We start from the raw sequence: 55807 nt of genomic DNA, 5'->3' as shown, positions 1-55807 counted from the left end.
TCATGGTCACCTCCCCCGCTCGCGGGGGAGGTCGATGCCACAGGCATCGGGTGGGGGCTGGGGCTTTCGCGAACAGCGGCCCCCACCCCAGCCCTCCCCCGCCATGCGGGGGAGGGAGACAAGCGGGCCGTCCTGCGTGCGCCGCGGATGATCACCTCCCCCGCCTGCGGGGGAGGTCGGCGCGCTCGCGCGCCGGGTGGGGGCCAGCCCCGCGCTGCTAGTCCCGCACCGCCGCCGGCTGCTTGAGCTCGCGATAGCGCGCCAGTGCCGCGCGCAGATCGCCGCCAAGTGCGGCCTGGTCGGCCAGTTGTTGCTCGAGCACCGCAGTCTGGCGTTCCAGATCCGCGCGCTGGGCGCGGATGCCCGCGATCAGTGCCGCGTCGACCGGCGCATCGCGCAGTTCCAGATCGGCGGCCTGGCGCAGCAGCGACAGCAGGCTCGCGCGCAGGTTGGCGATGCCCAGGTGCGAGGTCTTGATCGCTTCTTCGACCAGCACGATGCGCTCGCCGTAGGCGCGCCGCAGGTCGGCTTCGGTCGCGTAGGCCTCGACCATCGCCAGCTCCCGCCGCTGCAGGACCCCGCGTGCCTCGGCCTCGCGCTGCGCCTGCACCTGCGCGGCCTCGGCCGCGCTGCGCTCCTCATCGGTGAGCGCGCGGCCGATCTCGGCGGTGCGCACGCCGCTGCGCGCGTCGATCTCGGTGCGCGCGGCATTCACCGCCGAGGCGGGCAGGGCATCGCCGCAGACCCGGCGACCGCCTTCGTCCCAGCAGTACACCTTGCGGTCGGGGGCCGCGATTTGCGCCCCGGCGGTCGCGGCGGCGAGCGACAGTGCGGCGGCCAGAAGTCCCTGCAACGTCATCGTGTCCCTCCCCCAGGGCGCTGGCGGGCCATCAGCGCGCCGGGCCGCTTCCGTATCGCGACCGGTAGGCAAGCAGGCGGTCGCGCTCGGCATCCAGTGTCGCGTTTTCGCCCGCGAACGCAAGCAGGTCCGACAGCCCGGCGATCGACACCACCGGCACGCCCTGTTCGTCGGCCACCCGCTGGGCGGCCGAGCGCGGATCGTCGTCGGTCAGGCGCTCCTGGCGGTCGAGCGCGATCGCAATGCCCGCGACCCGTCCGCCGGCCGCGTCGATCAGCCCCAGCGCCTCGCGGATCGCGGTGCCGGCGGTGATCACGTCGTCGACGATCAGCACCCGGCGGCCGTCGAGCGGGGCACCGATCAAGGTGCCGCCCTCGCCGTGGGTCTTGGCTTCCTTGCGGTTGAAGGCGATGGGCAGGTCGCGCCCGCGGCGTGCGTACTCCACGCCCAGCGCGCTCGCCAGCGGAATGCCCTTGTAGGCCGGCCCGAACAGCAGGTCGAAGTCGAGTGCGGCCGCCTCGAGCGCATCAGCGTAGCAGCGTGCCAGCGTCGCCAGGGCCGCGCCCGAGTCGAAGCGACCGGCATTGAAGAAGTACGGGCTGACACGGCCGGACTTGAGCGTGAACTCGCCAAAACGCAGCGCCTGCACGTCGAAGGCGAGTTGCAGGAAGCGGGTGCGGTGGTCGGACATCGGCGGCCTGGCGGAAAGGGGCGGAGAGCCGAAATGGTAAGGCAACAGGCGCTGTCGGCCGTATCGGTGCGGCGTTGCGCGCGATCAATGCCGACGATGGCGATGCCGCGCATCCTCGGCGCGTCATGGAAATGGAGCGGGACGATGCGGACGGGATGGGTGGTAGGCGTGGCGGCTGCGGTCGCCCTCGCGCTGGGCGCAGGCAGCGCCGCACTGGCGCAACGCGACGACGACGACGGCTTGCGCGCCACTGCGGCGGCGCTGTTCGGCACAGTGGGCGTGGTGCCGGCGCAGGTGCGGGGTGTCGCGATCACCGAGGAACGGCTTGCGCTGGGCCGCATGCTGTTCTTCGAGCCGCGGCTCTCGCGCAGCCACATCATCAGTTGCAACACCTGCCACAACATCGGCACCGGCGGCGCCGACAACGTGCCGGTCTCGATCGGTCACGGCTGGCAGCGCGGGCCGCGCAACTCGCCGACGGTCTTCAATGCGGTGTTCAACGCCGCGCAATTCTGGGATGGCCGCGCCGCCGATCTCGCCGAGCAGGCGAAGGGCCCGGTGCAGGCGAGCGTGGAGATGAACAACACGCCTGAGCGGGTGGTCGAGACCCTGCTGAGCATGCCGCGCTACGTCGCCCTGTTCGCCGCGGCCTTTCCCGGCGACGCCACGCCGGTGAGCTTCGACAACATGGCGCTGGCGCTCGAAGCCTTCGAGGCCACGCTGGTGACCCCGCACGCACGCTTCGACCGCTGGCTCGGTGGCGAGGATGCGGCCCTCGATGCCACCGAACGCCGCGGCCTGCGGTTGTTCGTCGACAGTGGCTGCGCGGCGTGCCACAACGGCGCGAACTTCGGTGGCCAGGCGTACTTCCCGTTCGGCGTCATCGCCCGGCCCGGTGCGGAGATTCTGCCCGAGGGCGACAAGGGGCGTTTCGCGGTCACCCAGACCGCCAGCGACGAATACGTGTTCCGCGCCGCGCCGCTGCGCAACGTCGAGCTGACCGCGCCGTACTTCCACAGCGGCCAGGTCTGGGATCTGGAGCAGGCAGTCGCGATCATGGGCACCAGTCAGCTTGGCCGCGAACTGGCGACCGCCGAAGTGGCCGCGATCGCCGCATTCCTGCGCACGCTGACCGGCCAGCAGCCCGACATCGCCTATCCGCTGCTGCCACCGAGCACGGCGACGACGCCGCGGCCGGAATAGGCCGCGCCCCCACCCGACGCGCTGCGCGCATCGACCTCCCCCGCGTGCGGGGGAGGTATGGGCGGCGCCGACCGCGCGGACTGCGGGTCGCGTCTCGGTTACCCTTCGCGCCATGAGAATCATCAGTTTCAACGCCAATGGCCTGCGCTCGGCCGCCCGCAAGGGGTTCTTCGACTGGTTCGCTGCGCAGGATGCCGATGTGCTGTGCGTGCAGGAGACCAAGGCCCAGGAGCACCAGCTCGCTGGCCCCGAGTTCCTGCCGGCCGGCTACAAGGCCTGGTTCCGCGATGCGACCACCAAGAAGGGCTACAGCGGGGTCGCGATCTACGCGCGGCGCGAGCCCGATGAGGTGCGCACCGCGCTGGGTTGGGCGCCGTTCGACGAGGAAGGTCGCTACATCGAGACGCGCTTCGGCAACCTGAGCGTGGTCTCGTTCTACATCCCGTCCGGCTCGTCCGGCGATCTGCGCCAGGGCTTCAAGTTCGAGGTCATGGCCTGGTTGCGGCCGATCCTCGACGAATGGCTGGCCAGTGGCCGCGATTACGTGCTGTGTGGCGACTGGAACATCGTGCGCAGCCGCAACGACATCCGCAACTGGTCGAGCAATCAGAAGAACTCCGGCTGCACGCCGCCCGAGCGCGCCTGGCTCAACGGCATGATCGCCGATGCCTGCGGCGACGGGCTGTGCGATCCGCCGGCGACCGGCTGGCTCGACGCGCTGCGCGTGCTGCGGCCCGAAGCCGCCGAGTACACCTGGTGGAGCAACCGCGGCGCGGCGCGGGCCAACAACGTGGGCTGGCGCATCGATTACCAGTTCGTCACGCCCTCGCTGCGCGATCGCATCCAGGCCGCTGCGGTCCACGCCGAACCGCGCTTCTCCGACCACGCGCCGCTCGTCGTGGACTACCGCGCGTGAGCGCCGCCGCGTCGGCGCGTGCCGGCAAGCCGTCGATCTGGCAGGCCTTCACCCAGCCCGCGGCGCGGACGATGTTCCTGTTCGGCTTCGCGTCGGGCCTGCCGTTCCTGCTCGTCGCCGGCACGCTCGCCTACTGGCTGCGCGAGGGCGGCATGGAGCTGCGCGACATCACGATGATCGCCAGCGCCGGCATGGCGTACTCGTTCAAGTTCCTGTGGGCGCCGCTGGTCGATCGCTGGCGGTTGCCGCTGCTCGGCCGGCTGGGCCAGCGGCGCGGCTGGCTGCTGCTGGCGATGGTGGCGGTGATGGCGGGGCTGCTGGGCATGGCGGCCGTCGGCACCGGGCCGCTGGCGCTGTTCGTCGCCCTGACGCTGTTGGTCGCGTTCTCCGGCGCGACGCTCGACATCGCGGTCGACGCCTATCGCGTCGAGATCGCACCGGCCAATGCCCAGGGCGCACTCGTGGCGACCTATTCGCTGGGCTATCGCATCGCGCTGATCGTGACCGGCGCGCTGGCGCTGGTGCTGGCCGACCATGTCGCCTGGCCGATGGTCTACCGCGCGATGGCTGCCTGCATGCTGGTGCCGATCGTCGCCTGCCTGCTCGCACGCGAGCCGGACGTGGTGCGCGTGCGTGCGCAGAACTGGGCGCAAGGATTGCGCGAGGGCGTGGTCGAGCCGTTCGCCGATTTCTTCCGCCGCTTCGGTGGCAAGGTCGCGCTGGCGATCCTGCTGTTCATCCTGGCGATGAAGATCTCCGACCAGGCGTTGATCGGCGGCATCATCGGCCCGTTCTATCTCGACCAGGGCTTCAGCAAGACCGAGATCGCGGCGGTCACCAAGGTCTACGGCATCTGGATCGGCATTGCCGGTGCGTTTCTGGGCGGCGTCGCGGTCGCGCGCTGGGGCGTGCAATGGCCGTTGTTCGTGGCGATCGTGCTCGGCGCGGCGAGCAACCTGCTGTATCTGGCGCTGATCGGCGCCGATGGCGACCTGACCCGACTCACCATCGTGATCTCCGGCGAGAACCTGGCGCAGGGCTTCCTGGGCACGGTCGCGGTCGCCTACATGTCGGCACTGGTCAACCAGCGCTACACCGCCACGCAGTACGCGTTGTTTTCGTCGCTGATCATGCTGCCCGGCAAGCTACTGGGGTTCTTTTCTGGCTGGATCGTCGAAGTCACCGAGGGCTACGCGGTCTATTTCGTGATCACCGCCGTCGTCGCGGCGCCGGCGTTGCTGCTGTTCTTCTGGCTCAAGCCGCGCGTGCGGCTCGGCGATGACGCCGCGGCCGGTACGCAGGGCGACGCCGGCCTCTAGGACCGGCGTCGCTGCGGGGTGGCTCAGCCCTGCACCTCGGCGAGCGCGCCGTCGGTCGTCGGCGGTGCGTGCAGGCAGGCATCCGGGTCGCCATCGAGCCCGGCCGGCATCTGGCAGGGGCGCGGCGAGAAATCGAGCGTGCTCTGCCAGCCGATCCGGCGGTCCGGACGCAAACCCACCTGCACGTCCACGTCGCGGATCACCACGCGCGCAGTCTGCGGGGCGCCGCCGGCGACCGCCCAGCCGTCGAGCTCATGGGCGAGCGTCGGGTCGAGCAGGCGATTGTCCTCGAGCAGGCCGCGCACCTGATTCAAGGCGGCGGTGTGCTCGCCGCCGGCGCCGCTGGGCTCGATGTTGACGCTGGCGAGCATGCCGTCCTGCTGGCGGAACGCGACCCGCTCGGCCGGCACCGTCAACTGCCGGCCGTCGGGCAGCCGCAACGTGACCTGGCGCGCCTGCGCGATCGTGTGTTCGCTGGCGAGCGCGCCGTCACGCTGCGGCCAGGCCAGGTCCACCTGCTCGGCGACGGGCGCCGACAGGTCGATGTGCAACGGCTTGACCAGCGCCGGCGGGGTGTCGATCTTCGCGCAGCCAGCGCTCAGCAGGCCGGCAAGGAGCAGAGCGGTCGCGGCATGGCGCAGGCCGGGCCGGGTGTGGGGGAAAGGCATCGAACGCATGGCAAAACATCCTGTGGAGGGAGACAGCGGGGACCTGGCCGGGCCCGTCTGCGCGGGCCCTGGCGTCGTCGTGGCGAGGCGCGGCCCACGACAGGCGCGTTGCGCCTACGTGGCGTTGCCGATGATCCCCCGCGGCGGATCAGACCAGCGCTGGAGTTAAGGGCGCGTCGATGATGTGTTGGCGCCGCCGTGTGGAAGCGCTTTCATTGCCGGATCGGTGGCGCCGACGGACGCCATGGTCGCCGCAGCACCTGCGCGATCCACCCTGCGGCATGACGGATTAGCCCGCACGCTGGCTCAGCAGTTCGCGCAGCGTCTGCTTGCCGGCGGCATCGAGCGCGCCCTCGCGCTGGCGGGCCAGCAGATCGTCGATGCGCTGCTGCAACACCTGCCGGTCGAGCTGGGCGACGACATCGCGCAACTCGATCTCCCAGGTCGCTTCGTCGCCCGGCAGCGACTGGCTGGCGAGCTTCTGCAGCGCGGTCGCCTCGTCGCGGCCGTCGAAGTGGGCGAGCAGCGAGCCGGTGCTGATGTCGGGGCGCACGCTGGCGACCGCGATCAATTCGGTCAGCAGGTCGATGCCCGGCTGCTGCAGCGCGACGAACGGGTAGGGCGGCGGCAGCGTCGCGGCCATCGCCGGCTTCTGCAGCAACAGCGCGATCGCGTGGCGCACCAGGCTGCGTCGTGGCGCCGGCACCGCGCGCCCACCGCGCGGCATGCGAGTCGGCAGTGCGGGCGCCGATGCCGCAGGTCGGCCCAGTCCGGTCAACTCGGTCAACCGCTGGCGCATCAGATCGGCGAACGCGCCGTCCGGAATCTGCGCCAGCATCGGTTTGGCGCGCTCGGCCAGGCGGGCCTTGCCATCGAGCGTCGACAGCGCGATGCCATCGCCGATGGTGTCGAAGAAGAACGTCGACAACGGCGTGGCCTGCGCCAGTCGCGCCTCGAAGCCCTGTACGCCCTCCTGGCGCACGATCGTATCCGGGTCCTCGCCGTCGGGCAGGAACAGGAAGAACGCCTGACGGCCGTCGCGCATGCGCGGCAGCACCGATTCCATCGCGCGCGTCGCTGCGCGTCGACCGGCGGCGTCGCCGTCGAAGCAGAAGTACACGTCGGCCGCGTTGCGGAACAACAGCTCGGCGTGGTCGGGCGTGGTCGCCGTGCCCAGCGTCGCCACCGCCTGCGGCAGGCCGTGCTGGAACAGCGCCACCACGTCCATGTAGCCCTCCACGACCACCAGGCGCTCGATCTTCTGGTTGGCCTGCCGCACCTGCCACAGGCCGTAGAGTTCGCGGCCCTTGTGGAACAGCGGCGTCTCGGGCGAATTGAGGTACTTGGGCGAGTCTTCGGCCGCCAGCACCCGGCCGCCAAATGCAATCGGCCGGCCGCGGCGATCATGGATCGGAAAGATCACCCGGTCGCGGAACTTGTCGTAGCTGTGGCCGCGCTCGTTCTTCGACAGCAGGCCGACTTTCTCCAACACCGTGATGCGGCGTGCGTCGTCCTTGCCCAGCGCGTCCTTGAGCGCCGAGAAGCCATCCGGCGCATAGCCGATCGCGAACTGCTCGCGTGTCGCCTCGTCGACGCCGCGGCGGTCGAGATAGTCGCGCGCCTTGTCGCTGCCGGCCAACTGCCGCCGGAAGAATCGGGTCGCGGCCTCGAGCGCCTCGTACATCGGTGCGCTGTCGGGCCGCGCTTCGCGCTGGGTCGTCTCGCGCGGGATCTCCATACCGGCGCGCTTGGCCAGCTCGTCCACCGCGTCGAGGAACTCGAGGCGGTCGTAGTTCATCAGGAACGAGATCGCAGTGCCGTGCGCCCCGCAGCCGAAGCAGTGATAGAACTGCTTGGTCGGCGAGACGGTGAAGCTGGCCGAACGCTCGTCGTGGAACGGGCAGCGCGCCGAGTACTCCTTGCCCTGCCGCTTGAGCGGGACGCGCGCGTTGATCACCTCGACGATGTCCGTCCGGGCGAGCAGGTCGTCGATGAAGGCGTCGGGGATGCGGGCCATGTCAGGAGCGCATCAGGCGTTCGAGCAGCAGCGTCTGCAGGTCGCGGCGGCTGTCCAGCACCGCGACGACATGCACCGCGTCGGTACCCGGCAGATAGAGGATCCGCCACGGTTTGACCACCAGCTCCCGGTACTGCGAGAGACCGGCGTCGCCGAGCTCGGGTACGATGCGTCCCCGTTCGCTGAGGCTTTCCAGGGAGGCGGCATGCTGCTGCAGGGTATCCAGCGTCGCCAGCGCCGCATCCGGACTTTCGGCGGCGATGTAGTCGATGATGGCGGACAGATCGTATTTGGCGGTTGCCGTCCAGTGGACCGCGCGCTCAGCCATGCCGGGGGTCCAGCCGGGCGCGGAGCTCGGCGAAGACCTCGTCCTGCGGCTGGGTGCGACCTGTACGGACGTCAGCCTCGCCTTGCGCGACCAGCTTCATCATCAGCAGGCTCTGCTGCTGGCGCTGGTAGCTCTCATAACTCTGCACCACGGCGGCGCCGCGTCCATTCTGCGTCAGGATCACGGCCTGCCGGTCTTCCTGCAGTTGCTTGAGCCACTGGCTGGCCTCGGACTTGAAGTCGCTCAGGCTGATCACGGATTCGGTCATGGCGATCGTCCTTCAAGGACTGAATTAGGTCCAAGTATAGTCCGATCGCGTGTCGACGGGCGGTGCTTTCAGCGCGCGCTGGCGCTTGCTCCAGCGGCCTGCCGCTCGGCGCGCTTGCGCAGTGCACGGTCGACCGACGCCCGGCGCAGGCGCTCGTCGACGACCGCGGTGATCAGTGCGCCGACGAAGAAGATCGTCGCCGCGTAGTACATCCAGATCAGCAGGATCACCAGGGTCCCGAACGAGCCGTAGGCACTGCCCGGTGCGGCGTGGGTGATGTACAGCCCGATCGCCCAGCGTCCGAACACGAACAGCACCGAGGTGATGAGCCCGCCGAACAGGGCCTGGCGCCAGCGCACGCGCCGGTCGGGCAGGTAGTGGTAGAGCAATGCGAATGCCAGCGAGTAAAGCACCAGCATCAGCGAATTGCCGATCAGCGGCAGCACCGTCGGCACGTTGGCGAAGATCACCTCGACCGCGGTGGTCAGCAGGGTCGAGGCGAGCACCAGGAAGCCGAGCGCGAACACCACACCGGCCGAGAACACGCGCTTGCGCAGGAATGCCTTCAACCCGCCGGGAATGTGGCCGCTGTCGGTCTTGAAGATCAGGTTCAGCGTGCCTTGCAACTGCGCGAACACCACTGTCGCGCCGACGAACAGCAGCAGCGTGCTCCACAGGCCCGCGAGCGAGCCCACATCAGGCTGCTCGTTGGCGTTCTGGATCACCGTGCCGGCGACCGTCCGCGCGCCTTCGCCGGCGAGCTCGCCGATCTGCTCGAGTAGGGCGTCCTGCGCCGGGGGATACAGCGATGCGGTGATCCACAGCACCAGCACCAGCAGCGGCGCCAGCGAGATCAGCGTGTAGAACGACAGCGACGCGGCCTGGGTCAGCAGGTCGGCATCGATGAAGCGCTTGACCAGCGTGGCCGGCACGCTGTCCTCCACGCGCTCGACTGTCCTGTCCAGACGCCGGCGCGCACGCGACCAGCGCGTATGCGGCTCGGGCGCGGTGTCGGTGGTGTCCACGGTGTCGGGCGAAGAAGACGGCGGCGGGCTGGGTGCGTTCATGCGGTCGGTCGTGATCGGGGCCGGGAGACGGGCTGCGCGAGGCGCCCTTCCGGCGTGGCCGTCACTCTAGTCGCGCAGGCGTAGGGAGGCGTGATGAACGTGCCTTGTGTCGATGGCCGCGGGGTGTCGCAGCGCGTGCCCCACCCGACGCGCGATGCGCGTCGACCGCCCCGTAGACGAGGGCGGTGCACAGAGGCGCGCGGACGGTGTGCCATGCGTCCGGCCCCACACGCGCTCGTGCTCAGCCGATCACGCGCTCGAACGGCGGCAGCGCATCGAGGATGCGCTTGCCGTAGCGGCGGGTCAGCAGCCGCGAGTCGAGAATCACCACGCGGCCGGTGTCGCTCGAGGTGCGGATCAGGCGGCCGGCGAACTGGGTCAGCGTGCGCAGGGCGTGCGGCACGGCGATCAGGTTAAACGGGTTCAGCCCGCGGGCCTCGAGCCATTCGCCGAGCGTCGCGGTCTGCGGGTCGGTCGGCACCGCGAACGGGACCTGGGTGATCACGACCGTCGTGCAGGCCTCGCCGGGCAGGTCGAGGCCCTCGCCGAACGAGTTGAGCCCGAACAGCACCGAGCCCTTGCCGGCGGCGACGCGCTCCAGGTGCGCGGCGACGACCTGCGACTTGTTGCCTGCGCTCTGCAGCTGGATCGAGCCGCGGCGCGAGGCCGGCATCAGCTCGGCGACCTTTTCCATCTTCCAGCGCGAAGTGAACAGCACCATGCTGCCCTTCTTCCAGTCCAGCTCGCGCGCCAGCCACTCGGCGACCGCCTTCGGATGGCCCTCACGGTCGTCGGGCGGCACCGGGAACGGCGGCACCACCAATTGCGCCTGATGCGGCAGGTCGAACGGCGAGGGCAGCGATGCGGTCTCGGCGTGATCGGGCAGGCCGGTGTCGATCGCGAACGACTGGAAGTCGCCGCCGCCGGTCAGCGTGGCCGAGGTCATGACGACCGAATCGACCTCCTTCCACAGCAGCGTGCGCAGCACGTGCGCGGCCGAGACCGGCGAGCAGTGCAGCGCCAGATCGCCTTCGCGCGTCGCGGTGACCCAGCGCGCCATCGGCGGTGCGCCGTCGCGGTCCTCGCGGCGCCAACCGGCCCACAGGTCGTGCTGTTGCTCGACCATCTCCAGCGCCATCCCCAGGCTGCGCTGCAGCTTCTCGCGCGCCGGATCGTCCTGCTTGGCGCGCGCGACCGCCTGCTGCGCGGCATGCACCCAGTTGAGCAGCGCGCGGGTGTCCTCGGCTAGTGTCTCGATCGCCGGCGCCCAGTCGTCCGGAAGCCGGCCCAGCGGCGCACGCCACATCGGCTCGCGCTCGCCCGGCTCGGGCTGCCAGACCCGATCCACCTCCAGTTGGAAGGCCTTGAGCGCCTTCGACACCCGCACCGCCAGTTCGATCGCCTCGTTGGGCAGCAGCGTGCCGATCTTCTCCTTGTCGACCAGCCGGTAGCTGCCCGCGATCAGGATCTGCATGCGACCGGTGCGCTTGGCCATGTCGGCCAGCGGCAGGCGCGCGGCGCCCTGGTCGATCGCGACGTTGGCCACGTGATGGCCCTCGTCGAGCACCAGCAGCATCTCGCTCGGCGGTGCCAGCAGTGGCTGGCCGTTCTCGACATCGCCCATCGCCAGCGACGACAGCAGCAGCGCGTGGTTGGTGACCACGATCTGCGCATCGCGCACGGTGGTGCGCGCACGCAGCACCGGGCATTGTTGCGCAAAGCTGCAGCGACGTCCCGCGCAGCCCGAGGCCGGCGTGGTGATGCGTGCGCGCAGCGCCGGCGAGACCGGCTCGGGCGCGGCATCGAGGTCGCCGTCCCACAGCCGGTCGGCGTGCGCTTCGAGCAGACGGTGCGCGGCATCGACTTCATGCGGCGCCAGCGGGCGGTCATAGAGCTGGCGCTCGAAGTCGCCGCCCTCATCGGGACCGGTGTCGCCCGGCAGCAACGTGCCCTGGCTGTGCTCGGCGTGCAGTTCGGCCGCATTACGGGTGCACAGATAGCGAGTGCGCCCCTTCGCCAGCGCGACCTTCGCTTCCAGCCCGGTGGCGGCGAGGAACGCGGGAATGTCGCGTTCGACCAACTGCGACTGCAACGCGACCGTGCCGGTGCTCACGACCAGCTTCTTCTTCGTCGCCAGCGCGATCGGCACGCCGGCGGTCAGGTAGGCGAGCGACTTGCCGACGCCGGTCGGCGCCTCGGCCACACCGATGCCGCCCGAGGTCGCGAGCGCACGCGAGACCAGCCCGATCATCGCGCTCTGCGAGCGACGCGTGCTGAAGCCAGGCGTGTTGGCCTGGAGCTTCGCGTACGCGGCGCGGATGTCGGCCTTCAGCGCCTCGGTGAGGACGCGCGGCGGCGCGTCGGCCGCGGGCCGGGCCGGCGGCTGGAGTTCGGGTTCGCCCATGCGCGCATTGTCCCACGCCCGGTCGCGCCGATTGAGAGCGCTGCTGCGCGGGCGGACATGAACGGCGCGTCTGCGGCCTGCTAGAGTGCGGTCGGCAACGGCGGACGAGGACCGCGATGGCATCGAACCCGGCATTGGACGCCTGTGTGCGCGACGCGCTGGCGCGCGGCGCGACCCGCATGCAGACCGCGGAGGCACTGGCGGCCGCCGGTTGGCCGCAGGCGCAGATCGACGGTGCGCTGCGCGCCTGGGCCACGGTGCCCTTCGTCGTGCCGGTCCCGCGGCCGCAGCCATCGCTGTCGGCGCGCGATGCGTTCTGGTATCTGTTGCTGTTCGCCACGCTGTACGTCTGGGCCTGGCAGCTGGGCAGCCTGGCGTTCGATCTCATCGCGTACGCGTTTCCCGATCCCACCGATCCCGAGTACCGGCTACAGCGGATGGGGGCGTCGATGCGCAGCGCCTCGGCTGCCTTGCTGATCGCCTTCCCTGCGTTCGCCTGGCTCGCGCACCGGCTCTCGCGCGAGTTGGCGCGTGATCCACTCAAGCGGCTGTCGCCGGTGCGGCGCTGGCTGACCTATATGACGCTGTTCCTGGCCGCCGCCGTGCTGATCGGCGATGCGATCGCGCTGGTCTACAACGTGCTGGGCGGCGAGCTGACCGTGCGCTTCGTACTGAAGGTCGCGGTGGTCGGTGCGATCGCTGGCGCGGTGTTCGCGTTCTATCTGCTCGACCTGCGCAGCGACGAGGCGGTGTCGTGAGTGCGGCGACACTGGGCCGGGTGCTGATCGTCGCCGGCGGCGTGGCGAGCGTGGCCGCGGTTGCGACCGCATTGTTGTTGATCGGCTCGCCATCTGCGCAGCGGCAGGCCCGCATGGATGCCATGCGCGTGCACGACCTGCGGCGGATCGAGCAGGCCGCCACGCGGCAACTCGAACGCGACGGCGTCCTGCCCGACACATTGGCGGCGATCGATGCGCCAGATTTGCGCCGTGCGGATCCGAGCACCGGTGCCCCCTACGGCTATCGTGCGCTTACGCGCGGCCGCATTGAGCTGTGTGCGGACTTCGCCACCGACAACCGCGATCCGCTGCGCCAGGTCGAACCCGGGCTGCGTGCCGAGTGGCCGCATGGAATCGGGCGAGTGTGCTTCGAGCGGCGGGCCGATCTGCCTGCGGCGCCGGCGGTGCCTGCCGACTAGTTGTGTAAAGCCGGCGTCGTCGCGGGCCAGACACATCGCACCCGTGGTCGATCGGCAGCGCGCGGGTCAGATTGGCGACGCCATTGGCCGCGGCAGGAATGGCTGAGCAGCGGCTGGCGTTTACGGCAGGCATTCCGGCTCGACCGGCCCTTCCGTGCAGGCGGAGGGGTTGCTCGCGGTTTTTCTGCAGTACGCCATATCCAGGCGGGCCCGACAGTAGTGACTGCCCAGGCGCCGTTCGACGCTGGGGGCGAGCGGCTCCACACCAGGTTGGCAGGCAGGCAGTTCCGGCTGAAGTGCACACCAGCCCGGGGACTGTTCCGTCATTGTGTACCCCGCGGCGAGCAGGCAGTTCTCGGCCTCGGCCTGCTGGTCGGGTGTCCGCACATCGTTTGGGGGAAGCGAGGCGGTGTGCGGGTGCGGCATGCCACATTCCAGCAGGGCTTTCTTCGTATCGAGACGCGAAGCCCCCGGCTTTTGCCAGGCCTGAAAGGCCGCCAGCGGTGGCTGGAAAGGCAGTCTTCCAGTGCAGGCCGAGAGGCTGATCGTCGTCAGCAAGATCACGGCGGGCAGCGCTTTCATGCCGATGGCCTCGCTTCGACGTCGACAGGGTTGGGGTTGCCGCAAGCAACGCCGCCGGGTTTGCCGCCGCTGCCGCCGTCGCAGCTATGAACAGTGGTCGGGTCGCCGAACATGTTCCGCCATTTTCGATCTAGGTACTGCCAGGGGCAACCGGGTCGAACGCGGGTGAGCCAGGGCGCATCGCCGTGTGTGGCGTGCTGCGTGCTCGCGCGGGATACTGCCCGGGCCATGTCGTCCCGCCGTCTGCCCTCGATGTTGCTGTTGGTCTGCCTGCTGCTGGTGTCGCCGCTGCTGGCGGCGGCGCAGGACGCGCGCCTGGCGGCGGTGCTCGACGAGGCTGCGGCGTTGGCGCCGCTGCGTACGGTCATCGTCGCGCGAAACGGCACCGTGCTCGCCGAGCGCGGCTACCACGGCGCCTCGCCGGCGCGCCCGGCCAACATCAAGTCGGCGTCCAAGTCCGTGGTCTCGGCGCTGGTGGGCATCGCGATCGAGCGTGGTCTGCTCGAGGGCGTCGACCAGCCGATCGCGCCGCTGCTCGCCGATCGCCTGCCCGAGGCGCCGGATCCGCGGATGGCGCAGGTGACCATCGGCCATCTGCTGTCGATGCAGGCCGGGCTGCGGCCGACGTCCGGTCGCCAGTACGGCGCCTGGGTCGCCCAGCGCGACTGGGTGCGCGCCGCGCTGGCGCAGCCGTTCGTCGACGTGCCGGGCGGCGGCATGCTGTATTCGTCCGGATCGACCCATCTGCTGTCGGCGATCCTGGTACAGGTGTCGGGCAAGCCGACGCTGCAGCTCGCCCGCGAGTGGCTGGAACCGCAGGCCGGCTTTTCGATCGCGTCCTGGGACCGCGATCCGCAAGGGATCCACTTCGGCGGCAACCAGATGGCGATGACGCCGCGCTCGCTGCTCGCCTTCGGCGAGCTCTACCGCAACCACGGGCGCAGCGCAGCCGGCGCGCAACTGGTGCCGGGTACCTGGATCGCGCAGTCCTGGCAACCGCGCACGCGCTCGATCTACACCGGCGACGGCTATGGCTATGGCTGGTTCGCTCGGCGCGTCGGTGGGCACGAGGTGCGCTACGCCTGGGGCCATGGCGGGCAGATGCTGTTCATCGTGCCGACGCTGGCGCTGACCGTCGTCATGACCTCCGATGAGCGCACGCCGGCGGGATCCGGGCACCTGGCCGATCTGCTGGTGCTGCTGGAGCGCATCGTCGCGACACAGGCGGCCTGACTGCCAGCGTTGCATGGCTGCGACGATGCGTCGTGGCGCCGCGGCTTCCGTGGGCCGGGACCCGCGCCCATCGTGAGAGGCATTCCTCGCTTCCTGGTGCGTTCCATGGCCCCGCTGCCTGCGTTGTACGTCTCCCACGGCTCGCCGATGACCGCGCTGTCGCCCGGTCGGGTCGGCGTGCGGCTGGCCGAACTGGCGCGCGACCTGCCGCGGCCGCGCGCGATCGTCGTGGCGTCTGCGCACTGGCTGGCGGCGCGGCCGCAGGTCGGTGGCGCCGCGCAGCCGCAGACCGTCCACGACTTCGGCGGCTTCCCGGAGGCGCTGTATGCCCTGCGTTATCCGGCGCCAGGCGACCCCGCGCTCGCCCAGGACGTCGCTGCGCGCTTGGACGCGGCCGGGCTGCCCGCCCAGGTCGATCCGCAGCGCGGGCTCGATCATGGCGTCTGGGTGCCGCTGCGCCTGTTGCATCCCGAGGCCGATATCCCGGTGGTGCCGCTGTCGATCCAGCCCGCGCTCGGTCCGGCGCATGCGCTCGCGCTTGGACGCGCGCTGGCGCCGCTGCGCGCGCAAGGCGTGCTGGTGATCGGCTCGGGCAGCATCACCCACAACCTGCACGACTGGCGGGGCCGCGACGGCAGCGAGGCGCCGTACGTGCGGCCGTTCACCGACTGGATCGAAGCGCGGCTGCGCGCCGACGACCTGCCCGCGCTGCTCGACTATCGCCGGCAGGCGCCGTTCGCGGCGCAGGCGCATCCGACCGATGAGCACTTGCTGCCGCTGTTCGTGGCCACGGGCGCAGCCGGTGGCGACCGGCTCGGCGCGCGGCGTATCGAGGCCGGCATCGACATGGGGTTTCTGGCGATGGACCTCTACCGCTTCGACGGCGACGGCACGGCCTGAGGCGCAGCTGTGCGCCAGGCGCGCCAGGCGGCGCGGTCGTCGAAGTGCGTGGCGTAGTGCGACTGCACGTGCTGGCTGATCCAGGTCGACAGCCCGCGACCGGCCTGCGCAGCCGCGCACAGCGCCGCGAAGTGCCGAGCGCCGATGTCGCGGCGCGCGTAGACATAGACCGGGCCGTGCCCGAACTCGACGGCGATCGCGTCGCAGTCGATCGCATAGGCGGTGACGCCGCTGTCGCCGTGCCGGTTCGCATACTGCTGCAGCGCCGGCGCGGTCATCGTGCGGCTGCGAGGTGGGACATGGGCGAGCTCACGGTGCGCGGCAATCGGGGTGATGGCCCCCACCCAACCCTCCCCCGTGAACGGGGGAGGGCATGAGCGCATGCCGCGCGCGAGCATGGCGGCACGTGGTGCTTGTGTCCTCCCAACGCCGATGGACGCGTCGTGCGCTTGTCTCCTTCCCCCGCTGGCGGGGCATTGCGCCCTTCACGGGTGGAAGGCCGGGATGGGGCGAGCCCGGTATGCGCGGCGATCGGAGCGATGGGCCCCCACCTAACCTGTCCTAACGAACGAGGGAGGGCAGCCTGGGCATGCTCGGACGTCAGTGGCCAGCTCATGGGCCCAGCGTGGCGCGGGCCGTGTCGATGTCGCGTCGCTTGGCTTCACACCTACGCGCGGCGCGTCGGATGCGCGCCGGCGGGTGGGCTCAGGCCACGGCCGACTGCAGCGATGCGGTCGCGGCCTCGACGCTGGCGACGAGCTCCTGCTGGCGGAACGGCTTGCCCAGGATCGTCAGGCCCGGATCGAACTCGGCCATGCTCGTGTAACCCGAGACGATGACCACGGCCGTGCCCGGCAACCGGTCGCGTACAGTGCGGGCCAACTCGGCGCCGGTCATGCCGGGCATCAGGTGGTCGGTGACCAGAATGTCGGGGGCCAGCCCGCCCTCGAGCGCGGCCAGCGCCTCTTCGGCCGAGCTGGCTTCGATCACGCGGTAGCCCATGTCGTCGAGCGCGTCGGCGGTGCACATGCGCACGGCGTCTTCGTCGTCGACCACGAGCGCGGTACCGCGGTGTTCGTCTGTCGTGTTCACGTGATCGTCCTCGTTGCTGTCTGCATTCGCGGCCGCGCGGCGGGTGCCCACCGGCAGCCAGAGTTCCATCGTGGTGCCCCGTTGCGGGGCGCTGGCGATCGCCAGCCGGCCGCCGAGCTGCGAGGCCAGGCCATGCGCCATCGACAGGCCCAGGCCAGTGCCGCGGCCGATGCCCTTGGTCGAGAAGAACGGCTCGACGGCGCGCGCGCGCGTCGCCTCGTCCATGCCGTGACCGGTGTCGGCGACCGAGACGACGACGTAGTCGCCGGGCGGCAGGCCGTCGGCGTGCGTGTCGGCATCCATCCGCGCATTGCGTGCGCCGAGCGTGAGCACACCGCCATCGGGCATCGCGTCGCAGGCGTTGACGCTGAGGTTGAGCAGCGCCATCTCCAACTGGTTGGGGTCGGCGATCGCCGGTGCCAGGTCCTCGGCGATGTCGAGCACCAGTCGCACGCGCGGGCTGCTGGAGCTTGCGATCAGCTCCGCCATGCCCGCGACCAGCGGACCGACCTCCACATCCACCGGCTGCAGCGGCTGCCGCCTCGCGAAGGCCAGCAGGCGCTGCACCAGTGTGGCCGCGCGTTCGGCCGAGCGCTGCGCAACCGCAATCATGCGCGCACGACGTTCAGGCCGGGCATCCGGGTCACCGGCGAGCTCGAGGGCGGTGAAGATCGGTGTAAGCAGGTTGTTGAAATCGTGCGCGACGCCACCGGTCAGCTGGCCCATTGCTTCGAGCTTCTGCGACTGACGCAGCGCTTCTTCGGCGTTGCGTCGCTCGGTGGTATCGATCGCTTCGGGCACGACCGCGATGATCCGCCCGCCGGCGTCGCGGATCGGGCGGATCGACAGGTCGTGCACGCGCCGCCCGGACGCCAACTCGACCTCGATCTCGGCGCGCGCGGTGCCGCCGCGGGTGGCTTCGTTGAACAGGCCGCGGACGCGCTCGGACATCCCCGGCGTGGTGCTGAACCAGGACGTCTCCCACAGCGGCCGGCCGACGATGGCCTCGAACTCGACCCCGATCGCATCGAGCACGGTCTGGTTCGCATCGGTCAGTGTGCCGTCGGGCGTGCACATCGCCTGCAGCTGGTAGCTGGTCTCAAACAGCGTACGCAGCTGCGCCTGCGAACGCGCCAGCGCGTCGGCGGCGGCCTTGATGTCGGTGACATCGCGCGCGCTGCAATAGAAACGACCGCCTTCGGGCGTGGCCACCCACGACAGCGTGCGCACGCCGCCAGCGCGCGTGCGCCAGCGGTTCTCGAAGCGCAGCACGGGTTTGCCGGCGCGCAACGTGTCGAGCACGCTGCGGGTGACGTCTTGGTCGTCCGAGTCGACGAACGCCCACCAGGGCTGGCCGGCCAGTTCGTCGGCGCGCCAGCCCAACATCTGTCCCCACGCCGGGTTGGTCGTCTGCATGCAGCCGTCGGCATCGACGACCGCGAGCAGGTCGGGCGTGACCTGCCAGGTCAGCGAGCGTTCGCGCGCGCGCGCGACGACCTGCCGCTCCAGGTCGCTGTTGAGCGTGCGCAGTTCGGCCTCGCGCTCGCGCAGCGCCTCGTCGGCCAGCGCGCGTGCAGTCACGTCCACGCCCTGGACGAAAATTCCGATCACGCCGCGCTCGTCGGTGACCGGCTGATAGACGAAATCGAGGTAGCGCTCCACCGACGGCCCGCCCGGCGTGGCCTGGACGACGAAGCGGGCACCGCTGGCCGAGAATGCGCGGCCGGTCGCGTAGACATCGTCGAGCAGCGACTTGAAGCCTTGGTCGACCGCGTCGGGCAAGGCCTCGGCGACGGTGCGGCCGATCAGGTCGCGATCGCCGACCAGGCGTCGGTAGCCGGGATTGGCCAGCTCGAAGCGATGCTCGGGTCCGCGCAACAGGGCCATGAAGCTCGGCGCCTGATCGAACAGACGCCCCAGGCGCTCGGCCTCGGCGGCGAGCTGTCGCTGGGCGAGCACCTTCTGCGTGGTTTCGGTGGTGATGTTCAGAAAGCCCGGAATCTGTCCCTGCTCATCGCGCACCGGCGTATAGGCGAACGTCCAGTAGGTCTGTTCCGGGTAGCCGTGGCGCAGCATCGTCAGCGGCATGTCCTCGTGCGAGGTCGCCGTGCCGGACATCGCCTGCTCGATCAGCGGCAGGATGTCGTCCCAGACATCCGGCCAGATCCGCGCAATCGGCCGGCCCAGTGCGTCGGGCTCCTTGGCGCCGAGCATCGGGGCATAGGCGTCGTTGTAGAGGAACGTCAGCTCCGGGCCCCAGCTCAGGCACATCGCAAAGCGCGAATCGAGCATCAGCGCCACCGTGGTGCGCAGCGACTGCGGCCAGGTCTGCAGCGGCCCCAGCGGCGTCGTCGACCAGTCGAACGCAGCAATACGGCCCGCCATCACGCCGTGTGCGGGCAGAAAATCGATGCTGGTGGGACAGGCAGCGGGCGGGTTCAACAGCGGGACGCGCAGCTCGAGACGGGCCGCATCCTGCCATAGGTCCCAGTGGTGGGGGGATGATGACCGCAACCGGGCGTCGCACCGTGGCCCGCGGCCTCACCGACGCCGGCGTGCCCTCGGAGCGACATCGGTGGCCGGCCCCGCCTGCAAGCGGGCCTGCAGCGCGGCCGCATTGCCGGTGGCATGGCCGGCAGCGGTGTTGTCGAACACCACCCAGTGGCCGCTCGCCGGGCGCGCGTCGATGGCCGCGGCCAGCGAATCGAGGGCTGCCGCATCGTAGGCGCTGCGGTAGATCTGCGGTGTGCCGTGCCAGCGCCAATAGGCCACGGACGGGTCTCCGCCCGGCTGGGCATCGGCGCCATGCCGCGCCGGGTCCGCGGCCACGCGTGCCACGCCGTGCCGCTGCAGCAGTGCCTCGGCCCGCGGCGTCAGCCAGCTGGCATGCCGCACCTCGCAGGCCAGGCCGCCCGCCCAGCGCCGACGCAGCATTGCCAGGAACGTTGCGGCGCTGCGTGCGTCGAACGCCAGGCTGGGCGGCAGTTGCACCAGCAGGCAGCCGAGCCGCTCCCCCAGGCCGGTTGCCGCCTCGAGGAAGGCATCGAGCAGCGGACCGCAGCTGCGCAGCCGGTGCTCGTGGGTGATCGTGCGCGGCAGCTTCGCGCTGAAGCGGAAGCCCGCCGGCACGCTGGCCGCCCAGCGCTCGTAGGTCGTCCGCCGGTGCGGCCGATAGAACGAAGAATTGATCTCGACCAGGTCGAACCGCGTGGCATAGCGCGCCAGCATGCTGGCGCCGTCTTCGAACAGGGCGGCATCGCGCGAGGCGATCGACCAGCCGGCGCAGCCGATCCGCGGCGGGGGATGAGGTGGGCGGGCGGGGACCTGGGGCATGCCGCTGTCGTAGCAGGAGGCACCACCTGGCGACGTGAGACCGCGCGCATCCCCTGCGCACTTGTGGCACGAGTCGACGTGCGCGCTCACGGTGGCGCGGCGCCGGCGGCAGGACGCTGCGCCCTTCGATTCAAGCCGGAGCCTGCGATGTCACGCAAAGATCCGCCCGACGACGCCCCGATCCCCAGCCAGCCGCGCAGCTATCCGCACGGCAGCGGCGACCGCAACGCTTGGTCGCCGGTCGGCGACGACCGCATGCCGCGACGCGGCGGCGGCGCGCAGCGCATGCCCGATCCCGACCCCACCGGGCCCGATCACACCGATCCGGCGGCCGACGACGAGGCCACCGGTCCCTGAGCTGCCGCCAAGTGCGACGGGCGCGTCAGCGCTTGGGCGCGGGATAGGGCCGCTCGGCCAGCAGGCGCGCCAGGTGCGCGGCGTTGCTGGCGACCGTACGGATGGTCTCGTCGACCTTGTCGGGGATCGTGTCGAGATCCTTGAAGTCGGTACTGCCCATCGCCTCGCCGACCCAGTACGGCGGCGAACCGCCCGGCAGCGTGAATCCCACATCCGCCAGGCCCTGGTAGAGCTGGGAATGGACGAAGTGGGCGCCGTCCTCGTTGCCGACGACCGCGGCGATGGCGACCTTGCCGAAGGTCGGATAGACGCCGTCGTCATCGATCTCACCGAGCACCGCGTCCAGACGTTCGAGCACACGCTGGGCCAGGCTCGAGGGATGCCCCATCCAGATCGGCGTGGCCAGGACCAGGATCTGCGCCTCCATGATGCGGCGGCGCAGCTGCGGCCATTGGTCGCCGTCGCCCTCATCGGCGGTCACGCCCGGGCGCACGTCGAAGTCGGCCACGCGCGCGCTGTCGGTGCGCACGTCGTGCCGCGCGAGCGCGGCCAGTACGGCGTCGAGCATCTTTTGCGTCGAGGAGGGGGCGTCGCCCGACTTGAGCGTGCAGTTGAGGCCGAAGGCGGAGAGCGTCATGGCGGACTCGCAGGAGCGAAGAGGGCGCCACTGTCGGTGTCGGGCCGTACAGACCGCGTCGTGGGCTGCGATCCGCATGAACGCGCGCGGACCGTTGTCCAGGCAGGGCGACGGGATGCTTGCTGCGATGCAACATAATACGCGGTCGTCCTTGCCGGAGACCTGCGATGGCCAGCGCCTCGCCCGCGTCGCTGCCCAGCCGCGCCGCCACGCCGATCCTGTTCGCGCTCGCCCTGGGCGGATTTGCGATCGGCACCAGCGAATTCGCGATGATGGGCCTGATGCCCAACCTGGTGCGTGCGTTCGGCGTCAGCGAACCGGACGTCGGCCATCTGATCAGCAGCTATGCGCTCGGCGTGGTCGTCGGCGCGCCGTTGTTGGCGATCCTCGGTGCCCGCCTGCCGCGGCGCACCTTGCTGCTGGCGCTGATGGGCTTCTACGCCGTGGGCAACCTGGCCAGTGCACTGGCGCCCAACTACATGGCGATGCTGGTGGCGCGTTTCGTTGCCGGCCTGCCGCATGGCGCCTACTTCGGCACCGCGGTGCTGGTCGCCGCCTCGATCAGCCGGCCCGATCAGCGCGGCACGGCGGTCAGCCGGGTGCTGCTGGGATTGTCGATCGCGATCCTGGTCGGCAATCCGCTGGCGACCTGGCTCGGTCAGCTGTCGAGCTGGCGCTGGACGTTCGCACTGGTGGCGGCGATCGCGCTGATCACCGTGGTCCTGGTGGCGCGCTTCCTCGCGCCCGATCCGGTGGCGCCGGGGCAATCGCCGATGCGCGAGTTGCGCGCATTCAATCGGTCCCAGGTCTGGCTGGCACTGGCGATCGGTGCGATCGGATTTGCCGGCATGTTCTGCGTCTTCAGCTATCTGGCGCCGACCCTGATCGAGGTGACGGGCGTGGCCGAGACCTGGATCCCGGTGGCGCTGGCGGCGTTCGGCGTCGGCGCGATCATCGGCAACGTGGCCGGTGGCTGGCTGTTCGACCGGCTGCAGTTCCGTGCCGCGGCGGTGATCCTGGCGTGGTCGCTGCTGGTGCTGCTGCTGTTCCCGCTGGCGGCGCAGGCGACGTGGTCGATCCTGCCGGCCGTGGTCGCGCTCGGCACGATGGGCGCCCTGGCGCCGGTGCTCCAGACCCGGTTGATGGACGTGGCCGGTGATGCGCAGACGCTTGCAGCCGCATCCAACCATGCTGCGTTCAACACCGCCAATGCGCTCGGCCCATGGCTGGGCGGACTGGCGATCAGTGCGGGCCTGGGCTGGACCTCGACCGGATGGGTGGGCGCGGCGACAGCGACGGCCGGCCTGCTGATCTACGCCTGGGCGCGCCGCGACGAGCGGCGGCAACCGGTGCCGAGCGCAGGCTAGCGACACGCGCGCTGCGTGCTGTCTTCACGTCCGCGGCGCTGGCCGACGTCGACACTCGACGCCGACCCTCGACACGCGGAGTACCCGATGGCATCGCCCAGCAAGGCCGAAGAAGACGCGGCGACGATCGCGTCGCTGATCGACGATATCGACATCACGATGTTCACCACCGTCGCCCGCGACGGCGCGCTGGTCAGTCGGCCGCTGTCGACGCAGAAGGCGCAGTTCGACGGCGAGCGGATCTGGTTCTTCGTCGCCGCCGACAGTCCGAAGATCGACGAGATCGCGCGCAATCCCAACGTCAATCTGGCCTATGCCTCGCAGCGCCGCAATACCTACGTCTCGGTCTCGGGGCAGGCACGGGTCAGCGACGATCGCGCCAAGGTGGTGGCGTTCTGGAACGATGCGCTCAAGGCCTATTTCCCGGGCGGCATCGACGATCCGAATCTCGCCCTGGTCGAGGTCGAAGCCCACACCGCCGAGTACTGGGATGCGCCCGGCACGCTGATCGGCAAGGCGATCGCGTTCGCCACCGCGCGCGTGACCAAGCGCAAGGATGCGATGGGTGAGAACCGTATCGTCGACCTGCGCGGCGACCGCAAGACCTCTCGCCCGCCGCCGTCGCGCAAGACGCGCAGCCACCAGGCCCGGACAGCATCGAAGACGGCGTCCACGACGCGGGCCGCGGCCGGCAAGTCCGCGACCAACACCAGCGCGACGACGAAGACGGCCACGAAGAAGACTGCGACGAAGACAGCAGCCTCGAAGCAGGCCGCCACCAAGACGAGCGCGAAGAAGGCGACGGCCACCAAGACCACCGGCCGCACAGCCGCGGCCAAGGCGCCGGCGAAGCAGGCGGGCGGCACGTCCAAGCCTCGGACACGCTGAGCGGCCATCCGACCCGGGGGCTGCAGCGCGGCCGCAGCAGCGGCACACTGCACGCCCCCAACGCCGATCCGCCTGTTATGTCCCTGCCCGAGACCGAGTTCGACCCCGACGACAATTTCGCGTTCCTCGGCGATGGCCGTGCCGACGCCGAGGACGACCCGGATGCCGACCTCGAGGCGATCGCCTGGCAGTGGCTGCTGCTGATCAATCCGGGCGACGAGGAGGCGGCACGCCAGCAGTTCCTCGCCTGGCAGGACGCCTTGCCGCCCGACCCGGACGCCGATGCAGTACGCGACGCGCTGGGCGCGGTCACCGACTGGCAGTCGAGCTTCCGGATCGAGGAGGACGATCGTGTCGCGCTGATCGAGGTGCTGGTCGAGCTGGCCGCGCGTTTCTGCGTCGAGATCGATTGGGAGTTGGAAGACCCCACCGATGCCGATGCCCTGGCCGGGGTGCCGCCGTCGACGCTGCTCGGCGCGGCCTATGACCAGCTGCGGGTCGCCGGCTACACGCTGTGGACCTGGGAGACCGGCGACGACACGTTCGCCGGCGCGATCGCGCTGCGTGACGACGACGATGGCGTACGCACGATCGGCCACGCGCTGGGACTGGATCTGCGCCCCGGCGCCTGAACGCGCGGTCTGCACACCACCGTCGCCGATTCGGTGCTAGCGTCTCGGTTATCGTCAGCGCGTGGAGGGTGCGATGGACGAGATCGTCAGAGGTCGCGCGCAGCGGTGGGCCATGCCCATCGCGCTGCTCGCGCTGGCCTGCGGATTGCCGGCCTGGGCCGGCGACGGTGCCGCCGCGGCGCAGACTGACGTCGTCGCCACGTTGGCCGTCGAACCGCAACCGTGGGCGCAGCCGATCGGCGAGTCCTGGCCGATCCGGCGCGCCTCGTCGCTGAAAGCCGAGTATCGCCGCATCCGCGCACTGCGGATCGAGCAGATGCAGCCCGAGTACGAGCGCCGTAGCGCGCAGGCCGGCCCGGATGCGGCCCAGGCCTGGCGTGACGCCACGTTGCGCGACATCGCCCGGCAGGACCTGCGCGACCTGCGCGCCCGACTGGACCGCTGAAGCGGCCGCCTGCGCTGCGATCAGCGCGGCGCGGCGGCGACGTTGGGATCGGCGCCGTCGACCGCCGCCTGCGCATCGGCACGTGCCTGCGCATCCGGTGACAGACCCGCGTCGCGCGGATTGTGGCCGGGCGCGAGCGCTAGCTCGACGAGGATCGGGAAATGGTCCGAGCCGATCGCCGGCAACCGGCGCATGCACACCAGGGTGAAGTGCCGGCTGTGGAACAAATGATCGAGTGGCCAGCGCAGCCCCGGCAGGCGTGCGTGGAAGGTGTTGTACATGCCGCGCCCGATGCGGGGATCGAGCAGGCCACTGACCTTGCGGAACAGACGCGTGGTCCGGGACCACGCCACATCGTTGAGGTCGCCAGCGACGATCACAGGATGTTCGGCCTCACGCGCGGCGCGCCCGACCAGCACCAGCTCGGCGTCGCGGTCCTGCGAGCTGTCGGCTTCGGTCGGACTCGGCGGGCGTGGGTGCAGGGCATGCAGGACGACCCGCTGCCCGTCGTCGAGCTCGAGCGTGGCGTGCATCGACGGGATGTCGTCCTCGACCAGATAGCGCACCTTGGCATCGTGCAGCGGCAGGCGCGTGTACAGATGCATGCCGTACAGGTTGTCCAGTGGGCAGCGCAGCGCATGCGGCAACAGGTCCTGTAGACCGTCGAGCGCGCGCTCCCAGTGCCGGTCGGTCTCCACCGCGATCAGCACATCGGGGCGGTGCTCGCGCACCAGCGCCACGAGCGGTGCGGTGTCGCGGTTGTGCATCAGCACATTGCTGGCGAGCAGGCGGATGCGCGGGTGCGCATCGGCGGGGGCGTCGGCGACCTCCGGCCGCCGCAGCCGGGTGTAGGGGACGATCCACCAGGCCTGCCAGAGCACGCAGCCGGCATTGACGACGACGATCGCGGTGGTCCACGCATCGTCGATCGGCTGCAGCACCATCTGCGCCGCCAGCACGGCGATCGACAGCACGAGCAGTTGCAGACGCGGGAAGTCGAAACCGCGGATCCACCACGCGCCACTGCGGATGGTGGGCATCAGGGTGGCGATCGCCAGTACCATCGTGGCGATCGCGAAGACGGGGGTCAGCATGGATGGGCCGGCGGGAGGGAGGCCGGACTATCCGCGATGCCGACCCGCGCCGATGTGAATGCGGCGCGGGCCGGTGATGCAAGGCAGGACGAGGCCCTCGCGGAGGACCTCAGCGCGTGTCCGCGTCGCCCTGTGACGAGGGCCCGCCACCGCGCTGCGCGCTGGAGGCCAAGTCGCCGGTGCCGTGGCCGGTGTCATGCTGGCGTGCAGCGGTCGACAGCGGCCCTGCCGCGCCGGGGCCGGCCGCGGGCGGCACGTAGGTCGACGTGCCGGTCGAGGTGGCACTGCCCGACGCATCGCTGCCCGAGGTGGCCGACGCCGTGTCACTTCCGGGTTGCCAGCGTCCTGCGTCACGCACGCGGATACGGTTCTCGACGTCCTTGACCCCCGCGCAGCCTTCGGCGATGTCCTCAATGCGGTGCTTGGTCCAGCGCTGTTCGACGTGGCCTTCGAGCGTCACGACGCCGTCGTGGACCCGCACCGAGACCTCACGTGCATCGATCTCGTCGCTGTGGGTGAGCCGTTCGCAGATGTCCTCGGTGATCCGCGCATCGGAACGGACGTAGCCCTTCGGGCCGACGCCGCGCCAGCCGCGTCCCGGCGCGCGACCGGCATCGCCGCGCGGTGTCGCACGGCCAACCCGACCTTCGCGGTCGTAGGCGCCGAAATGCGCAAAATCGGGCGCCCCGCCCAGGTGGTCGACGTCGTTGAACCAGTGCGGGCTGCGGTGGCCCCAGTCCGACAGGCGGTCGTCGCCGTCGCGCAGGTCGCCGCGGCTGCCGCCCGCACCGTAGGCGCGGCCGCTGCCCGCCCGGTCGTCATCGGGATGCTGGCCGCGTGCGAACTGGGCATAGGGCGCGCCCGCGCCGTAGCCTTCGCCAGCGTGGTCACGCGCATCGTGGCGGCCGCGCGGGCCCTGCTGGCGGCGCCAGGCGTGCTGCTGGGCCACGGCCGGATCGCCATAACCGGGTTCCCCGCGGTCGTCGCCGCGATAGGGCGCGTCGCGATAGGCGCGGCGTCCCCCGTGCGGGCCGGGGGCGTGGCGATCCTCGTCGCCGTCTCGGGATGCCATCTGGTCTCTCCTCTCGCTCAGCCAGCGCCTGCCGGCGTCGATGTAGCGCGCACCCGTGGCCAGCAGCTCTTCGCCGAAGGCCTTCATTTCCGAGGTGCCGGGGGTGTCGTCTTTACGGTCGTGCATCGCGGTCTCCTCGCCGATGGGCGGCGATGGCGGCGGCGCACCGTGTGCGGTGCCCGTGGAACGGCCGTGTGGACACCCCATGAGGATGCGCCGCCCACCTGGGCGGCCGGCCGTGCGGCATCTCCTCAAGATCGGGAGCGCCCGACGCTGCGGTGGCGCGGGCGTCGGGGCGATGCCGTCACGCGACGGTGCGCGCGGGCGCGTTCGCGACGCGTCAAATTCCCGCGGCGATTCCGTGGCGCGACGGCAATCGCCGCGCCGCGCTCAGCGGCCGAGTGCGGCCATGCCCGCCTGCGGGTAGCGCGTCCCGGCGGCGGCATCGGGCGGGAAGATCGCGTCGATGCGCGCCAGATCGTCGTCGGTCAGCCCGATGGCGAGCGCGGCGATGTTCTCATCCAGGAATTCCAGGCGCTTGGTGCCGGGGATCGGCACGATGTCCTCGCCCTGCGCCAGGACCCAGGCCAGCGCGAGCTGGCCGGGGGTGACGCCGTAGTCCTGCGCGATCGCCTGCACCTGTTCGACCAGGACGAGGTTGCGGTCGAAGTTCTCGCCCTGGAAGCGCGGCGAGTGGCGTCGGTAGTCGTCCGCCTCGAAGTCGTCGGGGGTGCGGATCGTGCCGGTCAGAAAACCGCGGCCCAGCGGCGAATAGGCGACGAAGCCCACGCCCAGTTCGCGACAGGCGGCCAGCGTGCCGGTGGTCTCGGGGTCGCGCGACCACAGCGAGTACTCGCTCTGCAGCGCGGTGATCGGATGCACCGCGCAGGCGCGACGCAGGGTCTGCGCCGAGGCCTCCGACAGGCCCAGGTGGCGAACCTTGCCCTGCTCGACCAACCGCGCCATCGCGCCGACGGTGTCTTCGATCGGCACCATCGGATCGACACGGTGCTGGTAGTACAGATCGATCGTCTCGATGCCCAGCCGCGACAGGCTCGCCTCGCAGGCGGCGATCACGTACTCGGGCCGCCCGTCGACGCTGCGCGCCTGCGGGTCGTCCGGGTTGAGCCGGATGCCGAACTTGGTCGCCACGAACGCGTCGTCGCGGCGGGCCTGCAATGCACGGCCGACCAGCGATTCGTTGGTATGCGGGCCGTACATGTCGGCGGTGTCGAGCAGGGTGATGCCCTGATCCAGCGCGTGGTGGATGACGCGGATGGCGTCGGCGTCGCTTTCGCGGCCGCCGTAGAACGCGCTCATGCCCATGCAGCCCAGGCCGAGCGCCGAGACGGCGGGGCCGCCGAGGCCGAGTTGACGGGTCTTCATGCTGTGGCTCCAGGGTCGGGGGAAGAGGGAGGCGGGGCGGCCGCGGCTTCGCGTGCGGCCTCGCCCTCGCGGTCGGCGGCGGTCACCGTCTCGGCGCCGGGCGAGCGGGTGTCGGCATGGTCGGGCGCAGGCGTCGGCTGTGCGGCGCGCGTCCGATGCGCGCCGACGTCCTCGACGTCGTTGCGCAGCCGCGGCAGCGCTTCTGGGTGATGGGCGGCGAGGAATGCCAGCATGCCTTCACGGACCGCGCAGCGCAGGTCGAACAGCTCGCCCGAGTTGCGCGCGCTCACCAGCAGGCGAACCTCGATCGTGTGCTTGTCGGTCTCGGTGACCTGGGTCACGCATACGCGGCGGTCCCAGCGTGGATCGGCTTCGCACAGCCGCTGCAGTTCGGCGCGGATCGCCGCGATCGGCGCACGGTGGTCGAGCCACAGGAACGCGGTGCCGAGCAACTGCGCGCTGGTGCGTGTCCAGTTCTGGAACGGGTTGGAGATGAACCACTGCAGCGGCACCACCAGGCGGCGCTCGTCCCAGATCCGCACCACCACATAGGTCGAGGTGATCTCCTCGATGCGTCCCCATTCGCCCTCGACGATGACCACGTCGTCGAGCCGGATCGGCTGGGCCAGGGCGATCTGCAGGCCGGCAATCAGGTTGCCGAACACCGGCTGGGCGGCGATGCCCGCGACCAGGCCGATGATACCGGCCGAGGCCAGGAGTGCAGCGCCGACCTGGCGTACCTGCGGAAAGGTGATCAGCGCCAGCGCCACGCCGACCAGGATCACCGTGCCCTGCACGACGCGGCTGATGACGCGGGTCTGGGTCTGGATGCGCCGCGCAGCGAGGTTGTCCTCGACATCGACCGGGTGCTCGCGCAGGATGCGCGCCTCGACTGCACCCACCACGCGCGCCAGCAGCCAGGTCAGGCACAGCATGCCGCCGATCCCGAGCCCGTGGCGCAGCGACCGCACTAGGTCGGGATCGAGGGGCGTGGAGTTCAGCGCGATCGCCAGGAACAGCAGCGGCAATGCGACCGCGGCCGGAGTCGCCACCACCTGCGCGATGCGTGCGCGCAGGTGATCCTGCGCATGGCGGCGCGCGGTGCGGCGCAGTGCGCGCAACGCCCAGTGCACGATCAGGCCGAGCAGCAACGCCGCCGCCAGCGGCCAGGCCACGGCGGCCAGGTAGTGCCAGTCCAGCGTCATCTTGCCTCCGCGTCGGAACGGGAAAGCGGCGATCCTGCCCGAGCACCGGTCGATGGCATGTGGAGCGCGCGGCGCTTGGCCGGCGCACCTCATCTGCGCTTCAGCCGCGGCGTCGCATCCGGTGCAGCAACGCGATCACCAGCCACAGCCCAACCACGATGTAGGGCACGCAACTGGGCACCCACATCAACAGCCCGGCCAGTTGCTGGTCGCGCAGCGGGTCGAGGCCGATCAGCAGGGCGCGGTCGGTGTAGACCGGGTACAGCAGCCGCGGTGCGAAGGTCAACAGCGCGCCGATAAAGCCCATCTGCATCATCACCGCCACCAGCGCGACGAGTCCGCCGACGGCACCGGCATCGGGTGCGCGCAGCCGCCGCCACACCGCCGCCCAGAACCACAGCCCGGCGATCAGGAAGCTGGCGTGCATCGCCCGGTGCAGCGTTGGATCGGCAAGCGCGGCCGAGGTCGCGCTCGGCAAGTGCCATAGCCACATCGTCGCGCCATGCACCACGGCCGCCGGCGCGAGCGCGGTGGCCAGCGACGACAGCGGTCGATGCAGGCCACGGTGCAGACGCGCGGACCAGTGTCTTGGCAGCGCGGATGCGGCGATCGCGAACGGTCGACCCGCGAGCACCAGCGGCGGTGCCAGGGCGAGCAGGGTCATGTGCTGGGCCACGTGCGCCGACAGTGCGTAGGCGGCGAACGCGTCCAGCGGCCAGACCATCGCCAGTGCCAATGCGAGCACGCCGGCTGCGAATGCACCGGCTTCGCCGCGCGACACGCCACGGCCGACGCCGGCGCCACGCCACAGCCGCGCAAGTCCGCGTGCATACAGGCCTGCCAGTGCGAGCAGCGGCAGCAGCGTCCACGGCGACAGCGTCCATGCGCTGGCGAGCGTGGGCGGTGGCCCCTCGGGCACGGCGGCGAGCGCCGACGTGGCAGCGCAGACGGCAAGCAGGATCAGGCAGCGTTGAATCAAGTGCGACATCGCCGGCAAGCCTAGCAGCGGCCAAGTCGCGATGGCGGCGGCAGCGGCCCACCATCGATGCGGTGCCGGCCGTCGCCCACGTGGGCTTGATCGGAGATGTCCTAGGCTGCGTGGATCCCCGTCCCGGAGTCGCCGGTGTACTTCTGGCTCAAGGTGCTGCACATCCTCGCGATGACGGTCTGGTTCTCCGGGCTGTTCTTCCTGCCGCGCTTGTTCGTGGCGCGGCACCGGCGCGAGATCGATGCCGAGCCCGCGTTCTGGAATCCGGTGACCAATACGCTGTTCTTCCGCGTCATGACGCCGGCCGCGCTGGTGACGATCGTCGCCGGCGGCGTGCTGATCGCGTTCGGGCCCAGTGGGGCGTGGCTGGTACTCAAGCTGGTGGTCGTCGCCGCAGCGGTGCTGCTGCACCTGTATTTCGGCCTGCTGCTGTACGAGCTGGGCCAGGACCGCGACCACCACGGGCCGACGTTCTACCGTGCGATCGGTTGGGTGCCGCTGGTGTTGCTGTTGTCGATCGCCGCGCTGACCGGCGCCAAGCCGCGCACGATCGGCGATCTGCCGCCACCGCCGCAGGCGTCGGCGCCGTCCCACTGACGGCGATATACGGGCGTCGAAGCGCGGCTCGATTCAAGCGGACGTCGCCATCGACAACGCCCGCTACCCTGCGCCTTGATGCAGTGCGCCCCGATGTGGGGCGCACCGGTGCCCGTCACTGGACGGTGTCGGCCTGCAGCAGGCGACCGATCTGCGTATGCGACGGCGAACTGGCCAGATCGAGCGGCATCACCAGCTTGGGATTGGGATGCGGGATCGCGCGGGCAGGCGTCTCGGCCGAGGCTTCCTCGAGCAGGGCGCCGGCATCGTCCACGCTGGCGGTGATCGGCAGCACCGACAGGCCCAGCCGATCGCGCACGGTGTTGGCGCGTTCGCGCAATGCGGCGTCGGCCGGCGCGCCCTGCAGCGGCGGGGTCGCCGCCTTCGGATCGGTCTGCAGGTGGGTGCGGATGGCCGCCAGTGCCTGCTGGCGCTGCGGATGCAGCAGCCCCCAGACCTCTTCGAGCAGCGCCTTGGCATCGATCTTGGGGAACGGCAGATGCGTCGGCCCGGTCATCACGATGCGCGGTGCGAGCCGCCCCACCGGCTGTGCATCGCATTCGGCGAGGGCGCGATAGACGACCTCGCTGCAGATCATATGGCTCGGATTGTCCTGGATCAGGTGGTCGAGCGCTTCGCGCACGACGATGCGCGCCAGCCAGTTCTGCGGCCACTTGCCACGAACCGCGACGACCACGCCCAGAAACGCCAGCGCATCGACCGGATAGGGAATGCCGATCATCGACTCGGCCTTGTCCAGCACGCGCTTGCGGTCGGCCTCGTCGAGCGCACTGCCGTCGTGCGCCAGCGGACGGTAGGCGTCGATCAGCACGATCTCGGTGGTGTCGACCAGCCGCTTCGCCAGCGGATACCGGCGCACACCCGAGGCGGCCGCCTCGATCAGATCGCCCTGGTCGGCCACGATCGCGGCATGGCTGTAGATACTGTCGCCGCACCAGGCGATCAGTGTGGAGAGCTGACCGCTGCTGAGCATCAGCAGGATGTCGCCGGGCAACAGGTCCTGCTCGGTGGCCGGCGGCGGTGTCGATGTGTCGAGGGTCTGGGTCATGCGCGAGCGTCCATGTGGGCGGTGGGAAGGGAAACGGGAGGTGGGGCGATGCTGACGCGGTCGCGGCCGTTGGCCTTGCTGATGTACAGCGCGGCATCGGCGCGTGCGAGCAGGGTCGCCATCGATTCGCCGGGCACGAACTGCGCCACGCCGATGCTGAGCGACAGCGACACCGTCTGCTCGCCGGCCGACAGCGGATGGGTGCGCACGGCCATGCAGATCGCCTGCGCCGTCGCTCCCGCCTGCGCGAGCGTGGCCCCGGGCAGGACGGCCAACAACTCGTCGCCGCCGTAGCGGCCCAGTGCATCGCGATCATGCAGGCGGTTGCGGGCGCGGGCGGCGACGATGCGCAGGCATTCGTCGCCCAGCGCATGGCCGTGCTGGTCGTTGATGGCCTTGAAGCGGTCGAGATCGATGAACGCGACCGACAGCGGCGCCGCGCTGCCTTCGGCCTGTGCGATCTCCTGCGCCAGGCGCTGCTCGATCGCGCTGCGACTCGACAATCCGGTCAAGCCGTCGAACATTGCCAGGCGGCTGGCGCGGTCGCGGTCGCGGCGCATCTCGACCATCGCATCGGCCAGGCCCAGCGTCAGCAACAGGCCGGAGGTGGCCAGGCCCAGATCCATGCCGCTGCCCACCCACGCCGGCGCGTTCCAGGCGCCCATCAGTTCGAGTGTGCGCAGGATGCAAAAGCCCAGCAGCGGCAGCCAGGCGATCGACAGGATCCGGGCCTCGCGCTGGCCGCGCCAGGCCTGGGCCCATGCGACCAGCAGCAGGATCACCGATGACACCATCAGCCCGAGATTGCCCAGATAGGACAGCAACCGGCTGTCGAACAGCGCATGACCGCAGGCGATTGCGGCCATCGCCGCCGCACAGACGCGCAGCACGATCGCGATCCGCGGCAGATGGCGATCCACGTCGAGATAGCGCGCCTGGAACAGGATCGCGAACAGGCCACCGAGCGAGGCCAGCACGCGCTGCGGCTGCAGCGATTCGCCGAATGCCGCCTCCAGCAGCGGGATGTCGCGAGCCTCGCCGCCCAGCACCAGCAGGTAGGTCAACACGCAGGTCAGATTCGCGGCGAAGTACAGGTGCGCGCGCTCGCGCAGGCGCAACCAGAACGCGGCGGCCAGCAACAGCAGCACCGTCGTCGCGCCCAGGCTGAAGGCGCGCCGGTAGGCGTAGTGCAGGTCCTCGCGCTGCACCTGCGCCAGGGGCGCGATGTCGACGTGCATCGGGATCGACCCGTTGGCGATGACCCGCAGCCACACCGTCTGGCCGGCGCGCAGGCCATCGGGCAGGTCGATGACCAGCGCGCGCGGCGAATAGCGGTCGTCGGCATGCGCGCCGTAGACCCCGTGCCGCGAGGGCGTGTCCGCACCTGGCGGCCACGCCTCGATCTGGTTGAGGAAGGGCGTGTACAGCAGCAGCTTGGGTGCCTCGTCGGCCGGAAAATCCATCCGGCTGGTGAGCTTCCACCACACGCCGCCGCGTTCGCGCTCGAACAACATGTCCGGTCGGCTGGGCCGCAGCGGGCCGGCCGTGTCCGCCGGCGGCGCATCGGCGCTCGCCGTTGCATCGTCCAGGCGCTGCAGTGTCCAGGCCTGCGCATACGTCGCGGTCGCGCACGCCCATAGCAAGGCCGCCGCCGCCCAACGAGCCACCATCCCCATGCCTGTGCCGCGTGCTCTCCCCGAGAGCGTGCAGAATATCGCAGGCCCCGGGCCGGCGCAGGGCACGGCGCCCGGCGGGGTTGCTCAGCCGCATTCAGCCTTCGCGTGACCGGGCATCGGTCGTGCGTGCCGCATGCCAGGCCACATGGGCCGGCATCGCCCGACGTGGTCACTCCGCTGGCGGGGTCTTCTCCAGGTCGCGGCCTTTCGGCGTGTCCGCCTCCTCGTCGCCGTAGACCCCGACGCCGTGGCGAAAGCTCAGCGTGCCACCGAGCCAACCGGCGACCGCCACCAGCAGCGCCATCACCGCCGATGACAACAGGCCCCAGGGCCAGACCGCGGCCACGGGGTCGGGCAGGCGCAACCACACGCCGAGCGCGGCCATCGCCAGCACCATGACCGCGACGATGAAGTGGTTCCAGGCCGAGACGTGCCGCCGCACCACGCGGATCGACATCATGTCCATCGTGCCGACGATCCCGGCCAACACGCCAAAGCCCAGCCCGCCGACATTGAGCCAGAACGCCAACTCCGCCCAGAACGGCACGCGCAGCCACAGGTACAGACCGTCGGCGACGACGACCATCGACAGGAACGCGATCGGGAACGTCACCAGCATTGGATGGATCGGGTGCTTGGCGATCGCCACCACGCTCTCGACGGTGTGGCTCTGGGTCTTGGGGACGGGTTGTTTCAGGTCCTTGCGCATCAGGGTCTCGTTGGGCGCGTCAGGCGCAGGTGGGCAGCAGCGCGATCGGCAGCGCGGTGAACACGACCCCGATGGCCGCAACCAGCGCGACGAGCACGGTCAGCAGGGGCAGGAACTGGCGGCGGTCACCCGGTGGACGGGTCGGTGCGGCGGCCTGACGTGCGCGCCAGGCCGCGCGGCCCGACCACGCGATGCCCAGCAGCGCGAGCAGTGTCACGCCCCACAGCGCCCAGCTCATGGCCTCGAGCCCCGCGACCGGCGTGCGGCCCAGCCCGCGCGCGCAGGCCAGCCCCTGCAAGCTGTAGACGACGACGAAATGCAGCGCCCAGACCGCGAGCGGCGCGGCCATGCGGGTCAGGCCCAGACGTCCCTCGGGCCGGCTCATAGCCACCTCGGGAACAGGTGCAGCACCCCCCAGGCGACCACGCCCTGGCCCACCGCATAGCGCCAGAAGCCGGCGGCCACGCGCGACTCCAGGCTGCGCACCGCGTCCACATGGCCGCGGTGGATGCGCAGCGCGACGAAGCCACCGATCAGCATCGCCACAACGATGTGCACCGCATGGAAGCCGGTCAGCGTCCACACCACCGAGGCGTAGGCGTGGACCTGCGGCGCGCCGGTCGACTGCCAGATCGTCGGCAGGTGCAGCGCGAGGAAGGCCGCGCCGGCGACAAGGGCGACCCCATGCCAGGCGACCGCGGCCCCGCGCCGCCCGGCGCGCAGCGCGCGCGGCGCGGCCCATGCCGACAGCAGCGGCACCGTCAGCGCCGCGAGCGCGGCGAGCGTCGGCGCCCAGGCCGCCAGGTGTGCGCCCCCGGCCGGCCACGCCGGCGCGTTGAGCCACAGGTAGAAGTACGCGAACACCAGCGACGCGAACAGCGAGCCATCGATCAGCAATGTCGCCACCAGCGCCCACCAGCCCGGCGCATTGCGTGCCGCCGCCTGCGTCGGCAGGGTCAGGCCGGGTGCGACCTCGATCGACGCCGGCGCGTGGCGGTCACCGGTGGTCCAGGCCCAGACCAGAAACAGGCCGATCAGCGGCACCAGCATCAGCACCGACAGCCAGTACTGCGAGGTGATGAAGCCGGTCAGCAACACGCCGATCGACAGCGCCGCCAGCAGCGGCCACCAGGTCGAGGTCGAGACCCGGATCACCTGCTCGGGGCGCGCCGATTGAATGCCCGTGCCGAGAATCTCGCGGCGGCCGTCGTGCGCCTCGCCGAGCAGGCCGTCGGTGCGCGTCACCTCATCGGCGATCTGCGGACGGTGCCACAGCGGGTAGCGGTCGCCGACCTCGGGCACCGAGGCGACGTTGTACGCCGGCACCGGTCGCGGCAGCGCCCATTCCAGCGTGCCGGCCTGCCAGGGATTGGCCTCGGCGCGGCGACCGAGCACGAAGCACAGCGCCACATCGATCAGGATCGCGATGACCCCGACCGCCAGCACGAAGCCGGCCGCGGTCGACACCAGATTCAGCCAGTGCACGCCCAGCTCCATCGCATAGCTGTCGACGCGCCGCGGCAGCCCGACCAGGCCGGTCAGGTGCATCGGCAGGAACGTCAGGTTCATGCCGATGAACACCAGCCAGAAGCCGCTGCGGCTCAGCGATTCGGACGGCATGCGCCCGCTCGCGAGCGGCAGCCAGTAGTAGAGCCCGGCGAACATCGGGAACATCAGCCCGCCGATCAGCACGTAGTGCAGGTGCGCGACGACGAAGTGGGTATCGTGCGCCTGCCAGTCGAACGGCACGAAGGCCAGCATCACCCCGGTCAGCCCGCCGCAGACGAACACCACGAAGAAGCCGACGATGTGCAGCATCGGCACCCGCAGCCACGGCTTGCCCGACCACAGCGTGGCGATCCACGCAAAGACCTGGATGCCGGTCGGGATGGCCACCATCATGCTCGCCGCGCTGAAGAACGCCAGCGCCAGCAACGGGATGCCGACCGCGAACATGTGGTGCACCCACAGCCCGAAACTCAGAAAGCCTGTCGCCACCAGCGCCAGCACGATCCAGGTGTAGCCCACGATCGGGCGGCGGGCGAAGGTCGGCACCACCATCGACACCACGCCGGCGGCTGGCAGGAAGATGATGTAGACCTCGGGATGGCCGAACAGCCAGAACAGGTGCTGCCACAGCAATGGGTCACCGCCGCGCGCGACCTCGAAGAACGCAAAGTCGAACGCGCGCTGGATCTCGAGCAGCAGGCTGGCCAGGATCAGCGGCGGGAAGCCGAACGCGATCATGAAGGCGGTCACCAGCACCGCCCAGGCGAACACCGGCATGCGGGTCAGGTCCATGCCCGGTGCGCGCGTGATCAGGATCGCCACGATCAGCTCCACCGCTGCGGTGACCGCCGCGATCTCGGCGAACGTCACGCCGATCAGCCAGAAATCCGCGCCCTTGCCCGGCGAGTAGGTCGCATCGGTCAGCGGCGTGTACATGAACCAGCCGCCATCGGGCACGCTGCCGAACAGGAAGCTCGAATACAGGAACAGCCCGCCGAACAGATAGCACCACCAGCCGAATGCCGAGAGGCGCGGGAACGGCAGGTCGCGCGACCCGAGCATCTTCGGGATCAGGTACATCGCGAAGCCTTCCATGATCGGCACCGCGAACAGGAACATCATCGTCGTGCCGTGCATGGTCACGAACTGCGCGTAGCGCTCGGGGTCGAGCACCTGCAGGCCGGGCCAGGCCAGTTGCAGCCGGATGAACATCGACAGCATCCCGCCGATCAGCAGGAACGCAAAGCCGGTGACGATGAAGCGCATCGCGATCGTCGAATGGTTGACCGCGGTCAGTTGGCCGACCAGCCCGCGCCGGTTCGACCACACGCGCTCGAGCAGCGCCAGGCGCTCGGCGTGGCGCAGGCGGTCGCCCGGTGAAGGCAGTACCGGATCGGGTCCCAGGCCACCGCTCACAGCACGTTCTCCGAGGCGCGATGGCGCGGCGGTGCGCGGCCGGCCGGCGCCTGCGCCGATGGCGGCTCGTCGGCTCGCGGCGCGGGCTGTTCGGCCAGCCAGCCGGGCAGGGCGTCGACGTCCATCACGCGCACCGGGAACAGCATGCGCGCGTGTTCCAGGCCGCAGAACTCCGCGCACTGGCCGCGCATCGCCACCGCGGCATCGGCGCGCAGGCGCAAGACGTTGACGCGGCCGGGGATCGCATCGATCTTGCCGCCGAGTCTTGGAATCCAGAAGCTGTGGATCACATCCTCGCTGGTGATGCGGAACTCGACCATCCGGCCGAGCGGCATCGCCAGCGCGTCGACACTCTCGCCCAGCACCGCGTCATCGCGGTCGCGATAGCGGAAATGCCATTGCCATTGCCGGGCGGTCACTTCGACCACCATGTCCGGCTCGACGCCGACCCCGGTCACGCGCGCGCTGGTCAGGCTGCCGTAGACCAGCAGCGCCGTCAGCACGAGCGTCGGCAGCACCAGACCGCCCCAGACCACCAGGCGTTCGGGCCGCCGCAGCGCCTGACCAGCTTCGCGGCGGCGCAGCGCACGCCACAGCAGCGCGAGCACGAGCGCCCAGACCAGAGTGAATGCGCCGGCCATCAGCCACCAGCCGAAGGCGATCTGCGCCGCAGCCGGGCCGGCGGGGTCGAGTGCCGATTGCGGACCGGCGCAGGCGGCCAGCCCGAAGCCAGTCAGCGCGAGACCGGCCAGCGCGGCGATGCGGGCGCACATGCGCCGTGGTTGTCGGTTCCGATGCTCGATGATGCCGCCCCTGGATGCACACGCCGCGGATCGTGTCGATCGACAGACCCGCGCTGCACGCTAGCGGCCAGCACGGCCACGCGATGTGAATGCGCGTGTATCAGGCCCCGGCAGCGCGGCAAGGTTGACGGCTCGGCGCCCAACAGGCCTTCGCCGCCAGTGTTCAGCGCGGTGACGATGCCGTCTCACAGATTGAGACATGGACCTGTCACGGTGCCCAGGTGAACCTGACCGACAAGCTCGCCGTGCTCGCCGACGCCGCCAAGTACGACGCCTCCTGCGCGTCGAGCGGTGCGAACCGGCGTGATTCGTCGAAGACCGGCGGCATCGGCAGCACCGAGGGCATGGGCATCTGCCACTCGTACACGCCCGACGGCCGCTGCGTGTCGCTGCTCAAGATCCTGCTGACGAACTTCTGCGTGTTCGATTGCGCGTACTGCGTCAACCGCGTGTCGAGCAACGTGCGCCGCGCGCGCTTCACGACCCAGGAGGTCGTGGATCTGACGCTGGATTTCTACAAGCGCAACTACATCGAGGGGTTGTTCCTGTCGAGCGGCATCATTCGCAACGGCGACTACACGATGGAGCAACTGGTCGAAGTCGCACGCAGCCTGCGGCAGGACCATCGCTTCGGCGGTTACATCCACCTCAAGACCATTCCCGATGCCGCGCCCGAACTGCTCGCTGCGGCCGGCCGTTATGCCGACCGGCTCAGCATCAACATCGAGTTGCCGACCGAGGCCGGCATGTCGGCGCTGGCCCCGGAAAAGACCCATGCCGGCATCCATGGTGCGATGGGCGAGCTCAAGTGGCGCATCGACGAGGACAAGGACGCGCGCCGCGCCAAGCGACAGGCGGTGGGCGTGCGCCGGGCCAAGGCGCCGCGATTCGCGCCGGCTGGCCAGAGCACGCAGATGATCGTCGGTGCCGACGGCGCCAACGATCGCCGCATTCTCGAATCGAGCAGCCGCATGTACGGCACCTACCGCATGCGCCGCGTCTACTACTCGGCCTTCAGCCCGATTCCCGACGCCTCCAAGACCCTGCCGCTGCAGGCACCGCCGTTGCTGCGCGAGCATCGGCTCTACCAGGCCGACTGGCTGCTGCGCTTCTACGGTTTCGACGTCGATGAGATCGCGCCCGAACCCGCCGCCGAGGGCGTACCGGTCGCAGACGGCACCGAGGCGGGCATGCTCGACCTCGACGTCGATCCCAAGCTCGCCTGGGCCTTGCGCAATCCCACGCGCTTCCCGGTCGACGTCAACCGCGCACCGCGCGAGATGCTGCTGCGCGTGCCGGGGCTGGGTGCGCGCAACGTCGAGCGCATCATCGCCGCGCGCCCGCACGGCGCCTTGCGCCTCGACGATCTCGCGCGGTTGCGTGTGCCGCTGAAGAAAGTCATGCCGTTCGTCGTCGTGCCCGGCCACCATCCCCGCCAGCGCCTCGACGATCCCGCCCGCCTGCGCAGCGAACTCGCCCCGCAACCGCGCCAGGCGAGCCTGTTCTGACGGCCTGCAAGGACATGGCCCTTCAGCGCACCGCAGGCCCTGGTGTTCGGGTGGGTTCTTCAAGACCCGCACGAGCAACACGCGCTCGCACCTGCGCCGCCCTCCCCTGTTTGCGGGGGAGGGCGGGGTGGGGGCCGACGTTCCGATCGCAGTGTGCTGTCGGTTCGCCCCCATCCCGGCCTTCCCCCGTCAACGGGGGAAGGAGTCAAGCGCTATTCGCGTCCATCGACGGCGCAAGGAGACAAGCGCAGTACGCGGCCGTCGATGATGCAAGCAGACAAGCACCACGCTGCGGCGCACGCGCCGATGCAGCCCTCCCTCGTTTACGGGGGAGGGTTGGGTGGGGGCGCACGTTCCGATCGCTGCACGCTATGGGCTTGCCCCCATCCCAACCTTTCACCCGTGAAGGGCGCAATGCCCCGCGTAGCGGGGGAAGGAGGCGAGCGCAATGCTGCGCAAGGCCAGGAGCGCGGCGTCCATGAGGTCGACGTCCGCCCATGCACGCGTGACCGCGACGGTCGATCCGCCCTGGGATGCCGGCGCCTGGCGCAGCGCGGCGCGTGCTGCGCTGTGCGCGGGCCTGCCGCCTGAGCAGCTCGACTGGAGCGGCGGCGCGCAGGGCTCGCTGCTGGGCGGCCTGGACCTCGCCGCGTTGCCTGCGCAACGCAGTGCGCCGCGCGTGCCCTCCGAATTTCTGGCCCTCGCCGATGCCGTGCTCTGCCATCGCGCCGACGACCGCCATGGCCTGCTGTACCGCATGCTCTGGCGCATTGCCGAGGGCGAGCGCGCACTGCTGCTGCGCGCGGCCGACCCTGACGTGCATCGCGCACGCACAATGGCCCAGGCGGTGCGCCGCGATACCCACAAGATGAAGGCCTTCGTGCGCTTCCGCGCCGTGCCCGGCGCCGACGAGGAATACGTCGCCTGGTTCGAGCCCGACCACTGGATCGTCGATCGGGTCGCGCCGTTCTTCGCGCGCCGCTTCGCCGGCATGCGCTGGGCGATCGTGACGCCATATCGCAGCGCGCTGTGGGACGGCCGGACGCTGGCCTTCGCACCAGGCGGCATGCGTGCCGATGCGCCGGCCGAAGACGCGCGCGAGGCGCTGTGGCGCACCTATTACGCCAACATCTTCAACCCGGCGCGGCTCAACACCACGATGATGCGCGCCGAGATGCCGCAGAAGTACTGGAAGCACCTGCCTGAGACGGCGCTGCTGCCGGCACTGGTGCGCGAGGCGGGTGTGCGCGTGCGCGAGATGGCCGAGCGCGCACATCAGGCGCCGCGTCGGCGCATCCCGGCTGCGCCTGCAGCGCCTGCGCCGGCGCCCGGCGGACTGGACGCGCTGCGCGAGGCCGCACGCGACTGCCGGCGGTGTCCGCTGTGGCAACCGGCGACGCAGACGGTGTTCGGCGAAGGGCCGGGCGATGCCCGCACCATGATCGTCGGCGAGCAGCCGGGCGACGAGGAGGACCTGTCGGGCCGGCCGTTCGTCGGCCCCGCGGGCCGGCTGTTTTCGCGCGCGCTCGACGAACTGGGCATCGACCGCGGTTCGCTCTATCTGACCAACGCGGTCAAGCATTTCCGCTTCGAGCCACGCGGCAAGCGGCGGCTGCATCGCCGCCCCGATGTCGCCCACGTCGAGGCCTGCAATGGCTGGCTGCGCGCCGAGATCGCGCAGCTGCGGCCCGCGCGCATCGTCTGCCTGGGCGCGACCGCCGCGCGCGCGGTGTTCGGGCCGGGCGTGCGACTGACCGAGGAGCGCGGGCTGTGGCGCACGCGCGACGACGGCGTGCGCGCCTTTGCCACCGTGCATCCGTCGTGGGTGCTGCGTCAGGGCGATCCCGCCGCGCAGGCCCAGGCCTATGCCGGATTCGTCGACGATCTGCGCCTGCTGACGGCAGCCTGACGACAGAGGTGAGGCCCATGCGGGGTCGGTCGTCTCAGCGGCCCTGGGCGTGCACGCCGCGCAGCGTCATGACCTTGCTGGCCATGCGCGCGACGACCTTGCCGTCCTCGCGCTGGATGTCACAGCGGTAGTGCGTGATCGTGCGGCCGCGATGTTCGGCCCAGGCATGCGCGCGCAGACGCGCACGCCAGACGGGCCGCACGAAGGTCGCATCGAGGTCGATGCTGGTGAAGCTTTCGCCCGGCTGCATCAACGTCGAATGCGCGGTGCCGATGGCCGCATCGGCCAGTTCGCACAACAGGCCGCCGTGCACGGTGCCCTGTTGGTTGCCGTGGCGTTCGGGATCGGCCTCCAGCTCGATGGCGGCCATCGCCTCGCTCACCGCGACAAGCCGGAAGCCCAGCAGCTGCGAGATCGCCGTGGGATAGCGCAGCGGGATGGCGGTGGGGTCGACAGGACGTCCATCGAGCAGGCGCTGCAGGTGGTCGAGGATCGGCAGGCGCGGTGAGGCATTGGACATAAGCGCTCCTCTTGGGACTTGAGGCGTGGATGACGTGGCGGCGCGGCGTCACCAGGCCCACAGGTGAGGCCGTTGCGTTGGGCGGCAGCCGCGTTTCGCCCGGGAGCGTGATCGCGTAGATTGGAGCAATCAAGAAATTGTCCTAGGGACGCGTGCATGGCCACTTCGCCCGTCGCGGTCATCGTCGAACGCCTTGCCGCGCAGATCCACAGCGGCCAGCTGGCGCCGGGCACCGCCCTGCCGACCCATCGCGTGCTGGCCGCCCGACATGGGATCGCGGTCGCCTCGGCCAGCAAGGTCTATGCGCAGTTGCGGTCGATGGGCCTGGTCGTCGGCGAGACCGGACGCGGCACGTTCGTGCGCGATCGCCCGCCGCAGCGCGAGTGGGACAGTGGCGACGAGGCGCGACGCAGCGCGAACGCGGTCGACCTGTCGTTCAACCATCCGACCTGGCCCGGCCAGGCGGCGCTGCTGCGCGGCATGCTGCGCGAGTTGGCGACCTGCGGCGACCTGGCGGCGCTGATGCACCAGCAACCGCCCGGCGGGCGGCGCCACGAGCGTCGGATCGTGGCCGATCTGCTGGCTGTCTCGCGGGGCATTGAGGCCGATGCGGAGCGGGTTCTGCTGGTCAACGGCGCGCAGCATGGTCTGGACGTGGTGGTGCGGGCGATGCTGCGGCCGCACGATGCGGTTGCGGTCGACGCCTTGAGCTACCCGGGCTTTCGCATGCTCGCCGAGCTGCAGGCGCTGGATCTCGCGCCGGTGCCTGCGTGCGCCGACGGGCCCGATCTCGACGCCCTGGAGCGGCTGTGCCGCAACCGCTCGATCCGGGCGATCTACGCGATGCCGACGCTGCACAACCCATTGGGCTGGGTACTCGACACCGAGCAGCGGCAACGGCTGGTGGCAATCGCGCGACACCACGACTGCGTGCTGATCGAAGACGCAGCCTATGCGTGGCTGGCGGACCCGGCACCGGCCGCGCTGGCGACGTTGGCGCCCGAGCGCACGTTCCACGTCGCCAGCCTGTCCAAGAGCCTGGCCAGTGGTCTGCGCTTCGGTTATGTCGTCGTGCCTGCGGACTGTGTGGTGCGGGTCAAGGCGGTGATCCGGGCCAGCCATTGGAGTCTGCCGAGCCTGATGACGGCGATGGCGACGCGCTGGATCGCCGACGGCACGGTCGCGCAGCAGGAGGCCGCATTGCGCCATGACGCGCGTCGGCGCCAAGCAATCGCGGCCGACGTGTTCGCCGGCCTCGACCTGCGCGCGCATCCCGCATCGCCGTTCCTGTGGCTGCGTCTGCCTGAGGACCTGCGCATGGACCGCGCCGCGCAAGCGCTGGCCGAGCGCGGCATCGCGGTCTCCAAGGGCGAGGCCTACGCAACCGGCCGGCAGCGTCCGCATGCGCTGCGGTTGGGCTTGGGCTCGGTGCCGCTGGACGCCCTTGAAGCGGTGCTGCAGCGCGTGCGCGATACGCTCGAGCGGCTGCCGGTCTGAGTGGCTGGCCGCGTTCGACATCACATCGATGAACCGAGCGCGGTGTCGACGACCGCCATTCACCGCTGCTTCGCGCGGGCCGCCGAACACTCGGCCGACCCTTTCCCAGGAGCCTTTTCGATGAAGACGACCCTGATCCGTGGCCTGGCGCTCGCGCTGTCCCTGACCGCCGGTGCCGCCGTTGCGCAGGACGCGATGACCAGCGCCCAGGTCCGCACCGCGCTGACCGACGGCGGCTATACCGACGTGACTGATCTCGAGTTCAAGGATGGCTTGTGGAAGGCCGACGCCAAGGATGCCAATGGGCGCAAGATCGATGTCCGTCTGGATCCGGCGACCGGTCGCGTGTATCCGGACAATGCCGGCGCAACGACCCTGGGCGAGGCCGATATCCGCGCCAAGCTCACCGCCGCCGGCTTCACCAGGATCGAGGACGTGAAGTTCGATGACGGTCTGTGGGAAGCCGAAGCGGACACGAAAGAAGGCCAGCGCGTCGACCTCAAGCTCGACCCGCAGGACGGGCGCGTGATCAGCCAGTCGCGCGACTGATCGCTGCGCAACGTTGCATCTGCGACCAACGCCCGGCGCAAGCCGGGCGTTGTCGTATCGCGGCGGCTGGCGTCGTGTGCGAATGGCCGCAACGACACCACGGGCCTGCGGATCAGTCGCCGCGATCGGGACGCGGCACGTCGTCGGGCATCGCGTCGCGGACGCAGTTGGCGGCAGTGCGCGGCTGGTCGGGGGTGGCGACCAGGCAGTGCGCCGCGGCCTGGGCCCAGCGCGAGACGGCATCGCGTCGGTCGGCCAGCGCGCCGGTGTCGACCAGCCAGCGTGCGATGTCGAGCATGCGTTGGCGATCGTCGAGCGAGGCGACCGCATCGAGCGCCGCGGCGCTGACCACGAAACTGTGCGCGAAGGCCGCGGTCGCACGCTCGGCGGTCTGCGCCGGATCCAGCCGCCCGTCGTCGGCCGCCAGCAGGCCCTGCAGGCGGATCGCCTCGCGTGCCTTGAGATCGCCGGCCGAACCGATGCTCGTGCGCAGCATGACTGTCGTGCCCAATGCGCCGATGAAGATACCGCCGAGCAGCACGAACACCGCGCCGATCACCATCGGCGTGCGCGATGCGGGCTCGGCCCGGGGAGTCGGATCGGGATGGGTCACGCCTGGCCTCCTGTCGCGGCCACGGCGGCCGGCCACCTAGGCTAGCGCAGCCAGCCGGCGAGTTCCTCGCGACTGAGGCGGCCATCGCGATTGCTGTCCACCGCATCGAACTCCGCCAAGAGCGTGGGATGGGCGCGCGCCTCGGCGCGGCTGATGTAGCCGTCGCCGTTGACGTCGAGCGCAGCGAAATCGATCCGGTAAGGGCCCGTCGTCGCCGGGCGCGGCTCGTAGGAGCGGATGATCACCTGCTGGCCATCGGCGCCTTCGTAGGTCACCACCCCGGTCTGGCGGCCGGTCTGCGACGACACCGCCGGTGGGTCGGCGACTGGCTCCAGTGCGCTGGTACTGACCTGCGCGGAGGCAGCGGCGGGCAGCGCGAGCGCGATCAGCGCGGCAGGCAGCAGGCGGCGGTCGGACATGGCGTGCTCCTGGGAACGAGGGCATCTACGATGCCGCGCCGATGCCATGCGGAACATGAACACGCGGGGCACGCGGCGCGGGTCAGACGGCGCGCTGGCGCAACTGCAGCACGACCGTCTGCACGACCAGCAGCGTCGCGATGCCCAGCGCCACCCAGGCCGAGGTCGTCGCGCCGGCCAGCGGCCAGTCGGTCTGTTTGATCCACACCGCGAACAGCCCCCACAGCGCGACCGCCGCGTAGGCTGCGTTACCGCGCATGCGCGCATTGAGCACCAGCAACAGGGCTGCCGCGATCGCCCACAGCGCCAGGCTCCAGCCGAGCATGCGCGAGGTCGACAGCCACTGGTAGGCGACGATCGTCTGCGCGACGTTGAGGAACGCAGCCAGCGACAACCACCCCGCGTGCAGCGACAGCGCCAGCCAAGCGATGCGCCGGCCGCGCGCAGCGCTGCCGTCCGACAGCCGCACCGCGCACCAGGCCAGGCAGGCGAGTGCGCCGACGATCACCGCCACGCAGGCGATGAAGTGGCCGGCCGAGAACAACGGCATCCAGATCGTGGTCAGCGCGAACCCCAGCGCGGCGACCGGGGCGATGCGCGCGAGCACCGCATCGTGGCGGCGCGCGCCGGTCGCCTGCCAGGTGGCATAGGCGATATCGAGCACGAAGATCAGGCCCCAGACCGAGAACGCATAGCCCGCCGCAACCAGCAAGGTCGGGTAGCGCCCCGACACCGTGGCCTGGTCCGGCCCGAACGCACCGGTCTGCGACAGCCAGCCGACGATGGGCATGGCGAGCGAACACAACAGCACGAGCAGGCGCATGGACGCGATCCAGGAGTCGACCGCGCGCATGGTCGCACGGCCGCGTGACGGCGGCGCAGTACGTCGGGTGGGTCGGGGTGGCCGTCCGGCCCGCGGCTCAGGCGGCCATGCCGCTGTGCCGCAGCAGGGCCGCAATGTCGGGATCGCGACCACGGAACGCACGGAAGTTCTCGGCCGCATCGCGGCTGCCGCCGCGCCTCAGGATCTCGTCGCGGAACCGGGCGCCGGTCTGTGCCAGGCGGTCCGGCGCCTCCTCGAACGCGGCATAGGCGTCGGCGCTGAGCACCTCGGCCCATTTGTAACTGTAGTAGCCGGCTGCATAGCCGCCGGCGAAAATGTGCGCGAACTGGTGCGGGAACCGGTGCCAGGCCGGCGTGCGCAGCACCGCGACCTCGTCGCGCACGCGCTCGAGCAGAGCCAGCGCATCGTCCTGGGCAGGGTCGAAGCCGGCATGCAACTGCATGTCGAACAGGGCGAACTCGATCTGGCGCAGCGTCTGCAGGCCGCTGTGGAAATTGCGTGCGGCGAGCATGCGGTCGAACAGATCGCGCGGCAGCGGCGCGCCCGTGTCCACGTGCGCGGTCATCGCTTCGACGCGCGGCCATTCCCAGCAGAAGTTCTCCATGAACTGGCTCGGCAGTTCCACCGCGTCCCACTCCACCCCGTTGATGCCGGCGATCGGCAGTTCGCCGACTGCGGTCAGCAGCTGGTGCAGGCCGTGGCCCATCTCGTGGAACAGCGTGGTCACCTCGCCATGGGTGAACGTCGCCGGGCGTCCGTCGGCGCCACGGCCGAAATTGCACACCAGGTAGACCAGCGGTGTCTGTGTGCGCTCGCCGATCGCGCGGCGGTTGCGGCAGTCGTCCATCCACGCGCCGCCGCGCTTGCCCTCACGGGCGTACAGGTCGAGATAGAACTGCCCGACCAGCGTGCCGTCGCCGTCGACCAGGCGGTAGAAGCGCACGTCCGGGTGCCAGACCGGCGCGTTGTCGGGCTCGACCCGCAGGCCGTAGAGCGCGTGGATCAGGTCGAACAGGCCGGCGAGCACGCGATCTTGCGTGAAGTACTGCTTGACCGTCTGCGCCGAGTAGTCGTAACGCGCTTGGCGCAGGCGCTCAGCGGCAAACGCGACGTCCCAGGGCTGCAGCGCATCCAGGCCCAGCGTGTCGCGCGCGAACGTCTCGAGCGCATCGCGGTCGCGCTGGGCGTGCGGGCGGGCACGTGCCGCGAGGTCGCGCAGGAAACCCAGCACGTCGTCCGGCGAGGTCGCCATCTTGGTCGCCAGCGACAGGCTGGCGTAGTCCGCGAAGCCCAGCAACGCAGCCTGCTCGGCGCGCAGCGTCAGGATCCGGGCGATCAACGGGCCGTTGTCGCGCTCGGCGGGCCCGGCCTCGGACGCGCGCAGGCCGTAGGCGCGGTACAGCGTCTCGCGCAGGTCGCGATCCTCGGCGTAGGTCTGCACCGGCAGGTAGCAGGGCATCTGCAGCGTGAGTGTCCAACCGGACTGGCCGGCCTTCTCGGCGGCCGCGCGCGCTGCGGCGACGACATCGTCGGGCAACCCGGCCAGCCGCGCGGCATCGTCGACATGCAGCGAGAACGCATCGGTTGCATCGAGCACGTGCTCGGAGAACTGCGCCGACAGCGCAGCGAGTTCCTGGCGGACCGCCGACAGCCGCGCCTTGTCCTCGGCGTCGAGCGCGGCACCGCCGAGGCGGAAGTCGCGCAGCGCATGGGCGATCACCCGCCGGCGCAGCGGATCGAGGCCGAGCGCATCGGCCTCGTCGGACAGACGCCGGTACTGGGCGTACAGCGCCTCGTCCTGGGCGAGGGCATTGAAGAAGGCGGTCACCTTCGGCAGCGCGGCGTTGTAGGCGGCGCGCAGTTCGGGGGTGTTGACCACGGCGTTCAAATGCGAGACCTGGTTCCAGGCGCGCCCCAGCCGCTCGGTCGCATCCTCGAGCGGGACGACGACTTGCTCCCAGCCGACCGGCTGGGTCCGGCCCGCGACCGCCAGCGCGGCCTCGGCCTCGGCAACGAGCGCGTCGATCGCCGGCTGCACGTGCGCCGGCGTGATGGCGTCGAAACGGGGCAGGCCGGAGAAGTCGAGCAGCGGATTGGTCATCGTTGGGGCACAGCGAGGTGGGGATGCCCCGATTCTAGAGGCTCGCGTGGGTGGGCGACGTCGCGCCACGCGCGTACCCGGGTCCTCCGGCGAGGGGCGGTGGGAATGTCGGCGGTCAGTGCCGTCGCTTCGTGGCGGCGGTGTCCCGGCCGGGGATTGCGCCCCGACTCGGTCGGCCGTCCCTGGCCGAACTCGCCGTCGCGGGCCGTCCTGGCCCGCTGGTCGCAACCCCCGGCCGGGACACCGCACAGCGCGCGTGGTCGTGTGCGGCTTCGTTGAGAGGCGTCGTCGCTCCGGTCGTGGGCGCCGGCGCCTGTTTCCCGCTTGTACGATTCCGGTGTCGTGACTTCGGGCTTTCCCCCAATCGCGGATAGGCCGTGCCCGTTGTCGGCGTTATCGTGGACGACTCCCGTGCCGCGTGCCGCCGACCGCCCCATGCATTCGATCGAAGTCGTCCTGGTGATGCTGCTGGCCGTCGTGGTCAGCGGCTATCTGACCCGCGTGCTGCAGCGCTGGCTGCCGCTGCCGTTGCCGGTGGTGCAGATCGCATTGGGCGCGACGATCGCCGGCGTGTTCGGCCGGGGGGTCACGCTCGATCCGCACTTGTTCTTCGTGCTGTTCCTGCCGCCGCTGCTGTTCCTCGACGGCTGGCGGATCCCCAAGAGCGGCCTGTTCCGCGACCGCGGCGTGATCCTGCAGCTGGCCCTGGGACTGGTGGTGTTCACCGTGCTCGGCGCCGGCCTGCTGATCCACTGGATGATCCCGGCGATGCCGCTGGCGGTGGCGTTCGCGCTGGCCGCGATCCTGTCGCCGACCGACCCCGTGGCGGTGTCGTCGATCGCCGCGCGTGCGCCGATTCCCTCGCGCGTGATGCACATCCTGGAGGGCGAATCGCTGCTCAACGACGCTTCGGGCCTGGTGTGCTTCCGCTTCGCGGTGGCCGCCGCGCTCACCGGCGGCTTTTCGCTGCTGTCGGCCTCGCTGACCTTCCTGTGGGTGGCCCTGGCCGGCGTTGCGGTCGGCGCGGCGTTGACCATCGCGATCAACCGCGGGCATGCGCTGGTCTCGCGCGTGTTCGGCGAAGAGGCGGGCACGCCGATCCTGATCAGCCTGCTGACGCCGTTCGGCGCCTACCTGCTGGCCGAGCAGATCGGCGCCTCGGGCATCCTTGCCGCGGTCGCGGCCGGCATCACGATGAGCTACGTCGAGCTCAGCGGCCGCGCCCTGGCGACGACCCGGGTGCAGCGTGCCGCGGTCTGGGACACGGTGCAGTTCTCGCTCAACGGCATCATCTTCGTGCTGCTGGGCGAGCAGTTGCCGTGGATCGTCGACCGCGCGGTGAGCACGGTGCGCGAGGCCGGCCACGTCACGCCGTGGTGGCTGGTGGTCTACGTGCTGGCGATCTACGCCGGCCTGTTCGCGCTGCGCTTCGCCTGGGTGTGGGTGACCCTGTGGATCGCGCTGTCGCGCAGCGGCGCGCGGCGGCGGCTGCCGGCGACGCGATTGGTTGCGGCGATGTCGCTGGCCGGCGTACGCGGCGCGATCACCTTGGCAGGTGTGCTGACGCTGCCGCTGGCGCTGTACGACGGTACGCCGTTTCCGGCACGCGATCTGGCGATCTTCCTGGCGGCGGCGGTGATCCTGATCTCCCTGCTGCTCGGCAGCCTGGTGTTGCCGCGGCTGCTGCGCGGGCTCACCGCACCGGTCGAGGGCGAGGGCGACCGCGAGATGGACCTGGCCCGGCACGAGGGCGCGGTCGCTGCGGTGGCAGCCGTGGAGCGCGCGCAGCATGCGCTGCCGGGCGCCAAATCCGACCCCGACCTCTACGCCAGCGCCGCGGTCCGGGTCATGGCGCTGTACCAGGACCGGCTGCGCCGCGAGGCGGGCGGCGGCATCGATGCCGAGGAACTGCGCCGCGCCGACGACGCCGAACGCGCGCTGCGCATCGCGGCCGTCGCCGCCGAGCGCGAATGCATCTATGGCCTTGCGCGGCATCGGCGGATCTCCGATGAGATCGCCCGCCGGCTGGTCCGCGACCTCGACCTGCTCGAGGCGCGCTACCGCTGACCGCTTACGGCGCCGTCGCCCGCTCCAGCTGCTCGAGCAGGGCGAACGCGGCGGTCCGCGATGCCCCGCACATGTCCTCGGCCGGGCGCAGCGAGCCGCAGACCGCGGGCCGTTCGGGGCGGCCGAACAGCCGGCAGCGCAGCGTCTCGTCGAGCTGCACGCAGGCCACGCCGGCCGGCTTGCCATCGGGCATGCCGGGAATCGGCGAGGTGATCGACGGTGCGATACAGCACGCCGCGCAAGCCGGACGACAGTGCATGGTCTGGGGTGTCAGCGGCGCCGGCGCACGACCGCCAGTGCCAGCAGGATCAGGCCGGTTGCTTCGATCATCGCCAGGCCGACGCCGATGACGCCGTAGAACAGCCCGGTCGCCGCGAACGGCAGCGCGGCGCTGGTGACGTAGGCCTGCAACAGCGGGTAGGTCACCGCCGCGAGCAACTGGGCGGCCAGCATCACGCCGAACCCCCAGGCCGCGAGCCGCACTGCAGGCGGGTCGGCCGCGCGTTTCTGCAGCACGAGCGTGAGCGCGACACCGAGCGCGATCAGCAGCGGCACGCGCGCCGGCAACTGCACGAGCATCGACATCAACAGCGCCTGGACATCCATCGTTGCGGCCTTCAGTCCGCGCTGACCAGCGCGACGTTGCGCGCCTGCAGCGTCGCGAACACCGGATCGGTCTCCGGGCGCACGCCGTGCCAGAGCGCGAAGCTCTCGGCCGCCTGCTCGACCAGCATGCCCAGCCCGTCGATCGCATCGCGCACGCCGTGGGCGCGTGCCCAGGCCAGGAACGGCACCGAGGCCTCGCCGTAGTTGAGATCGACCGCGGCGGTGCGCATGCCCACCAGCGCGCGCGGCAGCGTCGGGAAGCGGCCGTCGCGTCCGGCAGAGGTGGCGTTGACAATCAGGTCGAACTCGCCCGACTCGCCGACGCGCTCGAGGTAGCGCGGATGCACCCGGCCTGGCTCACCAAGCGCATCGGCCAAGGCGTCGGCGCGCTCGGGCGTGCGGTTGACGATCGTCAGGCCGTCGACGCCGGCTTCCAGCAGCGCGCCGGCGACACCGCGCGCCGCGCCGCCGGCGCCGATCAGCAGCGTCCGCCGCCCGCGCAGGTCGAGGCCGTGGCGATCGGTCAGGTCGCGGATCAGGCCGGCACCGTCGGTGTTGTCGCCATGCCAGCTCGCGCCGCGGCGCACCAGCGTGTTGACCGCGCCCACGCGTTGCGCGCGCTCGGAATGGGTGTCGGCCAATGCAAACGCGGCCTCTTTCAGCGGCAGCGTGATGTTGGCGCCGGCGCCGCCCGATGTCGCGAAAGCCGTCAGTGCCTCGGCGAAGGCCGAGGGCGTGACATCGATCGCGGTGTAATCGATCGCGATCCCGGTCTGCTGCCCGAACGCGGCGTGGATCTGCGGCGACAGCGAATGGGCGACGGGATGGCCGAATACGGCGTAGCGGGGGCTGGGCATCGGGCGACTCGGGCAGGCGGCGCGCCGGTCCGGCGCGTGACGAGTCTAGGGCATGCCATCGGCCTTGGCAGGCGCGCACCGGGACGAATCGGCCGCAGTGCAGGATGCGGCCACGGCCAGGACGCGGTATACACGGAAGCGCAAGCAGGGGGACGCAGCGAGCCAGGGGGGCGCGGCGGCATCGAGAGGGTCGGGCGGGGACGGCAGCCATGCCGTGCGCGTCGGGCATGTCACCGGTGAATCACCGTCATCTGAAAAGGGGAGTTTTCGCATGTCACGTATCCGCACACTCGGCGGGGCTTCGGTCCTGCTCGGCGTCGTTGCCGTCGCCGCCGCAAGTACCGTCATTCCCGGCGCCGAGCCCGCCGCTCGCCAGGCCCTGCAATCGGCCCGGCAGGGCGTGGGTGCGCTGCTGGGCGCAGCCCCAGTGGCCTCTGCCGCCACACCGCGCGGCGGATCCCCCGCAGCGGCCGCGCAAGGCCCGGGGCGCTACATCGTGGTCTTCGACGATCCGGCCCTGGCCGGCTACACCGGCGGCGTGGCCGGGTTGGCGGCGCCGGCCAAGCGCCGCGACGGCCAGCGCCTGGACGTGCGCAGCGCACCGGCGCGCAGCTACGTCGGCTATCTGCAGCGGCGCCAGCGCGAAGTCGAAAGCGGCATCGCGCTGGACCTGGGGCGGTCGCTGCGGGTCGAGCGCCGGATGCAGCATGCGATCAACGGCATCGTGGTCGAGCTGGCGCCGGCCGAGGCGGCGAAGGTCGCCGCGCGCAGCGACGTGCGCTTCGTCGAGCCTTACCGCGAGTACGCGCTCGACACCGACACCGGGCCCAGCCTGATCGGCGCGCCGGCCTTGTGGAACGGGACGGTCGGCGGGCTGGGCGCGCTGCAGGGCGAGGGCGTCGTGGTCGGCATCCTCGACTCGGGCATCAACTTCGGCTCGCCCTCGTTCTCGGCGGTCGACCCGGTCGATGGCTATGTCCATACCAATCCGCTCGGCAGCGGCACGTATCTGGGCACCTGCGCGCCGGGCGGCATCGACGCCGGCCGCTGCAATGACAAGCTGATCGGCGGCTACGACTTCGTCTGCGAGGCGCCGGGGCTGACCTGCGGCCGCGAGGGCATCCGCGAGGAGCCCGGCTTCGGCGACACCAACAGCCACGGCAGCCATGTCGCGTCCACGGCCGCCGGCAACCGCCGCAACGTGGTCTTCAGCGGCAACTCGCGTGCGATCTCCGGGGTGGCGCCGCGCGCGAACATCGTGGCGTTCGACATCTGCTACACCCGACTGTCGGACGGCCTGGGCCTGTGCCCGAACGTCTCGGCGGTGGCGGCGGTCGAGCAGGCCCTCGCCGACGGCATCGTCGATGTCATCAACTATTCGGTGGGCGGTGGCGGCCAGCCGTGGAGCGAGGCGGTCTCGCTGGCGTTCCTGTCGGCCAGCGAGGCCGGCATCTATGTCGCGGCCTCGGCCGGCAACAGCGGTCCAGCCGCCAACAGCATGGGCCACCTCGAGCCCTGGGTCGCCTCGACCGGCGCGGCCCAGCACGGCCGCGGCGTGTTCGCATCCGCATTGCAGGTCACAGGTCCCGCGCCGGTGCCCGAGCCGCTGTCGCTGATCCTGCTGACCGAAGGGACCGGCGGCACGCCGCATACCGTGAGCATTCCCGGCAGCACGCCTCTGCGGGTCAGCGCCGGCATCGACGGGGGCACGGACGGCTGTAGCGCCTATGCGGCAGGCACCTTCCAGAACGCGATCGCGGTCGTGCGCCGCGGCAGTTGCGCATTCTCCGACAAGGCCGCGAACGCGGCCGCGGCCGGTGCGGTCGCGGTGCTGATCGCCAACAACGCCCCGGGTGGCCTGATCCCGTCGGTGCCGGGTGCGACCGTCCCGGTGTTCTCGGTGACCCAGGCCGAGGGCAATGCGTTGCGTGACTTCACTGCAACGCGGCCCAACGCCACCGCCGGCATCGGCTACCCGCCGCTGCCCACCCCCAACGTGCCCGACGCGCTCGGCGATTTCAGCTCGCGCGGACCGGCCGGGACCTTCAACCTGCTCAAGCCGGACGTGGTGGCGCCCGGCGTGTCGATCCTGGCCACGGTGGCCGGCGAGACCATCACCGGCCACGAGAACGCGTTGGGTCTGATGAACGGCACGTCGATGGCCTCACCGCATCATGCCGGTGCCGCCGCGCTGCTGCGCCAGGCGCGGCCGAACTGGTCGGTGCCGGAGATCAAGTCGGCGCTGGCGCTGACCGCCAAGACCCTGGTGTACACCGAGGACGAGGTCACGCCTGGCACGCCGTTCGATCGCGGGAGTGGCCGCATCCGCGTGGACCGCGCGATCGAGGCGGGTCTGGTGATGCACGAGACCGGCGCGCGCTATCTGGCGGCCAATCCGGCGCAGGGTGGCGATGTCGCCAACCTCAACCAGCCGGGCCTGGCCAACCGCAACTGCCAGACCACTTGCAGCTTCGTGCGCACGTTCCGCAATCCGCATGCCCAGGCCTCGACCTGGCGGGTGCGCTTTGCCGGCGTTGCGGCAACCGCCGTGCCGGCGCAACTGCGGGTGCCGGCCGGTGCCAGCGTCAGCGTGCGCATCACGGTCGATGCGCGCAGCCTGCCGGCCGACGGCAGCTGGCGCTTCGGTGAGGTCACGCTCGAGCCGGTCGGCGGCGCGCTCGGTCCGCAGCGCACCGCGCTGACGCTTCCGGTTGCGGTGGCCCGCCAGGCCAACTGAAGCCACGCGTTTGCCACCTCCCCCGCACTGCGGGGGAGGTCGACCCGCGCAGCGCGTCGGCTGGGGCACGGAATGCGCGCCAGAAAGCGTCTCCATCCCAGCCTTCTCCGTTAACGGAGCATTGCACCCTCGTGGGTGCAAGGTGCGAAGTGGCACAGCGTGCAGTCACCTCCCCCGCAGCGCGGGGGAGGTCGACGCGCGCAGCGCGTCGGGTGGGGGCACGGAATGCGCGCCAGAAAGCGTCTCCATCCCAGCCTTCTCCGTCAACGGAGCATTGCACCCTCACGGGTGGAAGGTGCCAAGTGGCACAGCGTGCAGTTCACCTCCCCCGCAGCGCGGGGGAGGTCGGCGCGCGCAGCGCGTCGGGTGGGGGCACGGAACTCGCGCCGGAAAGCTTCTCCGTCCCAACCTTCCACCCGTGAAGGGCGCAATGCCCGCACGCGCGAGATGGGGCCGAGGGCAGGCCCTCACGCGATTCCCCCGTCCGCGGGGGAAGCCGGCATCGGCTGCGCGGCGGATCAGCCCTCGCGCAGCCAGCGGGCCGCGTCGAGGGCGAAGTACGTCAGTACGCCGTCGGCGCCTGCACGCTTGAAGCCCAGCAATGATTCGAGCGCGCACTTGCGCTCGTCGAGCCAGCCGTTGGCGGCGGCCGCCTTGAGCATCGCGTACTCGCCGCTGACCTGGTAGGCGAACACCGGCACGGCGAACTCGGTCTTGGCGCGACGCACGATGTCCAGGTACGGCATGCCGGGCTTGACCATGATCATGTCCGCGCCCTCGTCGAGGTCCTGCGCGATCTCGCGCATCGCTTCGTCCGAGTTGCCCGGGTCCATCTGGTAGGTCGCCTTGTCGGCCTTGCCCAGCGCGCCGGCCGAGCCGACCGCATCGCGGAACGGGCCGTAGAACGCGCTCGCGTACTTGGCGGCGTAGGCGAGGATGCGCACATGCACATGCGCGTCGGCTTCGAATGCGGCACGGATCGCGCCAATGCGGCCGTCCATCATGTCGCTGGGCGCGACGATGTCGGCGCCGGCGTGCGCGTGCGACAGCGCCTGGCGCACCAGCGCCTCGACGGTCACGTCGTTGAGCACGTAGCCGGCCTCGTCGATGATCCCGTCCTGGCCGTGGGTGGTGTAGGGGTCGAGCGCGACGTCGGTGATCACGCCCAGCTCCGGAAAGCGTGCCTTGAGCGCACGCACCGCGCGCTGGCACAGGCCGGCGTCGTCCCAGGCGGCCGCTGCGTCGAGCGACTTGGCGTCGGGCGCGGTGACCGGGAACAGCGCCAGCGCGGGCACGCGCAGTTCGCTCGCGACTTCGGCCACACGCAGCAGTTCATCGATCGACAGGCGCTCGACACCGGGCATCGACGGCACCGTGGCGCGCCCGTTGGCCTCGTGCACGAAGACCGGGTAGATCAGGTCGTCGGCGGTGAGCGTGGATTCGCGCATCAATCGGCGCGAGAAATCGTCGCGGCGCATCCGCCGCATGCGGGTATCGAGTCTGATCATCCGGCGATTCTACGCCGCCACCGGCGCTGTACCCTGCGACGCCGGGTCGCAGGGCGCGGTGTGGACGCGCGACGGCGAGGCCCGGTCAGCCGAGGTCGTGGACGCCGTCGATCTCCACCGCCAGCTCGCGCCGGCAGATCGCCG

51 protein-coding genes and 2 pseudogenes (1 of these 53 cut by a window edge) are annotated in these 55807 nt (G+C 70.7%); 19 read left to right on the top strand and 34 right to left on the bottom strand.

Annotated elements, in window-relative coordinates; translation table 11 throughout:
* Positions 1-217 precede the first annotated feature (217 nt).
* Both FHW73_RS01190 and pyrE read right to left on the bottom strand, forming a co-directional pair.
* Complete coding sequence (locus FHW73_RS01190; protein ID WP_183424879.1) at positions 218-859, bottom strand: hypothetical protein; 642 nt, start codon at positions 857-859, stop codon at positions 218-220.
* A gap of 31 nt (positions 860-890) precedes the next feature.
* Positions 891-1550 (bottom strand): orotate phosphoribosyltransferase, encoded by a 660-nt coding sequence (gene pyrE, locus FHW73_RS01185; protein WP_183424878.1) that lies wholly within the window; start codon positions 1548-1550, stop codon positions 891-893.
* Positions 1551-1694: 144 nt separating this feature from the next.
* Here pyrE and FHW73_RS01180 point away from each other — a divergent pair, with 144 nt between their 5' ends.
* From FHW73_RS01180 to FHW73_RS01170, 3 genes are all read left to right on the top strand, one after another.
* Positions 1695-2753, top strand: coding sequence for a cytochrome-c peroxidase (locus tag FHW73_RS01180; protein ID WP_183424877.1), 1059 nt, complete (start codon positions 1695-1697; stop codon positions 2751-2753).
* Positions 2754-2865: 112 nt separating this feature from the next.
* Positions 2866-3669 carry an exodeoxyribonuclease III gene (locus FHW73_RS01175; protein WP_183424876.1) on the top strand — a complete coding sequence of 268 codons (804 nt, stop codon included), beginning with the start codon at positions 2866-2868 and terminating at the stop codon, positions 3667-3669.
* Positions 3670-3740: 71 nt separating this feature from the next.
* On the top strand, positions 3741-4988 hold the full coding sequence (locus FHW73_RS01170; protein WP_183425352.1) for an MFS transporter: 1248 nt from the start codon (positions 3741-3743) through the stop codon (positions 4986-4988).
* Between the two features lie 23 nt (positions 4989-5011).
* On the opposite strand, the gene FHW73_RS01165 is transcribed toward FHW73_RS01170, so the two are convergent.
* The 6 genes from FHW73_RS01165 to dinG all read right to left on the bottom strand — a co-directional run bounded on the left by FHW73_RS01165 (position 5012) and on the right by dinG (position 11740).
* A complete protein-coding gene (locus FHW73_RS01165) occupies positions 5012-5665 on the bottom strand; it encodes a hypothetical protein (RefSeq protein ID WP_183424875.1) in 654 nt (217 codons plus the stop codon).
* Between the two features lie 280 nt (positions 5666-5945).
* On the bottom strand, positions 5946-7673 hold the full coding sequence (gene dnaG / locus FHW73_RS01160; protein WP_183424874.1) for a DNA primase: 1728 nt from the start codon (positions 7671-7673) through the stop codon (positions 5946-5948).
* Between the two features lies 1 nt (position 7674).
* The gene (locus tag FHW73_RS01155) at positions 7675-8001 is read right to left on the bottom strand and encodes a type II toxin-antitoxin system RelE/ParE family toxin (RefSeq protein WP_183424873.1); all 327 of its coding nucleotides are present in this window, start codon (positions 7999-8001) and stop codon (positions 7675-7677) included.
* Positions 7994-8269: a type II toxin-antitoxin system Phd/YefM family antitoxin gene (locus tag FHW73_RS01150; protein WP_183424872.1), complete on the bottom strand. Its 276-nt coding sequence runs from the start codon at positions 8267-8269 to the stop codon at positions 7994-7996. The genes FHW73_RS01155 and FHW73_RS01150 overlap by 8 nt, the downstream gene beginning before the upstream one ends.
* A gap of 68 nt (positions 8270-8337) precedes the next feature.
* Positions 8338-9336 carry a YihY/virulence factor BrkB family protein gene (locus FHW73_RS01145; protein WP_183424871.1) on the bottom strand — a complete coding sequence of 333 codons (999 nt, stop codon included), beginning with the start codon at positions 9334-9336 and terminating at the stop codon, positions 8338-8340.
* Between the two features lie 241 nt (positions 9337-9577).
* Entirely contained in the window at positions 9578-11740 is a 2163-nt protein-coding gene (gene dinG, locus FHW73_RS01140; protein WP_183424870.1) for an ATP-dependent DNA helicase DinG, read from the bottom strand.
* Between the two features lie 116 nt (positions 11741-11856).
* Between dinG and FHW73_RS01135 the strand changes: the two genes are divergently transcribed.
* Complete coding sequence (locus FHW73_RS01135) at positions 11857-12498, top strand: DUF5671 domain-containing protein (RefSeq protein WP_183424869.1); 642 nt, start codon at positions 11857-11859, stop codon at positions 12496-12498.
* Complete coding sequence (locus tag FHW73_RS01130) at positions 12495-12938, top strand: hypothetical protein (protein ID WP_183424868.1); 444 nt, start codon at positions 12495-12497, stop codon at positions 12936-12938. The genes FHW73_RS01135 and FHW73_RS01130 overlap by 4 nt, the downstream gene beginning before the upstream one ends.
* A gap of 120 nt (positions 12939-13058) precedes the next feature.
* On the opposite strand, the gene FHW73_RS01125 is transcribed toward FHW73_RS01130, so the two are convergent.
* Positions 13059-13520, bottom strand: coding sequence for a hypothetical protein (locus FHW73_RS01125; protein ID WP_183424867.1), 462 nt, complete (start codon positions 13518-13520; stop codon positions 13059-13061).
* Positions 13521-13748: 228 nt separating this feature from the next.
* Here FHW73_RS01125 and FHW73_RS01120 point away from each other — a divergent pair, with 228 nt between their 5' ends.
* Both FHW73_RS01120 and FHW73_RS01115 read left to right on the top strand, forming a co-directional pair.
* Positions 13749-14753, top strand: coding sequence for a serine hydrolase (locus FHW73_RS01120; RefSeq protein ID WP_221187385.1), 1005 nt, complete (start codon positions 13749-13751; stop codon positions 14751-14753).
* Positions 14754-14858: 105 nt separating this feature from the next.
* Positions 14859-15653 carry a class III extradiol ring-cleavage dioxygenase gene (locus FHW73_RS01115; RefSeq protein ID WP_183424866.1) on the top strand — a complete coding sequence of 265 codons (795 nt, stop codon included), beginning with the start codon at positions 14859-14861 and terminating at the stop codon, positions 15651-15653.
* Between the two features lie 50 nt (positions 15654-15703).
* On the opposite strand, the pseudogene FHW73_RS01110 reads toward FHW73_RS01115, so the two are convergent.
* From FHW73_RS01110 to FHW73_RS01100, 3 genes and pseudogenes are all read right to left on the bottom strand, one after another.
* A pseudogene (locus FHW73_RS01110) lies at positions 15704-15916 on the bottom strand (hypothetical protein); the annotation flags it as partial.
* Between the two features lie 442 nt (positions 15917-16358).
* Positions 16359-19130: a PAS domain-containing protein gene (locus tag FHW73_RS01105; RefSeq protein ID WP_183424865.1), complete on the bottom strand. Its 2772-nt coding sequence runs from the start codon at positions 19128-19130 to the stop codon at positions 16359-16361.
* A gap of 156 nt (positions 19131-19286) precedes the next feature.
* Positions 19287-20078, bottom strand: coding sequence for a DUF72 domain-containing protein (locus FHW73_RS01100; protein ID WP_183424864.1), 792 nt, complete (start codon positions 20076-20078; stop codon positions 19287-19289).
* A 147-nt stretch (positions 20079-20225) separates the two neighbouring features.
* Here FHW73_RS01100 and FHW73_RS01095 point away from each other — a divergent pair, with 147 nt between their 5' ends.
* Entirely contained in the window at positions 20226-20435 is a 210-nt protein-coding gene (locus FHW73_RS01095; protein ID WP_183424863.1) for a hypothetical protein, read from the top strand.
* Between the two features lie 25 nt (positions 20436-20460).
* Here FHW73_RS01095 and FHW73_RS01090 read toward each other — a convergent pair whose 3' ends face one another.
* A complete protein-coding gene (locus FHW73_RS01090; protein WP_183424862.1) occupies positions 20461-21072 on the bottom strand; it encodes an NAD(P)H-dependent oxidoreductase in 612 nt (203 codons plus the stop codon).
* Between the two features lie 167 nt (positions 21073-21239).
* On the opposite strand from FHW73_RS01090, the gene FHW73_RS01085 reads away from it, so the two are divergent.
* The 4 genes and pseudogenes from FHW73_RS01085 to FHW73_RS01070 all read left to right on the top strand — a co-directional run bounded on the left by FHW73_RS01085 (position 21240) and on the right by FHW73_RS01070 (position 24404).
* Entirely contained in the window at positions 21240-22439 is a 1200-nt protein-coding gene (locus FHW73_RS01085) for an MFS transporter (protein ID WP_183424861.1), read from the top strand.
* Between the two features lie 87 nt (positions 22440-22526).
* Positions 22527-23030, top strand: a pseudogene (locus FHW73_RS17385) (pyridoxamine 5'-phosphate oxidase family protein); the annotation flags it as partial.
* Between the two features lie 374 nt (positions 23031-23404).
* Positions 23405-23959 carry a hypothetical protein gene (locus FHW73_RS01075; RefSeq protein WP_183424859.1) on the top strand — a complete coding sequence of 185 codons (555 nt, stop codon included), beginning with the start codon at positions 23405-23407 and terminating at the stop codon, positions 23957-23959.
* A gap of 112 nt (positions 23960-24071) precedes the next feature.
* Positions 24072-24404, top strand: coding sequence for a hypothetical protein (locus FHW73_RS01070; protein ID WP_183424858.1), 333 nt, complete (start codon positions 24072-24074; stop codon positions 24402-24404).
* A gap of 20 nt (positions 24405-24424) precedes the next feature.
* On the opposite strand, the gene FHW73_RS01065 is transcribed toward FHW73_RS01070, so the two are convergent.
* From FHW73_RS01065 to FHW73_RS01045, 5 genes are all read right to left on the bottom strand, one after another.
* The gene (locus FHW73_RS01065; RefSeq protein ID WP_183424857.1) at positions 24425-25498 is read right to left on the bottom strand and encodes an endonuclease/exonuclease/phosphatase family protein; all 1074 of its coding nucleotides are present in this window, start codon (positions 25496-25498) and stop codon (positions 24425-24427) included.
* Positions 25499-25607: 109 nt separating this feature from the next.
* The gene (locus tag FHW73_RS17320) at positions 25608-26696 is read right to left on the bottom strand and encodes a BON domain-containing protein (protein ID WP_221187384.1); all 1089 of its coding nucleotides are present in this window, start codon (positions 26694-26696) and stop codon (positions 25608-25610) included.
* A 264-nt stretch (positions 26697-26960) separates the two neighbouring features.
* Positions 26961-27956: an aldo/keto reductase gene (locus FHW73_RS01055; protein WP_183424856.1), complete on the bottom strand. Its 996-nt coding sequence runs from the start codon at positions 27954-27956 to the stop codon at positions 26961-26963.
* A complete protein-coding gene (locus FHW73_RS01050) occupies positions 27953-29161 on the bottom strand; it encodes a mechanosensitive ion channel domain-containing protein (RefSeq protein ID WP_183424855.1) in 1209 nt (402 codons plus the stop codon). The genes FHW73_RS01055 and FHW73_RS01050 overlap by 4 nt, the downstream gene beginning before the upstream one ends.
* 100 nt (positions 29162-29261) lie before the next feature.
* On the bottom strand, positions 29262-30149 hold the full coding sequence (locus tag FHW73_RS01045) for a cytochrome c oxidase assembly protein (protein ID WP_221187383.1): 888 nt from the start codon (positions 30147-30149) through the stop codon (positions 29262-29264).
* Between the two features lie 135 nt (positions 30150-30284).
* Here FHW73_RS01045 and FHW73_RS01040 point away from each other — a divergent pair, with 135 nt between their 5' ends.
* Positions 30285-30746, top strand: coding sequence for a CopD family protein (locus FHW73_RS01040; protein ID WP_345776127.1), 462 nt, complete (start codon positions 30285-30287; stop codon positions 30744-30746).
* A gap of 115 nt (positions 30747-30861) precedes the next feature.
* Here the strand turns inward: FHW73_RS01040 and FHW73_RS01035 are convergent, their stop codons facing one another.
* The 6 genes from FHW73_RS01035 to FHW73_RS01010 all read right to left on the bottom strand — a co-directional run bounded on the left by FHW73_RS01035 (position 30862) and on the right by FHW73_RS01010 (position 37898).
* Positions 30862-31815 (bottom strand): hypothetical protein, encoded by a 954-nt coding sequence (locus tag FHW73_RS01035; RefSeq protein WP_255492536.1) that lies wholly within the window; start codon positions 31813-31815, stop codon positions 30862-30864.
* Positions 31812-33482, bottom strand: coding sequence for a diguanylate cyclase (locus FHW73_RS01030; RefSeq protein ID WP_221187382.1), 1671 nt, complete (start codon positions 33480-33482; stop codon positions 31812-31814). The genes FHW73_RS01035 and FHW73_RS01030 overlap by 4 nt, the downstream gene beginning before the upstream one ends.
* A 178-nt stretch (positions 33483-33660) precedes the next feature.
* Entirely contained in the window at positions 33661-34200 is a 540-nt protein-coding gene (locus FHW73_RS01025; RefSeq protein WP_183424853.1) for a DUF2231 domain-containing protein, read from the bottom strand.
* A gap of 19 nt (positions 34201-34219) precedes the next feature.
* Complete coding sequence (locus tag FHW73_RS01020) at positions 34220-34585, bottom strand: hypothetical protein (RefSeq protein ID WP_183424852.1); 366 nt, start codon at positions 34583-34585, stop codon at positions 34220-34222.
* The gene (ctaD, locus tag FHW73_RS01015; RefSeq protein WP_345776126.1) at positions 34582-37125 is read right to left on the bottom strand and encodes a cytochrome c oxidase subunit I; all 2544 of its coding nucleotides are present in this window, start codon (positions 37123-37125) and stop codon (positions 34582-34584) included. The genes FHW73_RS01020 and ctaD overlap by 4 nt, the downstream gene beginning before the upstream one ends.
* Complete coding sequence (locus FHW73_RS01010) at positions 37122-37898, bottom strand: cytochrome c oxidase subunit II (RefSeq protein WP_183424851.1); 777 nt, start codon at positions 37896-37898, stop codon at positions 37122-37124. Before FHW73_RS01010 ends, ctaD begins: the two co-directional genes overlap by 4 nt.
* 251 nt (positions 37899-38149) lie before the next feature.
* Here FHW73_RS01010 and FHW73_RS01005 point away from each other — a divergent pair, with 251 nt between their 5' ends.
* Together FHW73_RS01005 and FHW73_RS01000 are read left to right on the top strand one after the other, a co-directional pair.
* Positions 38150-39436: a putative DNA modification/repair radical SAM protein gene (locus FHW73_RS01005; RefSeq protein WP_183424850.1), complete on the top strand. Its 1287-nt coding sequence runs from the start codon at positions 38150-38152 to the stop codon at positions 39434-39436.
* Positions 39437-39914: 478 nt separating this feature from the next.
* Positions 39915-41345 (top strand): UdgX family uracil-DNA binding protein, encoded by a 1431-nt coding sequence (locus FHW73_RS01000; protein ID WP_183424849.1) that lies wholly within the window; start codon positions 39915-39917, stop codon positions 41343-41345.
* Positions 41346-41379: 34 nt separating this feature from the next.
* Here the strand turns inward: FHW73_RS01000 and FHW73_RS00995 are convergent, their stop codons facing one another.
* Positions 41380-41865, bottom strand: a complete 486-nt coding sequence (locus FHW73_RS00995) for a PaaI family thioesterase (RefSeq protein ID WP_183424848.1) — start codon at positions 41863-41865, stop codon at positions 41380-41382.
* Positions 41866-42021: 156 nt separating this feature from the next.
* Between FHW73_RS00995 and FHW73_RS00990 the strand changes: the two genes are divergently transcribed.
* A complete protein-coding gene (locus FHW73_RS00990; RefSeq protein WP_183424847.1) occupies positions 42022-43362 on the top strand; it encodes a PLP-dependent aminotransferase family protein in 1341 nt (446 codons plus the stop codon).
* A 120-nt stretch (positions 43363-43482) separates the two neighbouring features.
* Entirely contained in the window at positions 43483-43911 is a 429-nt protein-coding gene (locus FHW73_RS00985; RefSeq protein ID WP_183424846.1) for a PepSY domain-containing protein, read from the top strand.
* Positions 43912-44023: 112 nt separating this feature from the next.
* On the opposite strand, the gene FHW73_RS00980 is transcribed toward FHW73_RS00985, so the two are convergent.
* From FHW73_RS00980 to FHW73_RS00965, 4 genes are all read right to left on the bottom strand, one after another.
* Positions 44024-44524, bottom strand: a complete 501-nt coding sequence (locus FHW73_RS00980; RefSeq protein WP_183424845.1) for a hypothetical protein — start codon at positions 44522-44524, stop codon at positions 44024-44026.
* A gap of 41 nt (positions 44525-44565) precedes the next feature.
* Entirely contained in the window at positions 44566-44943 is a 378-nt protein-coding gene (locus FHW73_RS00975) for a hypothetical protein (protein WP_183424844.1), read from the bottom strand.
* A gap of 82 nt (positions 44944-45025) precedes the next feature.
* A complete protein-coding gene (locus tag FHW73_RS00970; protein ID WP_183424843.1) occupies positions 45026-45766 on the bottom strand; it encodes a hypothetical protein in 741 nt (246 codons plus the stop codon).
* Between the two features lie 97 nt (positions 45767-45863).
* A complete protein-coding gene (locus FHW73_RS00965) occupies positions 45864-47888 on the bottom strand; it encodes a M3 family metallopeptidase (protein WP_183424842.1) in 2025 nt (674 codons plus the stop codon).
* Between the two features lie 435 nt (positions 47889-48323).
* On the opposite strand from FHW73_RS00965, the gene FHW73_RS00960 reads away from it, so the two are divergent.
* Positions 48324-49955, top strand: a complete 1632-nt coding sequence (locus FHW73_RS00960; protein ID WP_183424841.1) for a Na+/H+ antiporter — start codon at positions 48324-48326, stop codon at positions 49953-49955.
* 4 nt (positions 49956-49959) lie between these two features.
* Here the strand turns inward: FHW73_RS00960 and FHW73_RS00955 are convergent, their stop codons facing one another.
* From FHW73_RS00955 to aroE, 3 genes are read right to left on the bottom strand one after another with little or no spacing between them, the layout of a single operon-like run.
* Entirely contained in the window at positions 49960-50214 is a 255-nt protein-coding gene (locus tag FHW73_RS00955) for a YkgJ family cysteine cluster protein (protein WP_183424840.1), read from the bottom strand.
* 11 nt (positions 50215-50225) lie between these two features.
* Entirely contained in the window at positions 50226-50561 is a 336-nt protein-coding gene (locus tag FHW73_RS00950; RefSeq protein ID WP_183424839.1) for a hypothetical protein, read from the bottom strand.
* 11 nt (positions 50562-50572) lie between these two features.
* Complete coding sequence (gene aroE, locus FHW73_RS00945) at positions 50573-51418, bottom strand: shikimate dehydrogenase (RefSeq protein ID WP_183424838.1); 846 nt, start codon at positions 51416-51418, stop codon at positions 50573-50575.
* A gap of 271 nt (positions 51419-51689) precedes the next feature.
* Between aroE and FHW73_RS00940 the strand changes: the two genes are divergently transcribed.
* Complete coding sequence (locus tag FHW73_RS00940; protein WP_183424837.1) at positions 51690-54155, top strand: S8 family serine peptidase; 2466 nt, start codon at positions 51690-51692, stop codon at positions 54153-54155.
* Between the two features lie 518 nt (positions 54156-54673).
* Here FHW73_RS00940 and hemB read toward each other — a convergent pair.
* Together hemB and FHW73_RS00930 are read right to left on the bottom strand one after the other, a co-directional pair.
* Positions 54674-55663 (bottom strand): porphobilinogen synthase, encoded by a 990-nt coding sequence (gene hemB / locus FHW73_RS00935; protein WP_183424836.1) that lies wholly within the window; start codon positions 55661-55663, stop codon positions 54674-54676.
* Between the two features lie 85 nt (positions 55664-55748).
* Positions 55749-55807: the end of a pteridine-dependent deoxygenase gene (locus tag FHW73_RS00930; RefSeq protein ID WP_183425345.1), read on the bottom strand. It continues 952 nt past the right edge of the window; only the last 59 of its 1011 coding nucleotides appear in the window; its start codon lies beyond the right edge, outside the window; its stop codon occupies positions 55749-55751.

The sequence above is a fragment of the Luteimonas sp. RC10 genome, assembly GCF_014192745.1.
Lineage (GTDB): Bacteria > Pseudomonadota > Gammaproteobacteria > Xanthomonadales > Xanthomonadaceae > Luteimonas.
The sequence above is the reverse complement of the archived record's forward strand: the minus strand, read 5'-3'. Positions and strand labels throughout refer to the sequence as shown.

Excerpts from the sequence above, each read along its gene's own strand:
- FHW73_RS01190 (WP_183424879.1), bottom strand. The coding sequence starts at position 859 with ATGACGTTGCAGGGACTTCTGGCCGCCGCACTGTCGCTCGCCGCCGCG.
- pyrE (WP_183424878.1), bottom strand. The coding sequence starts at position 1,550 with ATGTCCGACCACCGCACCCGCTTCCTGCAACTCGCCTTCGACGTGCAG.
- FHW73_RS01180 (WP_183424877.1), top strand. The coding sequence starts at position 1,695 with ATGCGGACGGGATGGGTGGTAGGCGTGGCGGCTGCGGTCGCCCTCGCG.
- FHW73_RS01175 (WP_183424876.1), top strand. The coding sequence starts at position 2,866 with ATGAGAATCATCAGTTTCAACGCCAATGGCCTGCGCTCGGCCGCCCGC.
- FHW73_RS01170 (WP_183425352.1), top strand. The coding sequence starts at position 3,741 with ATGTTCCTGTTCGGCTTCGCGTCGGGCCTGCCGTTCCTGCTCGTCGCC.
- FHW73_RS01165 (WP_183424875.1), bottom strand. The coding sequence starts at position 5,665 with ATGCGTTCGATGCCTTTCCCCCACACCCGGCCCGGCCTGCGCCATGCC.
- dnaG (WP_183424874.1), bottom strand. The coding sequence starts at position 7,673 with ATGGCCCGCATCCCCGACGCCTTCATCGACGACCTGCTCGCCCGGACG.
- FHW73_RS01155 (WP_183424873.1), bottom strand. The coding sequence starts at position 8,001 with ATGGCTGAGCGCGCGGTCCACTGGACGGCAACCGCCAAATACGATCTG.
- FHW73_RS01150 (WP_183424872.1), bottom strand. The coding sequence starts at position 8,269 with ATGACCGAATCCGTGATCAGCCTGAGCGACTTCAAGTCCGAGGCCAGC.
- FHW73_RS01145 (WP_183424871.1), bottom strand. The coding sequence starts at position 9,336 with ATGAACGCACCCAGCCCGCCGCCGTCTTCTTCGCCCGACACCGTGGAC.
- dinG (WP_183424870.1), bottom strand. The coding sequence starts at position 11,740 with ATGGGCGAACCCGAACTCCAGCCGCCGGCCCGGCCCGCGGCCGACGCG.
- FHW73_RS01135 (WP_183424869.1), top strand. The coding sequence starts at position 11,857 with ATGGCATCGAACCCGGCATTGGACGCCTGTGTGCGCGACGCGCTGGCG.
- FHW73_RS01125 (WP_183424867.1), bottom strand. The coding sequence starts at position 13,520 with ATGAAAGCGCTGCCCGCCGTGATCTTGCTGACGACGATCAGCCTCTCG.
- FHW73_RS01120 (WP_221187385.1), top strand. The coding sequence starts at position 13,749 with ATGTCGTCCCGCCGTCTGCCCTCGATGTTGCTGTTGGTCTGCCTGCTG.
- FHW73_RS01115 (WP_183424866.1), top strand. The coding sequence starts at position 14,859 with ATGGCCCCGCTGCCTGCGTTGTACGTCTCCCACGGCTCGCCGATGACC.
- FHW73_RS01105 (WP_183424865.1), bottom strand. The coding sequence starts at position 19,130 with ATGGCGGGCCGTATTGCTGCGTTCGACTGGTCGACGACGCCGCTGGGG.
- FHW73_RS01100 (WP_183424864.1), bottom strand. The coding sequence starts at position 20,078 with ATGCCCCAGGTCCCCGCCCGCCCACCTCATCCCCCGCCGCGGATCGGC.
- FHW73_RS01095 (WP_183424863.1), top strand. The coding sequence starts at position 20,226 with ATGTCACGCAAAGATCCGCCCGACGACGCCCCGATCCCCAGCCAGCCG.
- FHW73_RS01090 (WP_183424862.1), bottom strand. The coding sequence starts at position 21,072 with ATGACGCTCTCCGCCTTCGGCCTCAACTGCACGCTCAAGTCGGGCGAC.
- FHW73_RS01085 (WP_183424861.1), top strand. The coding sequence starts at position 21,240 with ATGGCCAGCGCCTCGCCCGCGTCGCTGCCCAGCCGCGCCGCCACGCCG.
- FHW73_RS01075 (WP_183424859.1), top strand. The coding sequence starts at position 23,405 with ATGTCCCTGCCCGAGACCGAGTTCGACCCCGACGACAATTTCGCGTTC.
- FHW73_RS01070 (WP_183424858.1), top strand. The coding sequence starts at position 24,072 with ATGCCCATCGCGCTGCTCGCGCTGGCCTGCGGATTGCCGGCCTGGGCC.
- FHW73_RS01065 (WP_183424857.1), bottom strand. The coding sequence starts at position 25,498 with ATGCTGACCCCCGTCTTCGCGATCGCCACGATGGTACTGGCGATCGCC.
- FHW73_RS17320 (WP_221187384.1), bottom strand. The coding sequence starts at position 26,696 with ATGCACGACCGTAAAGACGACACCCCCGGCACCTCGGAAATGAAGGCC.
- FHW73_RS01055 (WP_183424856.1), bottom strand. The coding sequence starts at position 27,956 with ATGAAGACCCGTCAACTCGGCCTCGGCGGCCCCGCCGTCTCGGCGCTC.
- FHW73_RS01050 (WP_183424855.1), bottom strand. The coding sequence starts at position 29,161 with ATGACGCTGGACTGGCACTACCTGGCCGCCGTGGCCTGGCCGCTGGCG.
- FHW73_RS01045 (WP_221187383.1), bottom strand. The coding sequence starts at position 30,149 with ATGTCGCACTTGATTCAACGCTGCCTGATCCTGCTTGCCGTCTGCGCT.
- FHW73_RS01035 (WP_255492536.1), bottom strand. The coding sequence starts at position 31,815 with ATGACCCAGACCCTCGACACATCGACACCGCCGCCGGCCACCGAGCAG.
- FHW73_RS01025 (WP_183424853.1), bottom strand. The coding sequence starts at position 34,200 with ATGCGCAAGGACCTGAAACAACCCGTCCCCAAGACCCAGAGCCACACC.
- FHW73_RS01020 (WP_183424852.1), bottom strand. The coding sequence starts at position 34,585 with ATGAGCCGGCCCGAGGGACGTCTGGGCCTGACCCGCATGGCCGCGCCG.
- FHW73_RS01010 (WP_183424851.1), bottom strand. The coding sequence starts at position 37,898 with ATGTGCGCCCGCATCGCCGCGCTGGCCGGTCTCGCGCTGACTGGCTTC.
- FHW73_RS01000 (WP_183424849.1), top strand. The coding sequence starts at position 39,915 with ATGAGGTCGACGTCCGCCCATGCACGCGTGACCGCGACGGTCGATCCG.
- FHW73_RS00995 (WP_183424848.1), bottom strand. The coding sequence starts at position 41,865 with ATGTCCAATGCCTCACCGCGCCTGCCGATCCTCGACCACCTGCAGCGC.
- FHW73_RS00990 (WP_183424847.1), top strand. The coding sequence starts at position 42,022 with ATGGCCACTTCGCCCGTCGCGGTCATCGTCGAACGCCTTGCCGCGCAG.
- FHW73_RS00985 (WP_183424846.1), top strand. The coding sequence starts at position 43,483 with ATGAAGACGACCCTGATCCGTGGCCTGGCGCTCGCGCTGTCCCTGACC.
- FHW73_RS00975 (WP_183424844.1), bottom strand. The coding sequence starts at position 44,943 with ATGTCCGACCGCCGCCTGCTGCCTGCCGCGCTGATCGCGCTCGCGCTG.
- FHW73_RS00970 (WP_183424843.1), bottom strand. The coding sequence starts at position 45,766 with ATGCGCCTGCTCGTGCTGTTGTGTTCGCTCGCCATGCCCATCGTCGGC.
- FHW73_RS00965 (WP_183424842.1), bottom strand. The coding sequence starts at position 47,888 with ATGACCAATCCGCTGCTCGACTTCTCCGGCCTGCCCCGTTTCGACGCC.
- FHW73_RS00960 (WP_183424841.1), top strand. The coding sequence starts at position 48,324 with ATGCATTCGATCGAAGTCGTCCTGGTGATGCTGCTGGCCGTCGTGGTC.
- FHW73_RS00955 (WP_183424840.1), bottom strand. The coding sequence starts at position 50,214 with ATGCACTGTCGTCCGGCTTGCGCGGCGTGCTGTATCGCACCGTCGATC.
- FHW73_RS00950 (WP_183424839.1), bottom strand. The coding sequence starts at position 50,561 with ATGGATGTCCAGGCGCTGTTGATGTCGATGCTCGTGCAGTTGCCGGCG.
- aroE (WP_183424838.1), bottom strand. The coding sequence starts at position 51,418 with ATGCCCAGCCCCCGCTACGCCGTATTCGGCCATCCCGTCGCCCATTCG.
- FHW73_RS00940 (WP_183424837.1), top strand. The coding sequence starts at position 51,690 with ATGTCACGTATCCGCACACTCGGCGGGGCTTCGGTCCTGCTCGGCGTC.
- hemB (WP_183424836.1), bottom strand. The coding sequence starts at position 55,663 with ATGATCAGACTCGATACCCGCATGCGGCGGATGCGCCGCGACGATTTC.